Source organism: Okibacterium endophyticum, assembly GCF_054780075.1.
In genome coordinates this window covers 57,672-115,342 of sequence record NZ_BAAGXA010000007.1, presented here as the reverse complement: position 1 = coordinate 115,342, position 57,671 = coordinate 57,672, and the positions used below count along the sequence as shown (strand labels likewise).

Below are 57,671 nucleotides of genomic sequence, written 5' to 3'. Positions count from 1 at the left end.
GAAGCCGAGTGCGAGCAGCACGAGATCTGCGGGGATCTCGCGCTCTGTCCCGCTCTTGGGAACCCGCCGGCCGTCGACGAACTCCGTTTCTGCGACCCGGATTGCGCGCACTTCGCCGTTGTCATTCGGCAGGAACTCGACGGTCGAGACCAGGTAGTGCCGCTCGCCGCCTTCTTCGTGCGCGCTCTGCGTCTCAAAGAGCAGCGGCGCCATCGGCCACGGCTGGTGTTCTGGGCGCGAGGTGCCAGGCTTCCGTCCGATGGCGAGGTTGGTGACGGACGCCGCCTGCTGGCGATGCGCGGTTCCTATGCAGTCGGCGCCGGTGTCTCCTCCGCCGAGCACGACCACATGCTTGTCTTCTGCGGTGATCTGGCCGGGAACGTCGTCTCCGGCCACTGCGTGGTTCGACTGCACGAGGTATTCCATGGCGAAGTGCACACCCGAAAGCTCGCGCCCGGGGATCGGGAGATCGCGTGGAACGGTCGAACCGGTGGCGATGACGACGGCGTCGTAACGCCGCCGCAGCTCATCCCAGCTGATGTCGACACCGATGGTGATGCCCGCCCGAAAACGGGTTCCTTCGTCGGCCATCTGCTTGAGCCGCGTCTCGAGGTGGCTCTTCTCCATCTTGAAATCGGGGATTCCGTATCGGAGCAGGCCGCCGATGCGGTCGTCCCGCTCGAAGACGGCGACCGTATGCCCCGCTCGGGTGAGCTGCTGTGCTGCGGCGAGTCCGGCCGGACCGGATCCGACGACGGCCACGGTTTTGCCGGTGAGTCGCTCGGGCGGGTGCGAGTCGACCCAGCCGTTGGCGAAGGCCTGGTCGATGATCGAGACCTCGACCTGCTTGATCGTCACGGCCGGCTGGTTGATGCCGAGCACACATGAGCTCTCGCACGGTGCAGGGCAGAGGCGCCCGGTGAACTCGGGAAAATTGTTCGTCGCGTGGAGGCGTTCGATGGCCTGCCGGCCCTCACCGCGCCACATCAGATCGTTCCACTCGGGAATCAGGTTCCCGAGCGGGCAGCCCTGATGGCAGAACGGAATGCCACAGTCCATGCAGCGACCGGCCTGACGACGGAGCTGGGTCGGGTCGCCCTTCTCATAGACCTCTTTGAAGTCCATGATGCGCACGGCGACGGGCCGCCGCGGTGGGAGCTCTCGCTCCGTGACCTTCAGGAACCCCTTCGGATCAGCCACCTGTTACCTCCAGAATCCTGCCCCAGACCACGTCGCCGTCCGGGTCGAGCCCTTCAGCGACAGCGTCATCACGAGTGCGCAGCACTGCTGCGTAGTCCCTGGGCTGTACTTTCACGAATGCGGACTGCACCTCGTCCAGGTTGTCGAGCATCTGAGACGCGACAACGGATTCGGTGCGTTCAGCGTGCTCCTTGAGCAGGGCACGCACGACCTCGATATCGGCGCGATCGAGGGGCAGCAGTTCGAGCTCGCCGCTGGCCAGCGCTTCTGTGTTCACGCGATCGGCGGTGAGCCCGTAGACGAAGGCCGTCCCGCCAGACATCCCGGCGCCGAGGTTGCGTCCCGTTTCACCGAGGATCAGCGCTGTGCCGCCTGTCATGTACTCGAGGGCGTGGTCTCCGACGCCCTCGACGACTGCCGTCGCTCCTGAATTGCGGACGAGGAACCGTTCGCCGACGAGTCCGCGGATGAACATGGTGCCGCTTGTCGCGCCGTATCCGATGACGTTTCCGGCGATCACGTTGAGCTCTGAAGCGAATGTCGCATCGCGCGGAGGTCGCACGATGATGTCTCCGCCGGAGAGCCCCTTGCCCACGTAGTCGTTCGCATCCCCCTCGAGCCGCAGCACGATGCCGTGGGGAAGGAAGGCGCCGAACGACTGGCCGGCGGTTCCGGTCAGCGTGACGTCGATGCACTCGGACGGCAGACCGTTCTCGCCGTGCCTCTTGGTGACCTCGTGTCCGAGCATCGTTCCGACGGCGCGATCCGTGTTCCTGATCGGAAGCTGAATGATGACCGGTTCTGCGCGATCGAGCGCCGCGTCGCTCAGGCGGATGAGCTCGTTGTCGAAGTGCCTGTCGAGCTCGTGAAGCTGCTCTCGCGCGTGCTTGCGGGGCTCATCGTCGCCGAAGCGCGGTCCATGCAGGATCGGCGCGAGGTCGAGCCCAGAGGCCTTCCAGTGATCGACGGCCCTGCTGGTGTCGAGCAGTTCGGTGTGGCCGATGAGTTCGTCGAGCGACCGGAACCCGAGCTCGGCGAGATACTCACGCACCTCCTGCGCGATGAACTCGAAGAAGTTCACCACGAACTCCGGCTTTCCGGTGAAACGCTCACGCAGAACCGGGTTCTGCGTGGCCACGCCGACCGGGCAGGTGTCCAGGTGGCAGACCCGCATCATAACGCAGCCGGAGACCACAAGCGGTGCTGTGGCGAAGCCGAACTCCTCAGCTCCGAGAAGCGCGCCGATGATCACGTCACGGCCCGTCTTCAGCTGGCCGTCGACCTGGACGACCACTCGATCGCGCATGCCGTTCAGCATCAGAGTCTGCTGGGTCTCTGCCAGTCCGAGCTCCCATGGAGTGCCCGCGTGCTTGAGGGAGTTCACGGGGCTGGCACCGGTTCCGCCGTCGTGGCCAGACACGAGGATGACGTCGGACAGCGCCTTCGCGACGCCAGCGGCCACGGCACCGATGCCCGACTGGCTGACGAGCTTCGTGTTGATGCGCGCGCTCGGGTTCGCCCGCTTGAGGTCGAAGATGAGCTGCTTGAGGTCCTCGATCGAATAGATGTCGTGGTGAGGAGGCGGCGAGATCAGGCCGACACCCGCCGTCGCGTGTCGCGTGCGCGCCACCCACGGGTACACCTTGGTCGGGGGAAGCTGCCCACCCTCGCCCGGCTTCGCCCCCTGGGCCAGTTTGATCTGGATGTCGTCGGCGTGGGTGAGGTACATGCTCGTCACGCCGAACCGGCCTGAGGCCACCTGCTTGATTGCGCTCCGGCGCTCGGGGTCGAGAAGACGATCCGTGTCCTCACCGCCTTCACCGGTGTTGGACTTGGCTCCGAGCCGATTCATGGCAATGGCGAGAGTGGTGTGCGCCTCTTCAGAGATCGACCCGTAGCTCATGGCCCCCGTGGAGAACCGCTTCACGATCGATCCCACGGACTCGACCTCGTCGAGGGGAACCGGCGGCCGCTCGCCCAGCTTCAGCGAGAACATCCCGCGCAGGGTCATCAGCTGTTCAGACTGGTCGTCGATGAGACGCGTGTAATCGCGGAAGATGTCGTAGCGTCTGCTTCTGGTGGAGTGCTGCAGTCTGAAGACCGTGTCTGGGTTGAACAGGTGGGGTGCGCCGTCTCGCCTCCACTGGTACTCCCCGCCCGTGGCGAGGCGTTCGTGCGCTATCTCGGAGGGATTGAGCGGGAAGGCGGCTTCGTGACGGGCCAGGTTCTCTGCGGCGATCACGTCGATTCCCACACCGCCGAGCTTGGTCTCGGTGCCGGTGAAGTACCTGTCGACGAACTCCTGGCTCAGCCCCACGGCCTCGAAGGCCTGTGCGCCCGCGTAGGACGACACCGTCGAGATGCCCATCTTCGACATGATCTTCAGCACACCCTTGCCGAGGGCGTAGATGACGTTCCTGACGGCCTTCTCGGGGCTGACGCCCTGCACCATTCCTCGACGGACGAGGTCTTCACACGTCTCCATCGCGAGATACGGGTTCACGGCAGAAGCCCCGTAGCCGATGAGCGTGGCGACGTGGTGCACCTCTCGCACGTCGCCCGCTTCGACGATGAGGCCGACCTTCAGCCTGTTCTCGGCGCGGATGAGGTGGTGATGGACGGCCGCGAGCATCAGCAACGACGGCACAGGAGCGAGATCCTTGTTCGAGTCGCGGTCGGAGAGCACGATGAACTGGGCTCCGTTCGCGATGGCCTCGTCTGCCTCTGCGCACATCGCCTCGAGGCGGTTGTGCAGGGCGTCCTTTCCTTCGTCGAAGCGGTAGACCCCCCGGATGGTGGTCGTCGTGCGACTGCCGGGCGTCGGATCGATGTGCTGGATCTTGGCGAGCTCGTCATTGTCGATGACCGGGAAGTCGAGGACCACCTGTCGAGCATGCTCCGGGCCGGAGGTCAGCAGGTTCCGCTCCGGACCGACGGTGAGCTTGAGCGAGGTCACCACCTCTTCTCGGATCGAGTCGAGCGGCGGATTGGTGACCTGGGCGAACTGCTGCACGAAGTAGTCGAACAGCAGCCGAGGTCGCTTCGACAGGACGGCGATGGGGGTGTCGGAGCCCATCGCACCGAGGGGCTCTGCACCGGTCTGCCCCATCGGCATCAGCAGCATCCGCACTTCTTCCTCGGTGTATCCGAATGTGCGCTGACGCCTGGTGACGGACGCCGGGGTGTGGACGATGTGCTCACGCTCCGGAAGGTCTTTCAGATTGATGCGACCGCTCAGCCACTCGCTCCACGGCTTCGACGCGGCGAGCTCGTCTTTGATCTCCTGGTCCTCGATGACACGGCCCGCCTCGGTGTCGACGAGGAACATCTTGCCGGGGCGAAGGCGTCCCTTGCGCCTCACCCGCGCCGGATCGATGTCGAGCACACCGATCTCGCTCCCGAGCACAACCAGTCCGTCTGTCGTCTCGAGCCAGCGGCCGGGGCGCAGACCATTGCGGTCGAGGGTCGCTCCGACGAGAGAGCCGTCTGTGAAGGTGAGCGCGGCCGGTCCGTCCCACGGCTCCATCTGCATGGAGTTGAACTCATAGAAGTCGCGTCGCTGCTGCGAGATGCCCTCCTGCTTCTCCCACGCCTCTGGCACCATCATCATCATGGCGTGCGGCAACGACCTGCCGCTCAGCGTGAGGAGCTCGAGGACCTCGTCGAATGATGCGGAATCGCTCGCTCCGGGCGTGATGATGGGAAGAAGCGGGCGCATGTCTCCGATCAGGTCGGACTCCAGCTGCGACTGACGTGCTCGCATCCAGTTGCGGTTGCCCTCGACGGTGTTGATCTCGCCGTTGTGCGCCATCATCCGAAGCGGCTGAGCGAGAGGCCACGACGGGAAGGTGTTCGTCGAATACCGGGAATGCACGATGGCGAGTTTCGACGCGAAGCGAACGTCGCTGAGATCCGGGTAGAACGGCTCGAGTTGCAGGGTGGTGACCATGCCCTTGTAGACGAGGGTTCTGGCGGACAACGAGATGAAGTATGCGCCCAGCTGCCGCTCTGCGCGTTTGCGCAGGCGGAACGTCATACGATCGAGGTCGATCCCCTTCGCCCCGTTCTCGGCGCTCACGAGGAGCTGCTCGAAGACGGGCATCGCATCGCGCGCGAGCTTTCCGAGGTGGTGCGGCTCTGTCGGAACGAGACGCCAGCCGAGCACACGCAGACGTTCTTCGTGAGCGATCTTCTCGATGCCGGCCTTCAGCTCCGTCCGCTCTGTGCCGTCGGTCGGCAGAAACGCGATTCCCACGGCGTACTCGCCGACGGGTGGCAGGTCGAACTGCACAACGGCGCGCAGGAACTCGTCGGGGATCTGCGTCAGGATGCCTGCCCCGTCGCCGGTGCCCGCGTCTGAGCCGATAGCACCGCGGTGTTCGAGGTTGCGGAGCGCGTCGAGTGCGGAGGTGATGATGTTGTGCCCTGCATTACCGCGCAGAGTGGCGACCATGGCGAGGCCACAGGCGTCTTTCTCGTGGGCGGGGTTGTACATTCCCTGTTTGGCCGGGAACGCACTGAACGGGGGCAGACTTGGGCTGGGCAGCATTAAACCGTCCTCACGAGAGACAAAAGAGAGCTGGGACGTCACTGGCCCGCATGGAGGGGAGCCGCGCGATGGCGACGAGCAGACGGGCGTTACCGAACGCGGCTCGCGTCTGTGTGTGTGCCGTTCTCGCTTGTGGCGACGGCACCAGATGAAGTGGCTGGCTGATCGGGATCGCTCAGGTCGACGTATTCTGAATCACTATTGTCTGCTGATTCTACCCCAGACTCTGCGGGGCTCCACTCGCGGCCGAGCACATAGGGGCTCGGCTCCCGCCCCGTGTGCCGCCTCGATTGCACGGCGATGATGGCGAGACCGACGACGACGGCGACGAGCGCCGCCCAGACGTTGACGCGCAGGCCGAGGAACACCTCGCTCGGGTCGATCCTGATCGACTCCCACACCGTTCGGCCTGCGCCGTACCAGATCAGGTAGACCGCGAACAGCTTTCCCCACTGGAGGGTGAACGTCTTGCCGAGCCAGAGGAGGACGGCCACACCGGCCAGGTTCCAGATGACCTCGTAGAGGAACGTCGGGTGGAACAGGGTCCCCGCGGGCAGCCCGACCGGATATGCCGGGTTCGACGCCTCGATCTCGAGTCCCCACGGGAGGGTTGTGGGAATGCCGTACAGCTCGTGGTTGAACCAGTTGCCGAACCGGCCGAACGCCTGGGCGAGAAGCAGTCCGGGGGCGAGTGCGTCCGCGAAGGTCCAGAATCGGATGCCGGTGACGCGGCATCCGATGTAGGCGCCGATGGCGCCGCCGATGAGGGCGCCGAAGATGGCGATGCCACCCTCCCAGATGTACAGGGTCTTCAGCAGGTCTGCGCCGGGGTAGAAGTAGTCGTTGGGGTGGGTGAGCACGTGGAAGACCCGCGCCCCGACGATGCCGAACGGAACCGCCCAGAGCACGAGATCGAGGATGACTCCCGGCTCTGCGCCGCGCCTGTTGAGCCTGACGTGGGTCAGGACCCCGGCGGCGATGATGCCGGCCAGTATGCACAGCGCGTAGAAATGGATCGTGAACGGCCCGAGTTCGATGAAGCTCACGTCGGGACTCGGGATGCTCTGCCTGATGGTCACCTGGCGTCACGCCTTTCTGAGGGAGCGGAAGTGCAGCGCGTACAACTCTAGTTCGCGTGCGTGGGCTGCGGCGACACGGTTCCTGTGGCGAGTTCGCCTGCAACCGCAGCCACTCGCTCGACGCCGCCCTCACCGAGCGCGGTGACGAGCGCGGATCCCACAATCGCACCGTCGGCGTAGGCGAGCACCTCCCTGACCTGATCGGCCGTCGAGATCCCCAGGCCGACGCAGGCGTGTCTGGCGCCGACCGACCGCAACCGGCTCACCAGCGTGCGAGCGGCGGTGTCGACGTCTGCACGCGCGCCGGTGATTCCCATCGTCGAGACCGCATACACGAATCCCCGGCTCAGCTCGGCCGCGCGGCGCAGCCTCTCGTCGCTCGAGGTGGGCGCTGCGAGGAACACACGATCGAGGCCTGCTCGCTCTGAGGCCGTGAGCCACTCGGATGCCTCGTCGGGGATCAGGTCGGGAGTGATGAGGCCCGCTCCCCCTGCAGCGAGAAGATCGTCGGCGAAACGCTCGACGCCGTACTGCACGACAGGGTTGAAATAGGTCATCATCAGCACGGGGACGTCGACGGCGCTCGTGATGGCGCGGACGGCGTCGAAGCCGTGGCTGAGCCGGAATCCGCGTGCGAGCGCACTCTGCGTGGCAGCCTGGATGACCGGTCCGTCCATCACCGGATCGGAGTACGGCAGGCCCAGCTCGATGATGTCGACACCGCTCCTGGCGATCGCGATGGCTGCCTCGACGCTGTCGTCGAATGTCGGGAAACCGACGGGCAGGTAACCGATCAGTGCCCCGTTGCGCTCGGTGTTCGCGGTGGTGATGGTCGATTCAACGTGACTCACGACTGGCTGGCCCCTTCATCGATGAGGTCGAAATAGCGACCGGCTGTCTCCATGTCTTTGTCTCCACGACCGGAGAGGCTCACCAGGATGGTGGCGGCCGGGCCGAGCTCGGCGCCCAGAGCGAGTGTGCCGGCGAGTGCGTGTGCCGACTCGATGGCGGGGATGATCCCCTCCGTACGGCTCAGCAGGCGCAGCGCTGTCATCGCCTCTGCGTCGGTGACCGGGCGGTACTGGGCACGCCCGATGCCGGCGAGCCAGGCGTGCTCCGGTCCGACGCCCGGGTAGTCGAGCCCGGCCGAGATGGAGTGGGATTCGATCGTCTGGCCGTCTTCGTCCTGCAGGAGCAGGCTCCTGGCGCCGTGCAGAATGCCCATACGGCCTTTGGTGATCGTCGCGGCGTGACGCGGAGTCGAGACACCGTCTCCCGCGGCCTCGAATCCATACAGTGCGACATCGCTGTCGTCGAGGAAGGCGTGGAAGATGCCCATCGCGTTCGAGCCGCCGCCGACACACGCGGTGACGGCATCCGGCAGCGAGCCGGTGAGGTCGAGCACCTGGCTGCGTGCTTCTTCGCCGATCACCTTCTGCAGGTCTCTGACCATCTCGGGGAACGGGTGGGGGCCGGCGACGGTGCCGAAGATGTAGTTCGTCGTCTCGACGTTCGTCACCCAGTCGCGCATGGCGTCGTTGATGGCGTCTTTGAGCGTGCGTGAGCCGGTCTTGACCGCGACGACCTCTGCGCCGAGCAGCCGCATCCTGGCCACGTTGAGCGCCTGGCGCTCGGTGTCGACCTCGCCCATGTAGACGACGCAGTCGAGGCCGAACAGCGCAGCAGCGGTCGCCGTCGCCACACCGTGCTGGCCCGCACCGGTCTCGGCGATCACCCTCGATTTTCCGATGCGCTTCGTCAGCAGGGCCTGGCCGAGCACGTTGTTGATCTTGTGCGACCCGGTGTGGTTGAGGTCTTCGCGTTTGAGGATGATGCGTGCCCCGCCCGCGTGCTCGGCGAAGCGCGGCACCTCAGTGATCAGCGACGGTCGCCCGACATAACTGCGATTCAGCTCGTCGAGCTCGCTGCGGTAGGCGGGGTCGGCCTTTGCCTCCTCCCACGCGACAGTGAGCTCATCGAGCGCTGCGACGAGGGACTCCGGGACGTACCGGCCCCCGAAATCACCGAAATACGGTCCGGTCTGCTCCCGGAGAGGTTTGCCGTCTGGCACGTTATACCGCCAAATATTCGTTCAGGGTGGACACGGGGTCTTGGGTCACGAGTGCTTCGCCGACGAGCACAACATCGGCACCGGCGTCGCGATAGCGGGCGACGTCTTCCGCGCTTGTCACTGCCGACTCCGCCACGCGCACGACTCCCGCCGGAATCTGCGGCGCGAGCCTGGCGAAGAGGTCTCTGTCGAGGTCGAAGGTGGACAGGTCACGCGCGTTGACCCCCACGAGGTTGGCGCCGAGTTCGAGAGCACGCTCGAGCTCGGACTCGCTGTGGGTCTCGACGAGCGCAGTCATGCCGAGTTCGGTCACGAGCCCGTACAGCCCTTCGAGGGAGCGCTGGTCGAGTGCCGCCACGATGAGGAGCACAAGATCGGCGCCGGCCGCACGTGCTTCGAACACCTGGTAGGGCAGCGAGATGAAGTCCTTGCGCAGGACGGGGATCCCGACGGCGGCGCGAACGCTGCGCAGATCGTCGAGTGACCCCTTGAACCGTCGGCCCTCGGTGAGCACGCTGATCGCACTCGCTCCCCCGGTCTCGTACGAGACGGCGAGCTGTGCCGGATCGCGGATCTCGGCGAGGTCCCCCCGAGAGGGGCTGGCGCGTTTCACCTCAGCGATGATCTTCACACGATCGGCGGGCGCAAGCGCGGCGAGGGCGTCGATGGCAGGAACGGCAGCGCGTGCGTTCTGCTCGACGCGCTCGAGCGGCTGCAGCTGCTCGCGCGCGCGCGCGTCTGCAGCGGCGCCGGCCGTCAGCTCGGCCAGCATCGGCTCAGTGCTCCTTCGCCGAGTATCTGGGGCTGTTCGCGCCGTAACCGGCTTTTGCCATGATCCAGCCGATCAGCGCTCCGGCCACCAGCAGGCCGGCCGAGACCCATACGAGCCACTGGAGGTCGAGAAAGAAGGCCACAGTGCCGATGGCGAACGCGATCAGCATCACCACGACGGCCGTCCACGCTGCGGGTGAGTGACCGTGACCGGCTTCAGACTCAGTGCTCATGAAACTCCTTCTGAATAAGACCAGACAAGTCTATCTGGTGGCGAGTGCGGCTCGAGGCGCCGGGCCGGGCCTCGATCAGACGGTCGGGTCGTCTCCGCGGCTGAGGTCGTCCCAGCTGTCGACCGCGTCGTGTTCCGAGACCCGATCGTCGCGCTCGAGCCGTGGAGCGCGATAGCGGCGCGACGATCCTGGCCAGCGTCTGGACGTGGCGCAGACGGCGACCCCAGCGGCGCCGATGCCGAGCCCGGCCGCCAGGGCGAGAACCGGCCATGCCGTCTGCTCGGCGCCGTTGATGAGGGCGGCAACGGAGTCATGGCCGGCGATCCCCGTGACCGCCGTCACCGCCGGCTCGCTCGCGGTGACCGGATCGATGATCGCGAGGAATGCCGAGAGCGCTATGCAGAGCCCGATCAGGGTGGTGAGAACACCCAGAACCACACGGAACAGGCGACCGGCGATGGCCAGCGCCGCCGCGAGTGCGAGCCCCGAGATGCCGAGCGCCATGATCGCGGGCGCCGCGGACTGCCCGTCGACTGCTGTCGGTTCTACGGTGCCTGGCTGCACGGTGACAGCGGCGGTGAACCAGTCCTGCGTCCATGAGATCATCGCGAATCCGCTCAGCGCGAGCAGCACGAGCAGAAGTGAGTATTTGACACGCCCAGAGGGCCGGGTTTCCCGTGCGTCGTTGTGACCGGAATCAGCGTTCGGCGACGGATCCCCGGCGCCCGTGACTCCGCCGGTCACGACACTCTCGTCATGGCGTTGGCAACGGCTACCGCGCGCAGCGGGGCCGCAGCCTTGTTCTGCGATTCCCGGTATTCGCTCTCGGGGTCTGAATCGGCCACCACACCCCCACCGGCTTGGACGTGTGCGATGCCATCCATGATCACCGCCGTGCGGATGGCGATGGCCAGGTCGACGTCACCGGAGAAGGCGAAATAGCCCACCACCCCGCCGTACACCCCCCGCTGCGCCGGCTCGAGCGCGTCGATGATCTCGAGCGCTCTCGGCTTCGGCGCGCCGGAGAGGGTGCCCGCCGGGAACGTCGCGCGGAACACATCGAGCGCTGAGGCGTCTGCACGCAGATCGCCCTCGACCGTCGACACCAGGTGCATGATGTGGCTGTAGCGCTCGATGCGCATGAACTCGGTCACGGACACCGTGCCCGGCTCACAGACTTTGAGGAGGTCGTTCCGAGCGAGGTCGACGAGCATCAGGTGCTCAGCGCTTTCCTTCGGATCGCCCGAGAGCTCGTCTGCCAGCTCGATGTCGTGCTCGGGGGTCGAGCCCCTGGGCTTGGAGCCGGCGATCGGGTGTGTGATCACACGCCCGCCCGTCACCTTCACGAGCGCCTCGGGCGACGATCCGACGATCGAGTACGGCTGCCCGTCTGGCGTCTGCAGAGTCAGCAGATACATGTAAGGGCTCGGGTTCAGCGTGCGCAGTATGCGGTAGACGTCTATCGCGTCTGCGTCGCACGGCTCTTCGAAACGCTGCGACACGACCACCTGAAAGACATCGCCCTCGCGGATGTGCTCCTTCGCCGTGACGACGGCGTCGACGAAGTCCTCTTTGCGCGTTCGCAGCCGCGGATCGGGGGCCCGCTCGAGATCGACGTCGGCGAGCCACGCCTCGCTCGGCCCTCCGAGCAGCCGCTGCATGCGATCGAGGCGCTGCTGGGCTTCGTCCCACATCGTGTCCGCCGTGTCGCGTCCGTCGTTCAGCACGTTCGCGATGAGCTGCGCCGACCCGGTGCGGTGGTCGAGTGCGATGAGCTCTGACACGAAGCACATCGCCTGCCCGGGAACGGCGAACTCAGATCGCGGCCCGTTCGGGAGCCGTTCGATCTGCCTGACCGCTTCCCACCCGATGAAGCCGACGAGGCCGCCGGTCAGCGGCGGATGCTCGGCGAGGGCAGGCGTCTGCCAGCGCTTGTGCATGGCCTCGACGGCGTCGAGCGGTCCGAGTCCGGCGACCGATCCCATGGCCCTGTCCGCGTCGATGCCGTAGTCGAGCCAGTGCGCCCTGTCGCCGGACTGTGTGAGCACGCCGAACGACGAAACGCCGATGAAGGAGAAGCGGGACCAGATGCCGCCCTGTTCGGCGGACTCGAGCAGGAAGCTGCCCGGATTGGACATCGCGACCTTGCGGTAGATGCCCACCGGCGTCTCACCGTCGGCGAAGAGCTCCCTGACGACCGGAATGATCCTGTGACCGCCGATGAGGGCGTCGAACCCCTCGCGGGTCATGCTGCGGCCGCTCATGGCGTCTGCTGCCCGTCCCGTGGCGTGCCGCTTGTGACCGAGAGGTCGGCGACGGGGTCGAAGTCACGAGCGTCGAAGCAGGTGCGGGTTCCGGTGTGGCAGGCCGCACCGACCTGCTCGACCTGCACGAGCAGGGTGTCGCCATCGCAGTCGAGCCTTGCGCCTCTGACGTACTGCACGTGGCCGGAGGTGTCGCCCTTCCGCCAGTACTCACGGCGGGATCGCGACCAGAATGTGACGCGCCCCTCCGTGAGCGTGCGGCGAAGCGCCTCAGCGTCCATGTAGCCGAGCATCAGCACCTCGCCGGTGTCCCACTGCTGGATGATGGCCGGAACCAGCCCATCCGGGCCGAAAGAGACATCCTCGATCTGCGCCCGGCCGTCGGCAGGCCTGACGTCGTGTTCCATCTCGCTCATCGGCGAACCTCGATTCCCTGGTCGGACAGAGACGCCTTCACCTCGGCGATGGTGAGCTGTCCCGTGTGGAAGACGCTCGCGGCGAGCACGGCGTCAGCTCCGGCGGCGACGGCGGGAGCGAAATGTCTCGCCTCGCCCGCACCACCTGACGCGATGACGGGAACCCGGCTGTTCTCGCGCATCAGGGCGATGAGCTCCGTGTCGAACCCCGCCTTGGTGCCGTCGGCGTCGATCGAATTGACGAGAAGCTCACCCGCCCCCCGTTCGACGGCCTCTTGTGCCCAGGCGACGGCATCCAGGTCGGTCTCTGTGCGTCCGCCGTGGGTGGTCACCACGAAGCCGGACTCCGTCGCCTGCGATCGCTTCACGTCGAGTGAGAGCACAAGCACCTGCGCGCCGAATCGGTCGGCGATCTCGCCGACGAGGGCCGGTCGCGCGATGGCTGCGCTGTTGACGCCGATCTTGTCTGCCCCGCTCGCGAGCAGTCTGGCCACGTCGTCTGCGGTGCGGACGCCCCCGCCGACGGTGAGGGGAATGAAGACCTGCTCCGCCGTCTGGCGAACCACGTCGTACGTTGTGCCGCGGTTGTCGACGGTCGCTGTGACATCGAGAAAGGTGAGTTCGTCAGCACCCTGCTCGTAATAGCGGCGTGCAAGCTCGACCGGGTCTCCTGCGTCGCGCAGATTCTGGAAGTTGACCCCCTTGACGACGCGGCCGGCCGCGACATCGAGGCACGGGATGACACGCACAGCGAGGCTCATGGCGTCTCGTCTCACAGCCTGGCGGCGTGGATCGCGCTCACGAGAATGGCGCGGGCACCGAGGTCGTACAGGGCGTCCATAACGCGGTTCGTGTCTTCGCGGCGCACCATAACGCGCACGGCGACCCACTCCGGATCCCGGAGCGGTGACACCGTCGGCGATTCGATTCCGTGCGCGATCGCCGTGGCCCGGTCGAGCAGCCTGGCCGGAAGGTCGTAGTCCATCAGCACGAACTGGCGCGCGACGAGCACACCCTGCAGCCGGCGTCGCAGGGTGGAGAGCCCCGGCTTCTCTTCGGGTGCGCCGATCAGCACGGCCGTCGATTCGAGGATCACCGGGCCGAAGATGTCGAGACCGGCTTTGCGCAGTGTCGCGCCGGTCGAGACGACGTCGGCAACGGCGTCTGCGACTCCGAGCTGCACGGCGGATTCGACGGCGCCGTCGAGCCTGACCATCTGGACGGATATCTGTCTCGCGGCCAGGAAGTCTCCGACGAGACCCGGGTAGCTCGTGGCGACGCGCATCCCGTCGAGATCGGAGAGCTCGCGAAACCGGTCGGCGGGACCCGCGAACCGGAAGGTCGAGTCTCCGAAGAGAAGGGGCTCGATCTCACCGGCCTCTGACCCGGAGTCGAGCAGCAGATCGCGCCCGGTGATGCCCACGTCGAGCGCGCCGGACCCGACATAGGTCGCGATGTCGCGCGGCCTGAGATAGAAGAACTCCACCCCGTTCGCGGTGTCGGCGATGTGCAGCTCCTTGGGGTCCCTTCGGCCGGCGTAGCCCGCCTCGGAGAGCATCTGTGCGGCTGTCTCAGCCAGTGAGCCCTTGTTGGGCACGGCGATTCTCAACATGTGTTCTCGTTCGGTTCGTGTCTGGGGGCTGACATTCAGGTCATGGATGCCGGTGGTCACGGATGCTGGTGGTCACAGGTGCCGGTAGACATCGGCTGTCGTCAGTCCTTTGGCGAGCATCAGAACCTGCAGGTGATACAGGAGTTGCGAGATCTCTTCAGCGGTCTCGTCGTCGCTCTGGTACTCGGCGGCCATCCACACTTCAGCTGCTTCTTCGACGATCTTCTTGCCGATCGCATGCACACCGGAGTCGAGCTCGGCAACGGTTCCGCTGCCCGTCGCGCGCTCCTCCGCCTTCACGGTGAGCTCTCGGAACAGGTCGTCGAATGTCTTCACCCCATCAGGGTACTAGGTGGCGGAGCTGTCTCTCGCCCGCGGCGCGAGCGAGAGCGCCGCCGAATCAGTGGCTGTGACGCGCGGCGGCCTCGCGCAGCGTCGCGATCTGGATGGCGGGGTCATCGGCGCCGAAGACGCTCGATCCGGCTACGAAGGTGTCCGCGCCGGCGGCGGCGGCCGTCTCGATGGTCTTCTCAGAGATCCCGCCGTCGACCTGCAGGCGAACGTCGACGCCGGAACGACTGGCGGCCTCGGCGAGCCGGGTGAGCTTCGGCATCGTCTCTGGCATAAACGACTGCCCGCCGAAGCCGGGTTCGACGGTCATCACGAGAACCAGGTCGAACTCGCCGAGTATGTCGAGGTAGTCGTCTGCGGGTGTGCCCGGTTTGAGTGCGATGCCGGCCCTGGCTCCGATGTCGCGCAGCCGCCTGGCGAGCTGAACTGGACTATCGGTCGCCTCGGCATGGAAGGTGACCGAGAACGCACCCGTCTCGGCGTAGGCAGGAGCCCAGCGGTCCGCGTCCGTGATCATCAGGTGCACGTCGAGGGGAACGGCCGACACCTGCTGGATGCGTTCGACCATGGGGAGTCCGAAGGTGAGATTGGGAACGAAATGGTTGTCCATGACATCCACGTGCACGCAGTCGGCCGTGCCGATGCGCGACAGATCACGTTCGATGTTGACGAAATCGGCAGCGAGAATGCTCGGGTTGATCCAGACGCTCATGCCTTCAGCCTATCGAGCGGCTCTGGGTGCGGCTCTCGGGGTTCGCGCGTCACGACCTGCGCTGCACGAGTGAGATGAACGTCGCGTCGGTGCCGTGCCGATGCGGGGTCAGGACGTGCGCTGCACGAGTGAGATGAACGTCGCGTCGGTGCCGTGCCGATGCGGGGTCAGGACGTGCGCTGCACGAGTGAGATGAACATCGCGTCGGTGCCGTGCCGATGCGGTCAGGACGTGCGCTGCACGGGTGAGATGAACATTGCGTCGGTGCCGTGCCGATGCGGGGGTCAGGACGTGCGCTGCACGGGTGAGATGAACGTCGCGTCGGTGCCGTGCCGATGCGGTCAGGACGTGCGCTGCACGGGTGAGATGAACATTGCGTCGGTGCCGTGCCGATGCGGGGGTCAGGACGTGCGCTGCACGGGTGAGATGAACGTCGCGTCGGTGCCGTGCCGATGCGGGGGTCAGGACGTGCGCTGCACGAGTGAGATGAACATCGCGTCGGTGCCGTGCCGATGCGGCCAGAGCTGCACGGTCGTTCCTTCGCCGTTGTGCTGGAAGGGCTCACCGAGGTCGAGGGGCTCGCGGGTGAGATCACCGAGGACTCGCGCGGCGTCGAGAAGCCGTGCCCGGTCTCCCCAGCCGGCGAGGGCGTCTGCGAGCACAGCCCTCGTCTCGGCGACGTGCGGTGAGCAGGTGACGTACGCCAGGATGCCGTCAGGGGTGAGCGCGTCGAACGCAGCATCGGCGAGCGAGCGCTGCAGGGCCGCGAGCTGAGGCACATCGGCCGGCTGCTTGCGCCATCTGGCCTCAGGGCGCCTGCGCAACGCGCCAAGTCCGGTGCACGGCGCGTCGACGAGGATCCTGTCGAATCGGCCCGAGAGGCGCGGGTCCGGCGCCTGCGGGAGCATGGTTCCGTCGGACTCGGTCACCTCGACCGCCAGGGGCAGCCCGCCGACCGCTCGCCTCACGAGGGCCGCCCTCGCCGGGATCAGCTCGTTGGCGACGAGTTCCGCCCCGGCGCTGGCAGCCTCGGCGGCGAGCAGCGCGGTCTTGCCGCCCGGCCCCGCGCACAGGTCGAGCCACCGCTCCGGCGTTGTGACGGGGCGTGTGCGTGACAGTGCCAGGGCGGCGAGCTGCGACCCTTCGTCCTGCACGCGGATGCGTCCTTCCGCGGGTCGCACGAGTGCGTCGGGGTCTCCCCTGCCCACCGAGAACCCCGTCGGCGCATACCTGTTCGGCTGTGCCGAATCCGGCGCCGCGGCGAGTCCGGGGAGTGCAACGAGATTAACGGCGGCGGGCTCGTTGTCCGCCGCGAGCAGCTTCTCGAGCTCGTTCTCCCTGCCCTCGGCGGCGAGGGCGCGTCTCAGAGCGCGAACGATCCACGCGGGGTGCGAGTACTCCGCGCTCAGGCGGTCGTCCCTGTTCACCGCCGCGTCGAGCACACGCTCACGCCACTCGTCCGGGGTCGCCCGCGTGATCGCCCTGAGCACCCCGTTCGTGAAGCCCGTGGCCGATCGCGAGGCGATCTGCGCGGCGAGTGCTACCGATTCGTTCACCGCGGCGTGCTGTGCGACACGCGTCGAGAGGATCTGGTGGGCGCCGAGACGGAGAACGTCGAGAACAGACGCATCGATCGTGCTGAGATCTCGCGATGACGCGATGGCGATGACGCGGTCGTAGTAGCCCTGCATCCGCAGCGTGCCGTAGGTCAGCTCGGTCGCCAGTCCGGCGTCTGCCGTGTCGAGGCCCGCCCGCCTGATGGCCGCCGGGAGCGCCAGATTGGCATAGGCGTCGTCGTGCGTGACGGCGGCGAGCACGTCGTAGGCGACCCGTCTGGCCGGCTGGACGGCGTTCGTCTGCGAGGGCCGTCCGCCGCCGGCACGCTGTGGGGGTGACGGGTTCATGAGTTCCTGAATGCCTGTGGCGTCTGAGCGGACTGCGGGATCTGTGCTGTCTGTGTCTGTGCTGTCTGGGATGTCTGCTGTCCGCGCCACCAGTCGGCAGCGGGCATCCTGCCCCTGCCCGCCGGCTGGACGGTGATCAGCTCGAGTGCGTGAGTCGATGTCCCCAGAAGAACACGTGACCCTTCTTTCGCGACAACACCGGGCTCGAGGCGGCTCCCGGGCGCGGGCCTGGCCTCGTGGATCTTGAGCCGAGACTCCCCCAGCAGCACGAACGCGCCCGGTTCGGGCGTCACGCCCCTGAACCGGTTGTACACCGACTCCGCATCGTGTGTGAGATCGAGCCGGGCATCGTCGAGCCGTAGTTTGGGTGCGAAAGACGGTTCGCCCGCCTGGGGAATCGCCGTCAGCCTGTCTTCGGCGAGACCGTCGACCACCTCGGCGAGAAGAGCCGCCCCCGATTCGGCGAGCTGCCGGAGCACGTCGCCCGCCGTGGCGTCGGGAGCGACCTGGAGCCGTTCGCTCCCGAGCACGTCGCCGGCGTCGAGCTCTGGCACAAGGCGGAACACGCTTGCGCCGGTCACCGTGTCACCGGCGATGAGCGAATGCTGCACGGGAGCCGCTCCCCTCCAGGCGGGCAGAAGCGAGAAGTGCAGGTTGATCCAGCCGAGGCGGGGGGTGCTGAGCAGCGGCTCACGCACGAGCCCGCCATAGGCGACGATCACTCCGAGATCGGCGTTCAGGGCGTTGATCTCGGCGGTGACGCTCCCATCGAGCCGGTTCGCCTTGATCACCCTGATCCCGAGGGAGGCGGCCGCCGCGGCGACGGGCGACGGGGTGAGAGTTCTCTTTCGCCCCTGAGGGGCGTCTTCACGGGTGACGACGGCGATGACATCGTGTGCCCCTGCCGCGAGGGCGTTCAAAGCGGGAAGGGCGACGTCGGGGGTGCCGGCGAAGATCAGCCTCATACGGTGATGCCTCATGTCTGGATGTCTGGATCGTCGAAACGTAGTCTCAGTGTAGGCGGCGGCCGATAGCCCCCCTTTCCCGCCGGAGCACGTCGCCTCGTTGTCGCGTTCCGGATGACGACCGCCCGCAGTTCGCCGGCGACGAAGGGTCCGGCGGAGTAGTCGAACCGCACGATCGCGCGCACGCCGTCGTCGACGGCGACGGGCCCGAGAATATCGACGCCCTCTCTGCCGCGAACGGCTGCGAGTGCCTCGTCGACGGCGGCGCTCGCGCCGCTGACCGACGCCATGCGCACCATCGGGGGGAACCGCAACGTGCGCCTGTCGACGAGCTCGTCCCTCGCGAACCCGGCGTGATCCCACCGGGCGAAGGCGTCGGCGATCCCGCCGTCGACGCCGACGAGCATCACGGGCGCGCGGGGCGCGGCCAGCGCCGCGGCGTTCGACCACCACCGCAGGCAGTCCTCGGCGATGCGCAGGGATTCGGCCGACAGCATCCGCTCACCGTCGAGCAGCAGCACGGCGGCATAGCCGCCGTCTGCGATGGGCTCTGCGCCCCTGGTCGCGACGACGAGCACCGGCTTGGCCTGCACGTGCGTGACCGTGTGTTCTCCGTCTGCGATCACCACGGGCACACCGGGGAACGCGCGACCGAGCTCTTCTGCCGTACGCGCGGATCCCCGCGTGACGAGGCGGAAAGACGTCGCCTCGCACTCCTGGCACCGCCAGTCACCGGCCAGGGCGCCGCACCAGGTGCAGCTGGGCGTTCGCCCGGCCGCCGTCAGTCCGAGGGGCCCGTTGCAGACCGTGCATCGGGCAGGCGATCCACACCCCTTGCACGCCAGGCCGGGCGCGTATCCGGGCCGGGCCACCTGCACGAGCACAGGCCCGTGCGAGAGGGCCTCTGACGCCTGTCGCCATGCCGCAGAGGGAATACGTGCGGCCGCCTGTGGTGCGTCCTGGTCGCCCTGCCTGGCGGTGACGATGATACGGGGCCTGACCGTGCGCTCCGGGCTCACCTCTCGCAGGTAACCGATCTCGACGAGCCGCTGGGTGTCGCTCGACCTGCCGTGCGAGGCGAGCACGAGGGCAGAGCCGGTGAGCTGCTGGCGCACGAGAGCGGCGTCGCGGACGTGCACATAGGGTGCGAGAGGCTCACGATGGAGCGGATCGGCGTCGTCCCAGACGGCGAGCATCCCGAGCGAGCGGGCCGGCGCATAGACCGCGGAGCGATTGCCCACGATGACGCGTGCGGTGTCGTCGAGGCAGTCGAGGAATCCGCGATATCTGTCTGCGTTGCTCTGTGCGGAGTCCAACCGGGTGATGCGTTCCGCCTCAAGCAGATCGGACAGAGCCGTCGTCATCTGCTCGACATCCCGGAAATCCGGCGCAACGATGATCGCCGACCGACCCCGTGACACGGTGTCTGCCGCCAACTGCGCGAGCGTGACGGCGAACTGGCCGAGCCAGTGACCCGAGCCCGTCGCCACCGGCTGCGGGATGGCGTCGAGGGCGAGACGGGCGCCGGAGGCCACCTGATCCATGAGCTCGGCGGGGTACCCCGAGACCCGCGGTGCGGCCATCGGTGCCGGCTCCTTCCGCTCGCGTGCGAGCCAGGCCCTCTCGACGCGCACCTGCCTCCCGGGGATGGCGAGTCTCAGGATGTCGCTCGCCGAGCCCGCCGCGCGGTCGGCCACGGCGCGGGCGACGCTCCACACCTGGGGGGTGAGCACACCGACCGGCGAGATGACGTCGTCGAGGGGAAGCAGCTCTCCCGAGAACTCAGAGCTGTCGGCCAGCTCGACGATGTATCCGCTCGCGATCCTGCCTGCGCTGCGCAGCGGCACCCTGACCCTCGCTCCCTGAACGGCGTCGCTCGCGAGGGACTCGGGGATGCGGTAGTCGAACAGGTGGTCGAGTTGCGGGAGCGGCGAGTCGATGACGACCTTCGCGACGGCGCCGCCCGTGTTCACATCACTCCGGCAGCGCTCTGCAGTTCGTCGACCCTGTCCAGCCGTTCCCATGTGAAGTCGGGCAGTTCACGGCCGAAATGCCCGTAGGTCGCCGTCGCCGTGTAGATCGGGCGCAAGAGGTCGAGCGACGCGATGATGGCCGCTGGGCGCAGATCGAAGACGTCGGTGATCGCTGCGACGATCTTCTCGTCCGAGACATGATTGGTGCCGAACGTCTCGACATAGAGCCCGACGGGCGCCGCCTTGCCGATGGCATAGGCGACCTGCACCTCGAGGCGGTCGGCGAGACCCGCCGCAACGGCGTTCTTCGCGACCCAGCGCAGGGCGTATGCGGCGGAGCGATCGACCTTGGACGGGTCCTTTCCGCTGAAGGCTCCGCCCCCGTGCCGTGACGCGCCGCCGTAGGTGTCGATGATGATCTTGCGGCCCGTCAACCCCGCATCGCCCTTCGGTCCACCCGTCACGAACCGGCCGGTCGGGTTGATCAGCAGGCTGACGTTGTGCGCGTCGAGGCCTGCATCGTCGAGCACCGGCCGGATCACGGTCTCTTCGACCTCTCCCCTGATCTGCGTGAGCGACACCTCAGGGGTGTGCTGTGTCGACAGCACAACTGTCTCGACGGTGCGGGGCACGTCGCCCTCGTAACCGACGGTCACCTGGGTTTTGCCGTCTGGCCGCAGGTAGGCCAGCTCACCGGATTTGCGCACCTGCGCGAGCTTCTCGGCGAGGCGGTGCGCGAGCCAGCTGGGCAGCGGCATCAGCTGCGGGGTCTCGTTGGTGGCGAAGCCGAACATGATGCCCTGATCTCCGGCGCCCTGGTGATCGAGACGATCCGCACTCGCCTGCTCGCGCGATTCGTACGCGTCGTCGACACCCCGCGCGATGTCTGGCGACTGCTGCCCGATCGAGACGGAGACACCACACGATGCGCCGTCGAACCCGGCATCGGAGTGGTCATACCCGATCGAGGTCACGACGTCGCGGACGATCGCGGGAATCTCGACATAGGCCCGTGTGGTGACCTCACCAGCCACGTGAACCAGGCCCGTCGTCACCAGCGTCTCGACGGCCACGCGGCTCGTCGGGTCTTCGGCGAGAAGCGCATCGAGGATGCTGTCGGAGATCTGATCGCAGATCTTGTCTGGATGCCCTTCCGTGACGGACTCGGACGTGAACAGGCGCAGGTGCGTCATACGGTCTCCAGATCGAGGGAGGGCGGCTGTGAGCTTCAGAGCGAGGCCAGGGAGTCAAGTATGCGGTGAGCCACCGACACTTTGTCGCCTGAAGCCTTCATCACTATATCTCCGCCTCGAGAGAGCATGATCACCGTGTTACGTTCGGCCCCGAAGCCCTCGCCCCCGCCGACCCTGTTGAGAACGAGGGCGTCACAGCCCTTGCGCTCGAGTTTGCGTCTCGCGATCTCGAGCATCTCGTCGTCGTCCGCGACGGTCTCGGCGGCGAAGCCGACGACTCTCTGCCGGGCAGAGCTGTGTGCCGCGAGCTCGGCGAGGATGTCCGGGTTCCTGATCAGGTCGAGCGTCATCCCGTCTCCGGTGGACTCCTTGGCGATCTTCGATTCCTGCACCTGCCTGGGGCGGTAGTCCGCGACGGCGGCGCACATGATCACCACATCGGCCCCCTCGAGCGCCGCAAGCGCCTCTGTGCGCATCTGGGCGGTCGTCGAGACGCGGCGGACATCCACACCCTCTGGCAGGTCGACCTCGAGATGCGCTGCGACGAGTGTGACGTCTGCGCCCCGCGCTGCAGCCGCGGCGCAGAGGGCAACTCCCTGTCGCCCCGTCGACAGGTTGCCGATGAAACGCACGGGGTCGAGGGGTTCACGTGTGCCGCCCGCCGTCACGACGACGCGTCTGCCGGCGAGGTCGCGCACGGGGGCTGGCTCCACGAGTTCGAGGGCTCGCAGGGCGATGACGCGGGGTTCCTCCATACGCCCTTCACCCACGTCGTCGCCGGTCAGCCGTCCGCTGGCGGGACCGATGATCGCGGCACCCCGTGATCGAAGGGTGGCGATGTTCTGCTGTGTTGCGGGGTTCGTCCACATCTCGGTGTGCATCGCCGGGGCGATGGCCAGCGGTGCGCGACTCGCCAGGACGGTGTTCCCGAGCAGGTCGTCGGCGATCCCGGCCGCCAGCTTCGCTATCGAGTTGGCTGTCGCCGGAACGATCACGATGAGGTCTGCCGCTTGCCCGATGGCGACGTGCCTCACAGACGCGACGCCGTCATAGAGGTCGGTGTGCACGGGGTTGCGCGAGATCGCCTCGAGCGTCGGTCGGCCGACGAACCGCAGGGCCGACTCTGTCGCGACCACCTGCACACGGTGCCCGGACACGACAAAAGAACGGATGACACCAACCGCTTTGTATGCGGCGATGCCACCCGTTATGCCCACAACAATGTTCAGTGAACCGGTCATCGTGGGCGACGTCTTCCGTCAGTCCGCGATGGGCCGGGAGACGAGCTTGTCTTCGTTGATCTCATGGAGGGCGACCGAGAGAGGCTTGTCGTCGACGCTCGAGTCGACGAGCGGGCCGACGTTGTCGAACAGGCTGCCCTCGTGCAGGTCAGCGTAGTAGTCGTTGATCTGGCGTGCACGCTTGGAGGCGAAGATCACGAGAGCGTACTTCGATTCGACCTTCGACAGCAGGTCGTCGATGGGAGGATCGATGATCCCCTTGAGTTTGTCAGCCATGGCCAATATCACACTCCTCGTGTGGTTTTTCGTACGGGAAAGAGTTCAGGAGGCCCGTCAGTCGCGCCTGCGCGGGCGCCCGGGACCGCGTGCCTTCATCAAGTCTACGACCTCTTCCGCCGCTTCGTGTGCCTCGGCGTTGACGACGCGGTAGTCGAACTCGTCTTTTGCGGCGAGCTCGACCCTCGCGGTGTTCAGCCGGCGTTCGCGTTCCTCGGTGTCTTCGGTGCCCCGTCCGAGAAGCCTGCGCACCAGTTCGTCCCAGCTCGGGGGCATCAGAAAGACGAGTATCGCGTCTGGCATGGCGGCGCGAACCTGCCTCGCACCCTGGATGTCGATCTCGAGAAGCACGCTCTCGCCCCGGGCGAGTGCCTCGTTGACCGGCTTGCGCGGTGTTCCGTACCTGTGAGCGTTGTGCACCGTCGCGTGTTCGAGCAGTTCTCCTGCTTCGACCATCCGGTCGAACTCGGCGTCGTCGACGAAGTAGTAGTTGACACCGTCGACCTCGCCGGGGCGAGGCCGACGGGTGGTCGCAGAGACCGAGAGCCTGACGTCGGGGTAGTGCTCGCGAATGTACGACGCGACGGTTCCCTTGCCCACAGCCGTCGGCCCGGCGAGCACAACGAGCCTCGAGCGTCTGCGGTACCTCGTCATCGACTCGCGTCGGCGAAGGAACTCGTCCAGCCTCGTCCTCTGGTTCGGGCCGAGCCCGCCGAGTCGCTTGACCGGGGAGATGTCGAGGTCGTGCAGGATGCGGTCGAGTTTCGTCCGGCCGATCGCGGGAACGCTCAGCAGAAAATCGGTGACGCGCATGCGGCCCTCGACGCCCGCGGGATCGGCCGAGGCGCGTTCGAGCACGGAGAGCGCGCTCAACTCCCCCGACGCGATCTGATTCTTGACGACCGCGCGTGCACGGCGGGCCGCCACGGCGGCCTGCGACGCGGCGATTCGGTCTACCTCTGGGGGCAATGGGGCGTCACGCAAAACTGATTTTCACCTTCTCGGCTCGGCGCGAGAGGGCTGCGGCGAGGCCGGTGGGCCCCGCTGACAGCACACTTCGCGATTCTGAAACGATGACACCCCGTGCGAGGGCGCCATAGATCTGTTGTGCGTTCTCGGCATCGGCGCCCTGGTGCCCGAAACCCGGTGCCAGAACGGGAAGGATCGGCCCGTCTGACCCCGTGGCGACGGCGCGGTCGAGCCCGAACTCCTCGAGCGTCAGCGTCGCACCGATGACGACCCCGGCCGATCCGAAGGCGGATCCGCTCCACAGCTCGCGATTCACAGCATCCACATCATCGACAATAGACCGCGACACGGTCTGCCCCGCATGAGGGCCGGTCCGGATGATCGCCTGCTGGCTCCAGACGCCCTCTGGATTGGAGGTGGCCGCGAGCACGAAGAGGCCCTTTCCGTTCGCCGCCGCGAGTGTCGTCGCCGCGGCGATGGATCCGACACCTTGGAAGGCGCTCACGGTCATGGCGTCGGACTCGAGCGGTGCTCCCGTGCTCAACCAGGCCCGTGCATACGCGTCCACGGTGCTTCCGACGTCTCCGCGCTTGGCATCGGCTATAACGAGAAGGCCTGCGGCCCTTGCCGCACCGATCACCGCCTCGAGAGCCTCGAATCCCGCCGGTCCGAAACGCTCGAAGAACGCAACCTGCGGCTTGACGATGCCGACGCGGTCGGCTGCCGCGTCGACGACGCGGAGCCCGAACTCACGCGCGCCGTCCGCATCGTCCGCGATCCCCCACTCCTCGAGCAGCCAGGTGTGTGGGTCGATCCCGACGCAGAGCCGGCCGTGCCGCGCGAACGCCAGCTCCAGACGGTCTCCGAAGGGTGCGCTCATACACGCTCCGCACGATCGGCTGCATACTCCTGCAGGGAACGCACGTCGTAGCCCTCCGTGATCGCCGAGAACGAGGCGACGGCGGCGGTCAGCTGCGCGATGGTGGTGAAGAGGGGTTTGTCCTCTGCGACCGCCGCAGCCCTGATCTCGTAGCCGTCCGCTCGTGAGCTGCCGCCACTCGGGGTGTTGATGACGATGTCCACTTCGTTCCGGGTGATGAGCTCGACGATCGACGGCTCACCGGTCTCCGCCTCGCTTCCCTCGCTGAACTTGCGCACCGTCCTCGCGGTGATCCCGTTGCGATTCAGCACCTCGGCCGTGCCGACGGTGGCGAGGATGTCGAAACCCAGCTCCTGCAGCCGGAGCACCGGCAGGACTATCGACCGCTTGTCACGGTCCGAGACCGAGACGAAGACCGTGCCGCTCGTCGGCATACCGCCGTACGCGGCCGACTGGCTCTTGGCGAAGGCGCGCGGGAAGTCCCGGTCGATGCCCATCACCTCTCCGGTCGAGCGCATCTCTGGCCCGAGCACCGAATCGACGATCGCTCCCTCTTTCGTTCGGAACCGCTTGAACGGCAGCACCGCCTCTTTCACCGAAACGGGCGAGTCCATCGGAACCCGCGAGCCGTCTGACCGTGGAAGCATGCCCGAATCCTTGAGCTCGGCGATCGACGAACCGGCCATGACCAGCGACGCCGCCTTGGCGAGAGGGATGCCGAGCGCCTTCGAGACGAACGGAACGGTTCGCGATGCGCGCGGGTTCGCCTCGAGAACATAGAGGACGCCCGCTCCGATGGCGAACTGCACGTTCAGCAGGCCGCGCACGCCGATTCCGTTCGCGATGGCGTGCGTCGCATCCCTGACCCTGTCGACGTATGCCTTGCCGAGGCTGATCGGCGGAAGGGTGCAGCTCGAGTCGCCCGAGTGGATGCCGGCTTCTTCGATGTGCTCCATCACGCCGCCGATGTAGAGCTCGGTGCCGTCGTAGATCGCATCGACGTCGATCTCGATCGCGTCGTCGAGAAAACGGTCGACGAGAAGCGGATGCTGCGGGCCGATGATGCCCTGGCCGGCCATTCGCGCGAAGTAGTCCTCGAGCGATGCGCCGTCGTAGACGATCTCCATGCCTCGGCCGCCGAGAACGAAGCTGGGGCGCACGAGCACCGGATAGCCGATCTCATCGGCGACGCGAAGGGCGCCGTCGAAGTCGGTGGCCGTTCCGTTGCGCGGCGCGAGCAGGCCGGCGTCGTCGAGGATCCGCGAGAACGCACCGCGCTCCTCGGCCAGGTCGATGGCCTCCGGGGTGGTGCCGAGAATCGTGATGCCGGCATCCTTCAGCCCCTGCGCGAGGCCGAGCGCCGTCTGGCCGCCGAGCTGCACCACAACACCGACGAGTTCTCCGCTCTGGCTCTCGGCGTGGATGACCTCGAGCACGTCTTCGAGCGTGAGCGGCTCGAAGTACAGCCGGTCGCTCGTGTCGTAGTCCGTCGAGACGGTCTCGGGGTTGCAGTTGATCATGATCGTCTCGTACCCGGCGTCGTGCAGGGCGAACGACGCGTGCACACACGAGTAGTCGAACTCCACGCCCTGCCCGATCCGGTTCGGACCGGAGCCGAGAATGACGATCTTGCGTGCGTCGCTCGGCTCCACCTCGGTTTCGAGGTCGTAGCTCGAGTAGTGGTAGGGCGTGAGCGCGGGGAACTCCCCCGCGCAGGTGTCGACGGTTTTGTACACCGGTCGCACCCCGAGGATGTGCCTGACCTCGCGGACCTCCGCTTCACCGAACCCGCGCAGCTGCCCGATCTGGGCGTCGGAGAAGCCGTGGTCCTTCGCGGCGGTCAGCACCTCGGTGTCGAGAACCGCTGCAGACGCCACATAGTCCGCGACGTCGTTGATCAGCGCGATCTGATCGAGGAACCAGGGGTCGATCCCCGTGGCCTCGAAGAGCTGCTCGACGCTCGCACCTTTGCGCAGCGCCTGCTGCACGGTGATGATGCGTCCGTCCGTCGGTGTTCTCGTCAGCTCGACGAGTTCGTCGACCGAGCGGGTCTCTTCTCCCCAGTGAAAGCTGGAGCCGCGCTTCTCGAGCGAGCGCAGGGCCTTCTGGAGCGCTGTCGCGTAGTTCCGCCCGATCGCCATCGCCTCGCCGACCGATTTCATGGTCGTTGTGAGCGTTGTGTCCGCGGCCGGGAACTTCTCGAAGGCGAATCGCGGAACCTTGACGACGACGTAGTCGAGAGTGGGCTCGAAGCTCGCCGGCGTGACCTTGGTGATGTCGTTCGGAATCTCGTCGAGGCGATAGCCGATGGCGAGCTTGGCTGCGATCTTCGCGATCGGAAAACCCGTCGCCTTCGATGCGAGGGCGCTCGACCGCGAGACACGGGGGTTCATCTCGATCACGATGACCCTCCCGTTCGCCGGGTCGACCGCGAACTGGATGTTGCAGCCGCCGGTGTCGACGCCGACGGCGCGGATGATGTCGATGCCGACGTCGCGCAGCCGCTGGTATTCGCGATCGGTGAGCGTGAGTGCGGGGGCGACGGTGATCGAGTCGCCGGTGTGAACGCCGACGGGGTCGACGTTCTCGATGGAGCAGACGACGACGGTGTTGTCGGCGGTGTCTCGCATCAGCTCGAGCTCGTACTCCTTCCAGCCGAGGATCGACTCTTCGAGCAGGACCTCGCTCGTCGGGCTCTGGTGCAGGCCGTCGCCGACGATGCGCCTGAGTTCCTCTTCTGTGTGGGCGAAGCCAGAGCCGAGGCCTCCCATGGTGAACGAGGGGCGGACGACGACCGGATAACCGAGGTCGTTCGCGAACCCGACGGCCTCGTCGACCGTGTGAGCGATGTGCGAACGGGCCACGTCTGCGCCGGCGTCGAGCACAAGCTGCTTGAACACCTGGCGGTCTTCGCCTTTCTGGATCGCCTCGAAGTTGGCGCCGATGAGCTCGACGTCGTATTTCTCGAGCACACCGTTGTCGTGGAGCTGGATCGCGGCGTTGAGCGCGGTCTGGCCGCCGAGGGTCGGGAGGATGGCATCCGGGCGCTCCTTGGCGATGATGGTCTCGATGACCTGCCAGGTGATGGGCTCGACGTAGGTGGCGTCTGCGAAATCGGGGTCCGTCATGATGGTCGCCGGATTGGAGTTCACGAGGATCACGCGCACGCCCTCGGCGCGGAGCACGCGGCAGGCCTGTGTGCCCGAGTAGTCGAATTCGACGGCCTGGCCGATCACGATCGGTCCGGATCCGATGACGAGCACGCTGTTGATGTCGTCGCGTTTTGGCATTAGTTCTGGTCCCCTGTGTCTGCGTGCGTCGTTCGCGCGATGACGAGATCGCGGAACCGGTCGAAGAGATAGTTGGCGTCGTGGGGTCCGGCGGCGGACTCCGGGTGATACTGCACGCTGAAGGCCGGGATGTCGATGCACGCGAGGCCCTCGACGACGTTGTCGTTGAGGCTGTAATGGCTCACTTCGACACGGCCGAAGCCCTGCGGCGAGTCATGAACGCCCTCAACGGGGAGATCGACGGCGAACCCGTGGTTCTGCGAGGTGATCTCCACTCGTCCGGTTGCCTTGTCGAGCACCGGCTGGTTGATTCCCCGGTGCCCGAACGGCAGCTTGTAGGTGTCGAAGCCGAGGGCGCGCCCGAGCAGCTGATTTCCGAAGCAGATTCCGAAGTACGGCATTCCGGCTCGAAGGGCGTCGCGCAGGAGCGCCACATGCTGGTCGGATGCGCCGGGGTCTCCCGGCCCGTTCGAGAAGAAGAGCGCGTCCGGCCGGAGGGAGAGCACGTGCTCGGCCGTGACGTTCTGGGGAAGCACATAGACGTCGAATCCTCTCTCGGAGAGGTAGTTGATGGTCGAGGTCTTCACACCGAGATCGAGCACGGCGACCGATCCGATGCGCTCGCCCTGTGCTTTCACCTCATAGGGGTCGATCGTCGACACGTCGCCCGAGAGGTTGAGCCCCTTCATCGACGCGCCCTGCCTGACGAGGTCGACCTGTTCGCCCTGCGACAGGTCGAAGTCGTCGCCCGAGAAGATGCCCGCGCGCATCGCGCCGGACGACCGGATGTGCCTGGTGACGGCCCGCGTGTCGATGCCGCTGATGCCCACGACCCCGTCGCGGATGAGCTCGTCGTCGAGTGTGCCGTCTGCGCGAAAGCTCGAGACGACCCGTGACGGGTCGCGCACCACGAAACCGGCCACCCACACGCGGCGCGATTCCATGTCTTCGCGGTTCACACCCGTGTTGCCGATGTGAGGGGATGTCATCATCACGATCTGTCCCGCATATGACGGGTCCGTGAGGGTCTCCTGATACCCCGTCATGCCTGTCGAGAAGACGGCTTCGCCGAGGGTGCGCCCCGTGGCGCCGTATGCTCTGCCCGTGTACCTGGTGCCGTCTTCGAGAACGAGCACCGCAGGTTTCTTCGTGCCGAACGGTGTGTGTGTCATGCCTTACTCTCACTCTCGCCCGAAATCGATTCGGACGGTTTCTGCCTGATCGACGCGAGCGCGTCGAGTACGTGTCTGTGGTCGGTCTGGTCTCCGATGCGGAGGTAGCTGTCGAGGAGGTCGTCACCCGCCTGCCAGCGCACCATCACGAGCCCGTCCTTCTCGACGACCCGGTCGATGGTCCAGGTGGCCTCGCCCGAGCCGACGAGTGCTGATGCGCCGATGAAGACCGGTTCTTCGCCCCTGGCCGCGATGACGACGCCCTCTTCGGCGACGGTGACGTCTGCTCTGGCCCGGTAGGCCAGGCCGGCGAGAGCCAGTCGCTCCAGCGGTCTCTCTGCACGCGTCGTGGCGACATAGAGCGCAGCCGCCGCCGCGATCGGATGGATGCCCGCGGCGGGGATCTGTGCGGACGGCGCGATGCTCGCGTCCTTCGCGGTGCGTGATCTCCAGGCCAGCCACATCGCGCCGAGAGCAACAACGATGATGCCGACCACGATGAGTCCAGGCACAAGCCGGTCAGCCATGTGCCACCGCCCGTCCGACGTCCTCGGACGGCTGGACCACGCCGTCGAGCACCGTCGCGTATCCGCCGTGGAGCGTCGCGACGACCCTGCCGGGAATGGTGGTGCCGAGGTAGGGCGAATTGACGCTTTTGCCGGCGAGGTCGCCGGTTCCGAACGACCGGGTGGCCGCCGGGTCGTACAGCGTCAGCTCCGCCGGTTCGCCGGGGACGATCGGCCTGCCGTGGCCCTCGAGCCGTCCGATGCGTGCAGGGGCGCTCGAGAGCACCCTGGCGACGTCGGTCCAGTCGAGCATCCCGGTGTCGACGACAGCCGCCTGCACAACGCTCGCGGCCGACTCCAGGCCCACCATCCCGTTCGCAGCGGCATCCCACTCGCAGTCTTTGCTCTCGACAGGATGGGGGGCGTGGTCGGTCGCGACGATGTCTATGGTGCCGTCTGCGAGCGCCTCGCGCAGAGCCATAACGTCTTCGGACCGGCGCAGCGGCGGGTTCACCTTGTATCTGGCGTCATAACCTGCGACGAGGTCCTCGGTGAGCAGCAGGTGATGCGGTGTGACCTCTGCGGTCACGTTGATGCCGCGTGCTTTCGCCCAGCGGATCACGTCGACGGAGCCGGCCGTCGACACGTGGCACACGTGCAGCCGTGAGCCCACGTGCTCCGCCAGCAGCACATCCCTCGCGATGATCGATTCTTCTGCGACCGCTGGCCAGCCGACGAGGCCGAGCTCCCCCGAGAGGGACCCCTCGTTCATCTGCGCACCCTCGGTGAGACGAGGGTCCTGTGCGTGCTGTGCGATGACTCCGTCGAACGCCTTGACGTACTCGAGCGCACGTCGCATGAGCAGCGGATCCCAGACGCAGAACCCGTCGTCGGAGAAGACGCGCACACGTGCGCGAGACGACGCCATCGCCCCGAGCTCGGCCAGGCGGAGTCCTTCGAGCCCGATGGTCACCGCTCCGATCGGTTGCACGGTTGCGTACCCGGATCGCGCTCCGAGCGACTGCTCCTGCTCTACGACCCCGGCGGTGTCCGCTACCGGAGACGTGTTGGCCATGGCGAACACGGCTGTGAACCCACCCGCCGCCGCGGCTCTGGTTCCGGTGAGCACGGTCTCGCTCTGCTCGTATCCCGGCTCGCGAAGATGGGTGTGCAGATCAACGAATCCGGGAAGCGCGAGAAGACCGTCCGCGTCTATCACGGTTGCCTCGGTGCTGCTGAGCCCGCTGCCGCACTCGGCTATGCGTCCGTCCTTCACGAGGATGTCTGTCCGTGCGCCGTCCGCGAGCGTCGCGCCGGTGATGAGCCAGGTCGTGTCCGTCATTGTGTGTCCTCCCGATCGCCAGACAGCAGCAGATAGAGCGCGGCCATGCGCACCGAGATTCCGTTCGCCACCTGCTCACGTACGGTGGATTGCGGGGAATCGGCAGCCGCGGCCGAGATCTCGAGACCCCGGTTCATCGGCCCGGGGTGCATCACAATCGTATCGGCGTTGAGCCGCCCCAGTCGCGCGTCGTCGAGCCCCCACCGTCTGGCGTACTCCCTGGCGTTCGGAAAGAACGCCGCGTTCATGCGTTCGGCCTGGATGCGCAGCATCATCACGACGTCGGGGACGCTGTCGATCGCGTCGTCGAGGTCGAAGCGGCACACCACCGGCCAGCTGCTCGTGTCGACGGGAAGCAGCGTCGGCGGGGCGACGAGCGTGACCTGGGCGCCGAGGGTCGTCAGCAGCCACACGTTCGATCGCGCGACGCGCGAGTGGAGCACGTCGCCGACGATCGACACGCTGAGCCCGTCGAGGTCGTGACCGCGTGAGGCGGTGCCGTGCACGCGCTTGCGGATCGTGTAGGCATCGAGCAGCGCCTGCGTCGGATGCTCGTGTGTGCCGTCGCCGGCGTTGAGGATGCCCGCAGAGATCCACCCGCTCGTCGCGAGGGTCTGCGGGGCGCCGGAGGCGGGGTGCCTGATCACAACGGCATCCGCGCCCATCGCCTGCAGCGTCTGCGCCGTGTCTTTCAGGCTCTCGCCCTTCGACACGCTCGAGCCCTTCGCCGAGAAGTTGATCACGTCGGCGGACAGCCGCTTCGCGGCGGCCTCGAACGAGATGCGCGTCCGTGTCGAGTCCTCGAAGAACAGGTTGACAACCGTTTTGCCGCGCAGCGTCGGGAGCTTCTTGACCTCGCGCAACTGGGTGGCAGCCATGTCTTCGGCGACGTCGAGCATGGCGATGGCAGCGGCGCGGTCGAGATCGCGTGTTGAGAGCAGGTGCCGCATCAGGCGTCCGCCTCGATGCTCACGTGGTCGAGACCGTCGAGCTCGTCGAGGCGCACGTAGACCCGTTCCGACCGCGCACTCGGAAGGTTCTTGCCCACGAAATCCGGTCGGATCGGGAGCTCTCTGTGTCCACGGTCGATGAGCACGGCGAGACGGACGACGCGCGGCCGGCCGATGTCGCCGAGCGCGTCGAGCGCCGCCCTGATGGTGCGTCCCGAATACAGCACGTCGTCGACCAGCACCACCGTTTTGCCGTTGATCCCGCCGGCGGGGATGAGGGTCGGCGACGGTGCCCGCGTGGGGTTCCGCGCGAGGTCGTCCCTGTACATCGTGACGTCGAGCGAGCCGGACTCGACCTCTGTGCCCGAGATGTCGGTGATGAGCGATGCCATGCGCTTCGCGAGGGTCACGCCCCGGGTGGGAATGCCGAGGATGACGAGGTCGTCTGCACCGCGGTTGGACTCGAGGACCTCGTGTGAGATCCGGGTCAACGCCCGCGTGATGTCAGCCTTGTGCAGCACGATGCGTGTGCCCATGCCGACTCCCTTCCCCGCCTCTCCGGACGGCTTTAAAGGTTGTCTGTCTCTTCAGCATACCAACCGGAACGTCATCGGCGGGTGCTGTTGTCCTGCGCGCGGCTCAGAGAACGGCGTTGGCTTTCGCGATCTTCGCGAGCAGTCCGTTCACGAAACCGGCCGAGTCGTCCGTCGAGAGCTGTTTCGCCTGCTCGACGGCCTCATCGATCGCCACCCCCGCCGGGACCTCGTCGTTGAACAGGATCTCCCAGACTCCGATGCGCAGAATGGCGCGGTCGACAGTCGGCATCCGCGCGAGCGTCCACCCCTGGGCGTACGTCTCGATCTGCTCGTCGATCTCTTCGCGGTGGTCGACCACGCCGTCGACGATGTCCCTCGCATAGAGCCACGACGCCTCGCGCTGCGGCTCGCTCGCGGCGCGCTTGGCCTCTGCGGCAAGCGCATCGGGCACGGGCGTTTCGCGCAGATCGGCGACGTAGAGGATGTCGAGTGCCCGTTTGCGGGCTTTTGTGCGTGCGCTCACTATTCGTTGACGCGGCCCAGGTAGTCGCCCGTGCGTGTGTCGACCTTGACCCTGGTTCCCGTCTCGAGAAAAAGAGGAACCTGGATCTCATAACCGGTCTCGACCGTCGCGGGCTTCGTGCCGCCGGTCGAGCGGTCGCCCTGCAGACCGGGCTCGGTGTAGGTGATCTCGAGCACAACGGAGGCCGGAAGCTCGACATAGAGCGGGTTGCCGTTGTTGAGGGCGATGGTGACGGCCTGGTTCTCGAGCATGAAGTTTGCGGCGTCTCCGACGACGGTCGCGGGGACGGTGAGCTGGTCGTAGTCGGTGGCGTCCATGAACACGAAGCCGTCGCCGTCGTTGTAGAGATAGGTGAAGTCGCGACGATCCACATTCTCGATGTCGATCTTCGTGCCGGCGTTGTACGTGCGGTCGACCGACTTTCCGGTGACGACGTTCTTGAGCTTTGTGCGGACGAACGCGCCGCCCTTGCCCGGCTTGACGTGCTGGAACTCGATTACGCTCCAGAGCTGGCCGTCGATGTTGAGCACGACGCCGTTTCTGATGTCAGCGGTTGATGCCATGAAAGAGTGGGTCCGTTCAGGTGGGTGGGCGTGACCGGGTGCGGCCAGCGTGACGAGTTTAGCGGACGCCGCGCCGAGGCCCCTCTCTGTGCCCTTTCCGGACGCATGGGGCCGGCGGATCGGGCACGTACGTCCGGAAAGGTCACAGAGAGCTGGATGACGGGGCACAGAGCTGGGGCAAGGGGCTGGGGCCGAGCTGGCGCTTGGCGGGCGCGCGCTGGCGGTTGGCGGCCGGGTGAGGGTCAGGACGAGCGTGTGAGCTGCGAGAGCGCGAGTCTGTATGAGTCGAACCCGAACCCCGCGATCACCCCGGTGGCGACGGCCGAGATGACGCTCGTGTGCCTGAACGTCTCCCTGGTGTGGGGATTCGAGATGTGCACCTCGATCAACCGCAGCCCCGCCTTCGTGACGAGGGCACAGGCATCCCTGAGCGCGTAGCTGTAGTGCGTGAACGCGGCCGGGTTGAGAATGACGTCTGCTCCCGTGTCGACGGCTTCGTGCACCCAGCCGATCAGCTCGGCCTCGTCGTTGGTCTGCCGCACGTCTACGGCGACGTCGCCGGATGCCAACGTGAGCTCCGTTCGCAGGTCGTCGAGCGAGGCGCTGCCGTAGACGTCTGGCTCCCTGGATCCGAGTCTGCCGAGGTTCGGCCCGTTGAGGACGAGAATCGTGGTCATGGTCACCTAGCGTATCCGCACGCGGAAGGCGGGCCCAGCAAGTCGTTCCCTGCCCACTGTCCATGAGACAGGGGGCCGCAGCCTCAACACCGCATGGCTAGGACCCGATCTCCTGATAGGCGGCGAAGAGCAGCGCCGGTTCGGGAGCGGTGAGCACTGTCGGCTTGGCGATGTCGTCGAGCACGATGAACCTGAGCATGCCGGCCCTGGCCTTCTTGTCGCGCTGCATCGTCGCGAGCAGCGTGTTCCAACGCCCGACCGGATACGTCGTCGGCAGGCTGAGCAGCTCGAGCACGCTCCTGTGCCTGTCGACCGCGGCATCCGAGAGCCGACCGGCGAGGCGCGACAGCTCGGCGGCATACATCATCCCGACGGCCACGGCGGCACCGTGACGCCACTGATAGCGTTCTGCGTGCTCGACCGCGTGACCGAGGGTGTGCCCGTAGTTGAGGATCTCGCGCATACCTGCCTCGGTGAAGTCCTCACTCACCACACGGGCCTTGAGGCCGATCGCGAGTTCGACGGCTCGCCTGAACGATGCATGCGTCGGGTCGGTCGCGCTGTCGGGATCGGATTCGACGATGTCGAGGATCTCTGGCTCGGCGATGAAACCCGCCTTCACGATCTCTGCGTACCCGGCGAGGATCTCGTTGCGCGGCAGCGAGTCCAGAAGGTCGAGGTCCGCGATCACGGCCGTCGGCGCATAGAACGCCCCGACGAGGTTCTTGCCCTCGTTCGTGTTGATCCCCGTCTTTCCTCCGACAGCCGCATCGACGACGCCGAGCACGGTTGTGGGGACCTGAACGAGGCTGACCCCCCTGAGCCAGGTCGCGGCGACGAAACCGGCGAGGTCGGTCACCGCTCCTCCGCCGAAACCGACGACGGCATCCGTTCTCGTGAAGTCGGCCTGGCCCATGATCTGCCAGCAGAACGCCGCGACCTCGACCCGTTTGGCTGCTTCGGCATCGGGCACCTCTGCAAGCAGCACCTGCTGGTAGTGCTCGGCGAGCAGTTCCCGAAGCTGCTCTGCACGTGCGGCGAGCGTGGGAGGGTGCACGATCAGCACCTTCGTCGTCCCGGTGCCGATGGCGTCGGCGATGAGCGGGAGCACACCGTTTCCGACGGTGATGTCGTAACTCGATGCCCCGGTCACGGGGACGATGGTCGGTTCAGCAGTGTTCACGCGGTCTCTCCGTCGGAATCGATGTCTGAGCGTGCCCACTCCGCGACCATGCGGGCGATGTCGCTGATGCGCCCCGTCGAGGTGTCGAACGTGACGTCGGCGAGTTCCTCGTAGATCTCACGTCGCTCCTCGTAGATGCGTTTCCAGGCCTCGGCACCGCCGTTCGGCCCAGAGAGCAGCGGGCGTTTCGACGTTTTGATCCGCGCCGCGACCACCTCGGCCCTCACCGTGAGAAGCACGACCCTCTCGTGTCGGAGGTCCGCTTGGGTGTCAGGGTGAAGGATGGCGCCCCCGCCGAGGGAGATGACCCCGTTCTCGCGCAGCGCAGCGCTGACGGCAGCTCGCTCGAGGCTGCGGAAGTGCTCTTCGCCGAAGCTCTCGAAGATGCCGGTGATCTCACCGTGTTCTTCGACGACGCGTTTGTCCGTGTCGACGAACGCCAGCCCGAGCGCCCGCGCCACGCGGCGGCCGACCTTCGTCTTTCCCGACCCCATCGGCCCGATCAGCACCACACGCGACACCTGTCGCCCCTCTGATCCCACGATCAGTCCGGGAGCTCGCCGGTCGTCGGCGAGGTTCGCAGCTCGCCGGGGATCGCGTCGAGGTATGCGTGCAGGTTGCGCCTGGTCTCGTCGACGGAGTCGCCGCCGAACTTCTCGAGCACCGAGTTGGCGAGCACGAGAGCGACCATCGCCTCGGCGACCACACCGGCGGCAGGCACCGCGCAGACGTCAGAACGCTGGTGATGCGCCCCCGCTGCCTCGCCCGTCGCCACATCGACGGTTCGCAGCGAACGTGGCACCGTGGCGATGGGCTTCATGCCTGCGCGCACGCGCAGCACAGTTCCCGTGCTCATGCCGCCCTCTGTTCCGCCCGCACGATCGCTGGCGCGTGAGATCTCGCCGCCGTCGGCATACAGCTCGTCGTGGGCCCGGGAACCCCGTCGTGTGGTCGTGGCGAAACCGTCGCCCACCTCGACGCCCTTGATGGCCTGGATGCCCATAAGCGCCTGCGCGAGCTGGCCGTCGAGCCGGCGATCCCAGTGCACGTGGGAACCGAGGCCTGGCGGCAGCCCGTATGCCAGGACCTCGACCACCCCGCCGAGGGTGTCACCGTCGCGTTTCGCGGCATCCACCTCTGCGACCATCAGCGCGGAGGTCTCGGCGTCGAAGCAGCGCAGAGGGTCTGAGTCGAGTGCTGACACGTCGTGCGGTTTCGGCAGGGCGGCGTCTTCTGGCACACGCACGGGCCCGATGGACAGGGTATGGCTGACGAGCTCGATGCCGAGCTCGGCGAGGAACCCGCGCGCGACCGCGCCGAGCGCGACCCTGGCGGCGGTTTCGCGTGCGCTGGCGCGCTCGAGCACGGGGCGCGCTTCGTCGAAGCCGTATTTCTGCATGCCGACGAGGTCGGCGTGGCCCGGGCGAGGGCGTGTGAGCGGAGCGCTGCGCCCCCGCGAGCGCTCCGTGGTCTCAACGGGCTCGGCGCTCATCACCTCGACCCACTTCGGCCATTCCGTGTTGCCGATGCGAATGGCGACGGGGCTTCCGAGGCTGAGCCCGTGGCGCACACCGCCGGAGATGGCGAGGTCGTCCTGTTCGAACTTCATGCGGGAGCCTCGCCCGTAGCCGAGTTTGCGGCGCGCGAGATCGGCGCGGATGGAGTCGAGTGAGACGGGTACCCCGGCCGGGAGTCCCTCGAGTATCGCGATGAGTTCCGGGCCGTGAGATTCCCCGGCGGTGAGCCAACGAAGCATGGTACCCATCCTTCCACAGCCCGCGCGCGCTGCTCGCCGGATCAGCCGCCGACCGGCTGTCCCCGGCGATCGAGCCCCACGACGCTGAGCATTCTGGTGACGATCTCTTCTTCGCCGTCGAGCTCGGCGAAGGGATCGTCTGCGACGAAGATGCGCAGCTGTACGACGGCCTGGTGCACGAGCATGGCCAGCCCGTTTGCGACCACACCGCCCGCAGAGGTCCAGGCCGCTGCGAGGGGGCTCGGCCAGGGGTCATACGCGACGTCGAGCAGCGCAGCGCTCGCCATCACGGTCGCGGGCCATTTCACAGGGGTCTGCACACCGCCGGGCAACGTGCTGATGACGAGTTCGGGTCGCGCGAGCTCTTCCGTCGCGGCAGAGAGCGGGTGCACGCCGACGGTGAGGCCGACGGCGCGGCCGATGTCGACGAGCGCGACGGCCTTCTGGGGATTCCGGGCGAGCACGTCGACGTGCAGCGCCCCGAGCTCCGCTGCTCCGACCATCGCGCTCGTCGCCGTCGCACCCGATCCGACGATGACGACGTGTGGCGCCTCGCCGACGTCAACGGCCCTCAGCGCATTCGTCAGCCCGGCGACATCCGTGTTGTAGCCGGTGATCGTCCGGCCGGCGTCGCGCCAGTTGAAGCGCAGGGTGTTCACGGCGCCGGTCTGCTCCGCGATCTCGTCGACGGCGTCGGCGAGGCGCAGCGCCTCGCGCTTGAGAGGCATGGTCAAAGACAGTCCCCTCCAGCTCCGGTCGAGCCCTCCGACCACACGGGCGAGCGCGTCTTCGCCCACGTCGAGGCGTTCATAGCTCCAGTCGAGCCCGAGCATGTCGAGTGCCGTCCGGTGGAGAAGCGGGGAACGCGAATGCTCGATCGGCGAGCCGAGCACAGCGAGCTTCGCGCTCATCAGCAGCCCTGGCCGGGGTTGGCGGAGCACCACTCCCTGAGCTGGGCGACAGCGCTCTCATGTTGCTCGTTCGTCTCTGAGAACACGGTCTCGCCCGTTTGCAGGTTGACCGTGACGAAGAAGATCCACGGGCCGTCGGCGGGATGCATGGCCGCGTCGATGGCGGTGTCCCCCGGGCTCGAGATGGGCCCGGCCGGCAAACCGGTGTGAACGTATGTGTTCCACGCGTTGTCGTCAGAGAGAGCCTCTTCGGTCGACCACACGGTCTCGCTCGTGCCGACCGTCAGGAATCCGCTCTTCGCCTGGATGCCGTACTGCGCTGTGGAGTCCATCTGCAGGGCCATGTCCTGTGCCAGACGGTTCTGGATCACTCGTGAGACACGGTAGAAATCGTCAGCCAATCGGGCCTCGCGTTCGATGACCGAGGCGATCGTCAGAATGCGCTGGCGGTCCTCGACGGGCACACCGGCGCTATCGAGGGACTCGACCGTGCGGTTCACAAGGGTCTGGATGGCGTCTGTTGCCGTGACGCCCGGGTCGAACGTGTATTGGGCGGGGAAGAGCCAGCCCTCGATCGACGGCGCATCCGCCGGGATGCCGTACTGTGCCGGATCCTTGACGGCGGCCTGGAACTCCTCGACCGGGAGCTCTGTCGCCGTCGACAGTTCTTCGAGGATCTGGCTCGTGGTGATGCCTTCCCTGATGAGGGCTGTTCGTTCGATCTTGTTCGCGGGATCGAGAAGGGCGTCGAGGGCGGCCTGCGCGCTCATACGCTCGGCCAGCCGGTAGACACCGGGGTGGAACACCGGTTCCTCCGGCTGAGCGACGAGCAGGTCATAGAAGGCGTCGTAGGTCTTCGTGACCCCCTCCTGCTGCAACCGGGTCGCGATGTCGGCGCCCGTGTCTCCGCTGTCGATCGAGACGAGCACCTCGCCTGTGCCGATCCCCTCATAGTCGTTCGGCTCCTGCCACCCGAGAACCTCCCGGATCTGGGGCTCGAAGGTGTTCCAGACGTACAGGCCCCCCGCGGCGATCGCCCCCAGCGTGACGAGCACAACGACGAACGCGATCAGGCCTCTTTTGCTTCGCTTCTCTCTCGGCGGATAGCCTGACGCGTCGTCACGCCGGCGGCTGGACCGGGACGATCCGGTGCCGACGGCCTCGTCTGGCGCATCGTCGTCGAGCAGCTGCTGCAGGCTCGGGGCGCTCGCGGCTTCGCGTGCGGCACGCCTCGACTGAGGTTGCCCGCCGCCACTGTGCCCGGCGCGCGTGTGCCCGCTGTTCCGATCGTTCACAGAGGGCGACGTGCGGCGCCCGCCATGATCATCGTCGGCACGAAAGACCGCGTCGAACGGGTCGTCTGGTGAATCCTGGTCTGCCACCGTTTCAGGGCCCTTCGGTTTGGTCGACGAGGTTCCCCGGAGGGGTTCCACTGCCGCGCTCGACATCGAGTGCGTGCTGCAGGATCACGACCGCAGCAACCTGATCTATGATCCTACGGGTCGATTTCTGGGATTTGCCGGAACCGCGCAGTTGCGCGTGGGCCGTCACCGTCGAGAGCCGTTCGTCGACGAGCCGTACGGGAACGCCGCCCGCTGCAGCGAGCGAGCGCGCCCAGTCGACGGCATCCGTCGTCGAGGCCGTGTGGCCGCCAGAGAGCGACAGGGGAAGACCGACGACGAACTCGATGGCGTCACGCTCCCGCGCCAGCTCCAGGATCCGAAGCAGGTCGGCGCGGCCGTCGGCACTGCGCGGGATGGTCTCGACGGGGGTCGCGATCATGCCGTGCAGGTCGCACTGCGCCACGCCGATCCTGGCCTTCCCGACGTCGATCCCGATCCGCACTCCCGAACGCACGATCCGGCCGCTATCGCAGAGCGTCCACGACAGCGGCCAATGCGCGATCGATGGCCGTTGTGTCGGTTCCGCCGCCCTGCGCGATGTCGTCTTTTCCGCCGCCTCCGCCGCCGAGGACTTCGGATGCGGCGCGGACGAGCTGCCCGGCTTTCGCGCCCGCCTGCCGTGCGGCATCGTTCGTCGCGACGATGATCACCGGGCGGTGCTTGATCACGGCGGCGAGGGCGACGACTGACGCCTCGGCGCCGAGCCGTTCGCGCACACCGGTCACCAGCGCGCGCAGATCGTCTGCCGATGCGAGGGAGCCGAGCGATTGGGCGACGACCTGCACGTCGCCGACACGCGCAGCTGTGGTGACGAGGCTCGGCACGCGTTCCGCGCGCTCACGCGCTTCGAACGCCTGGATCTTCTTCTCGGCCTGTTTGAGGTTCGCGACGAGCTCTGAGATGCGGTCGGTCAACTGCTCGCGGGGAACCTTGAGCGAGGACTGGAGCTGCGAGACGATGGCGCGCTCGGCGGCGAGGTCGCGGAACGCCTCGAGCCCGACGAGCGATTCGACACGTCGGTTCGCCGACCCGACCGACGACTCGCTGATGAGATTGATCATGCCGATCTCTGCACTCGACGAGACGTGTGTGCCCGCGCACAGTTCACGCGACCACGGGCCGCCGATGTCGACAACCCGAACGACGTCGCCGTACTTCTCGCCGAAGAGCGCCATGGCGCCGAGCGATTTGGCGTCGTCGAGGGGCATCTCGCGGGTGACGACCTCGAGGTTGTTGCGGATGGCGTTGTTCGAGATCTCTTCGATCTCGGATCTGGTCTCGGAGGACAGCCCCTGGTTCCAGGTGAAGTCGAGGCGCAGGTAACCCGCCTTGTTGTATGAGCCGGACTGGTGAGCATTCGGTCCGAGCACGTCGCGGAGCGCCGCATGGATGATGTGGGTGCCGGAGTGCGCCTGCCTGGCCCCTCTTCTGTAGTCCGCGTCGACGACGGTCCTCGCCGCGTCTCCGACCGCCACCTCGCCCGATCGCACCTGCACTTTGTGGCTGATCAGCCCTTTGATCGGCTTCTGCACGTCGAGGACCTCGAGTTCGAACCCGGAGCCGACGATGAGGCCCTGGTCTGCCTCTTGGCCGCCGGACTCGGCATAGAGAGTGGTCTCGGCGAGAATGACCTCGGCGATGTCACCGGCCGCGGCCGAGGTCGTGGAATGCCCGTCGACGATCAATCCGAGGATTCGCGACTCGGCCTCGAGCTGGGTGTATCCGTGGAAGACGGTCTCGCCGAACGCGCGGAACGCGCTGTACACACTGAGGTCGGCAAGTGCGGTCTTTTTGCTCTTCGCGTCGTCTTTCGCCCGCCGACGCTGATCAGCCATCAGCGAGTCGAACGCCTTCCTGTCGACGGACAGCCCGGCCTCGTCGGCGATCTCGAGCGTGAGATCGATCGGGAACCCGTAGGTGTCGTGAAGCAGGAACGCCGTGTCTCCCGGCAGGGCCGGCGCACCAGAGGCCTTCGACTTCTCGACGGCGACGTCGAGGATCGCTGTGCCGCCGGCCAGCGTGCGCAGGAATGCTTCTTCTTCGCCGTATGCGGCCTGCGAGATTCTGGAGAAGTCGTGTTCGACCTCTGGGTACGAGGCCTTCATCGCATCTCGAGAGGCGGTGAACAGCTCGGGGAAGGTCGCTTCTTCGACGCCGAGAAGCCGCATGGCGCGCACGCTGCGTCGCAGAAGCCGCCGCAGGATGTAGCCGCGTCCCTCGTTCGACGGGGTGACGCCGTCGCTCATCAGCATCAACGACGAGCGCACGTGGTCCGCGATGACCCGCATACGGACGTCGTCGTTGTGGTCGGCGCCGTAACGGCGACCGGACAAGTCGGCGGCACGGTCGAGGACAGGCCTGACCTGGTCGATCTCGTACATGTTCTCGACGCCCTGCTTGAGGAACGCGACCCGCTCGAGTCCCATCCCGGTGTCGATGTTCTTGCGCGGAAGCTCGCCGACGATGCGGAACTCTGTTTTGCTCGTCACATCGGCGATCAGGTACTGCATGAACACGAGGTTCCAGATCTCGACGTACCTGTCGTCATCCGTCGCCGGGCCGCCGTCACGGCCGTATGCGGGGCCCCGGTCGAAGAAGATCTCTGAGCACGGTCCGGCCGGCCCGGGCTGCCCCGTCGACCAGTAGTTCGTGTCTTTGCCGAGGCGCTGGATGCGGTCGTCGGGAAGACCAGCGATCTGCTTCCAGTGCCTGATCGCCTCGTCGTCGTCGCGGTAGACGGTGACCCAGAGGTCTGCGGGGTCGAAACCGTAGCCGCCGTCGTTCTCGGCCGAGGTGAGGAGCTCCCAGGCATACCTGATCGCGTCCTCTTTGAAGTAGTCGCCGAACGAGAAGTTGCCGTTCATCTGAAAGAAGGTTCCGTGACGCGGAGTCCGTCCCACTTCTTCGATGTCGTTCGTGCGGATGCATTTCTGCACACTCGTCGCGCGCGGGTATGGCGCGGGCACCAGACCGGTCAGGTACGGGATGAACGGGACCATGCCGGCGATCGTGAACATCACCGTCGGGTCGTCGCTCACGAGCGAGGCAGAGGGAACGACGGTGTGGCCGCGCGCTGCGAAGTAATCGAGCCAGCGCTGACGGATGTCAGAAGTCTTCATGTGTCCGTTCGGATCGTGCTAGGAGTTCTTGAGGTGATCGATGGTGTCTTCGGCGCTGTCGACGATCTGGTCGATGTTCTCGCGCAGTTCGGCCTCTCGCGCACGATAGGCGTCGGCGACGGACTCGTTGAACTCGCGCAGCCGGCCATCGAGGTCGGCGAAGAAGCGCTGCCCCTTCGCCGTTTTGTTCACCTCGTGTGCGACGACGAAACCGGCGGCTATTCCGGCCACAAGCCACAGAACATTCTTCATGGAGCACTCCCCTGGCGACTGACAAACCAACCAAAAGCACAGTCTACGGGTGGCGGGGCTTCGCTCGCTCGTCAGCGGCATCTCGGCAGACCGCGCACGAGCGGGCCACGGCGATGCCGTGACCCGCTCGTGTGCGATCTCTGGTGCTGTCGATCAGCGAGCCGCGTAGTACTCGACGACGAACTGGACTTCACAGGTCACGGGGACCTCTGAACGCTGGGGGCGACGCACAAGACGCGCCTGCAGTTTGTCGATCTCGACCTCGAGGTATGGCGGAATCTTCGGGAGGACGTCGGCGTGGCCGCCGGCGGCGGCGACCTGGAACGGCTCGATGCCCTCGCTCTTGGGTTTGACGTGGATCATCTGGCCCGGCTTCACACGGAACGACGGGCGATCGACGAGCTGGCCGTCGACGAGGATGTGACGGTGCACGACCATCTGGCGGGCCTGGGCGGTTGTGCGGGCGAACCCGGAACGGACCACGAGGGCGTCCAGGCGCATCTCGAGAAGCTCGACGAGGTTCTCACCGGTCAGCCCCTGTGTGCGGCGCGCCTCTTCGAACGCGATCTTCAGCTGCTTCTCGCGGATTCCGTACTGGGCGCGCAGGCGCTGCTTCTCGCGAAGGCGCACGGCGTAGTCGCTGTCGGTCTTGCGCTTGGTGCGTCCGTGCTCGCCGGGAGCGTATGGGCGCTTCTCAAGGTACTTGGCGGCCTTCGGGGTCAGGGCGATGCCCAGTGACCTCGACAGGCGGGTCTTGCTGCGGGTGCGTGACTTGGTAGACACGGGTTCCTTTCAATGGTTTCTCTGACAGTGCTTTGCAAGCGCGCGCGAGCGCACGGCAAAAGTAAGAGGGATCAGCCAGGGCGGTTCGGCTACAGAACACATCCCGTCAATCTGAGGTCGTCACGCAGCCGCACGCTCAAACCAGATCCAGGCCAGCGACAATCCTAACACGCGCGGGCTCAGTCGAGGGGTTTCCCGCGCACGATGCGCAGCAGCTTGGCCAGTCGCGAACTCACCTCGCGCTCATTCCCCCGCTGCGTCGGCTCGTAGTAGCGCACGGTGCGAAGCTCGTCTGGCAGATATTGCTGCTCGACGACGCCGACCTCTGTGTCATGCGGATACCGGTATCCCTTGCCGTGGCCCAGCCGCTTGGCACCCGCATAATGGGCGTCGCGCATCGGCTTGGGCACACGGCCGAAGGCTCCGGCCCTGACATCGGCGATGGCGCGGTCGATCGCGACGTACGAGGCATTGGACTTCGCGGTGGTGGCGAGATAGACAACGGCCTCTGCGAGCGGAATCCGGCCCTCTGGCATCCCGATGAGCTGAACGGCGTCTGCGGCCGCCACGGCGATCGGCAGCGCCTGGGGATCCGCCATTCCGATGTCTTCAGCCGCCGAGATGATGATCCGGCGGGCGATGTAGCGCGGATCTTCGCCCGCCTCGATCATCCTCGCCAGATAGTGGAGCGCGGCGTCGACGTCTGAGCCCCTGATGGATTTGATGAACGCGCTGATGACGTCGTAGTGCTCATCGCCGTTCTTGTCGTATCTCAGCAGGGCACGATCGACGGCGGACGCGACGATGTCTGCGGTGATCTCGGGCTTGGATGCGTCGTCGGGCGGCCGCTCTGACCCGGTGGAGGCTGTTCCCTCCGCCTGGGCGCCGTCTGCCTGGGCGCGCTCTGCTTGGGCGCGCTCTGCATGGGCGCTGACGGATGCCGCCTCGAGCGCCGTGAGTGCGCGGCGTGCGTCCCCCGATGCCAGGCGGATGATCGCGTCGCGGGCGTCGTCTGACACGGTGAAGCGGTCGCCGAGGCCGCGTTCGTCGACGATGGCCCTGTCGACCACCTCGCGCAGGTCTGCGTCGCTCAGCTGCTCGAGGGTCAGGAGCAGAGAGCGGGAGAGCAGGGGCGCTATGACCGAGAACGACGGATTCTCGGTGGTCGCCGCGACGAGGATCACCCGGCCGTTCTCGACACCGGGCAGCAGCGCGTCTTGCTGTGCCTTGGAGAAACGATGGATCTCGTCGAGGAACAGGACGGTCGCGAGACCATAGAGGTCTCTCGAGGTCATCGCTTCTTCCATCACCTGACGCACGTCGCGTACACCCGCGGTCACCGCCGAGAGCTCGACGAACCGTCGACCGGAGCTGTGCGCGATCGACTGCGCGATGGTGGTCTTGCCGGTGCCGGGAGGACCCCAGAGGATCACCGAGACGGAACCCTTGTCGGAAGAGGTTCCCGTCGCCAGGCTGACGAGGGGGGATCCCGGTTTCAGAAGGTGACGCTGGCCGGCGACCTCGTCCAGCGACCGCGGCCGCATCCTGACCGCGAGGGGCGCACTGCCCGGATGCAGGCCGGAACCGCTCATCGTCATGCCTCAAGGCTAGACGGTGCCGCCGACATCGACTGCCGCACGGTTTGGTCGGCGAGGTCCGGTCACCGTAAAGTTCTGAGTGGCCGAGTGGCTGCGCCGGCACCCCGACGGGGCGGCGGTCCGTCGGCACGGTGATGAGAAGGGAACGCACGTGGCACCCAGCAAAGCAGAGGAGCGCCAGGCCAGAGAGGCCAGGGAGCGCCTGAAGGGGTACCAGGCTCGCAAGCAACTGCACGAGCACGGGCTCCAGCGCCGTGTCCGTGACAATTGGATTGCAGGAATCGCGATAGTCGTTGTGGCCACCGCTGCCGCGTTCGCCCAGGTGTTCTACTTCTCGGGAGGACCGGGAACCCCGGAGGCCACGTCGACACCGGCGCCGACGGCATCAGAGACGCCTGCCGCCGGACAGAACAGCGGCGATGTGCCGTCGGCCGACATCGCCGAGAACCGCGCCTGGAGCGGGACGCTCACCATCAACGACGTGCCGCTTGAGATCGAACTGGACGGCGCCGCTGCCCCGCAGGGAGTCTCGTCGTTCATCTCGCTCAGCCAGTCCGGTTTCTACAACGGGGTGACGTGTCACCGGCTCACCAACGGCGGATTCTTTGTGCTGCAGTGCGGTGACCCGGAGGGAACCGGGTCTGGCGGCCCCGGCTACAGCTACGGACCGATCGAGAACGCGCCAGAGGACGACGTCTATCCGGCCGGCACGCTCGCGATGGCCAGGGTCGGCAGCGACGCGTACAGCATGGGCAGCCAGTTCTTCATCGTCTACGAAGACACAACGATCCCCTCTGACGAGGTCGGTGGGTACACGGTGCTCGGGCACGTCACGGCGGGTCTCGACGAGTTGAAGGCGCAGGTCACAGACAAGGGCATCGCTGACGGCGCCACGGACGGCGCCCCGGCCATCCCGGTTGCTATCACGTCTGTAACAGTCGAGTAGAACATCGTCGGCGTGCAATGGCGTCATACTAGGCTTGAGCGCAGTTTGAGGTCGCACAGCTGTGCGACGACCGCAGCAAGGTGAGGCACGTGGCAACTTCTGATCAGCAACCCTGGGGCAAAGTCGACGACCAGGGCACCGTATTCGTTCGCGAGGGTGACGAGTGGCGCGAGGTGGGCCAGTACCCAGACGGCACGCCCGAAGAGGCTCTCGCCTATTTCGAGCGCAAGTACACCGATCTCGCCGGACAGGTCACGCTGCTCGAACAGCGGGTCAAGCGCGGCGCACCGGCAGCAGATGTCGCCAAGGCCGTCACCCGCCTGCGCGGTGTGGTCGCCGGCGCGAACGCGGTGGGTGATCTCGGTGCGCTGACAGAGCGTCTCGGCGCACTCGACACCACGGTGGGCGAGCTCACGGAGCAGCAGTCAGAAGAGACGAAGGCTGCTCTCGCCGACGCCGTGGCGGTTCGGACCGCCATCGTCGAAGAAGCAGAATCGCTCGCTGCGCAGGACCCGGCGAAAACACAGTGGAAGGTCACGACCGAGCGCATCAACGACCTCTTCGCCAGGTGGCAGGCACACCAGCAGGATGGCCCGAAGCTACCGAAGTCAGAGGCGAATGACCTGTGGAAGCGATTCCGAACGGCTCGAACGACCATCGAACAGCACCGCCGCGCATTCTTCGCCGAGCTCGACTCCGCGCACCGTGATGTGAAGACGCGCAAGCAGGCGCTGATCGAACGGGCAGAAGCGCTTGTGCCGAAGGGCGCGGACGGGGTGCCGGAATACAGGGACCTGCTCGACGAGTGGAAACGCTCGGGACGAGCGGGAAAACGGCAGGATGACGCGCTCTGGGCACGATTCAAAGCGGCCGGAGACGCGATCTATGCCGCGAAATCCGAGATCGACGCGCGTGACAATGCAGAGTTCCAAGCCAACCTCGCCCAGAAGCAGGAGCTGCTCGCCGAAGCGCAACCGCTCCTGCAGGAGAAGAACCGTGACAAGGTGAGGCAGGTGCTTCTGTCGATCCAGAAGCGGTGGGACGAGATCGGCAAGGTTCCTCGCGACCAGGTGCGAACGATCGAAGAGGGACTGAAGCGCGTCGAGCAGCACCTGCGCACCCTCGATGACGAGCATTGGAAGACGAACAACCCTGAGACGAAAGCACGGACCGAGGGTCTCGCGAGTCAGCTGAACGACGCGATCGCGAAACTCGAGGCTGCACTCGACGAGGCGAAGGCGTCTGGTGACCAGGCGAGGATCGACGAGGCGACAGAAGCACTCGAGGCTCGCAAGCTCTGGCTCAACGCCCTGAACTGAGCGCGCAGCATCGATCGGGTCGGCGCCGGTTATCCCCAGCGCTGCCTGTTCGTCTTCGTTCTCCACCGATTCACGGCGGTCATGGCGTCGGTTCTTTGAGACGGCGAAGCTTGGTGAATGGCCACAGCGATTCCCCGAGTCCTCACCGGAAGCCTGCTTCCGGACGCCGAGCTGCACGCTGCACGCCTCGACGGTGACATCGTGCAGTTCCATGACGCCTGGATCTGCGTCGACGAACCCGATTCCGCCGAGTTGCGTGCGTTGGCGGTCCATGCCGACTCAGTGCGCCGCGGGAACGGTTCCGGAGCCCTGATCGCCTGCGATCTGACGGCCGCCTGGATCCATTGTGTGCTCCCCCGCGCGCCTCGCCGCCTGTCGTTCTGCACGCGCCGCCAGCAGCGTGCGCGAGCATCGATCGATGCGAGGGCGAACCATCCTGAGCGCAGCCTCGCTGACGACGATGTCATCAGGTACGGGGCCATGCGCGTGACGAGCGGGTACCGCACCGCACTCGATCTCTGCAGAATGAGGAACGAGATCCCCGACATCGCGCGCCCGATCGCCGAGTTGCTGCACGCGACAGGCCGCACTCCTGATGCCCTGTCAGAGGCCGTCTCTCGGCCGGGCGTCGCCACGGACGAGATGGCGCGGCGACTGTCTGCCGTCCGCGGGTGCTACGCGGCTCTTGTCTCAGCCGTTGCTCACCCGGTACACGTCGTAGACGGCGTCGATCCGCCTCACAGCGTTCAGCACACGGTCCAGATGGGTCGTGTCGCCCATCTCGAAGACGAATCGACTGATCGCGAGGCGGTTGGACTTCGACGTTGACACCGTCGCAGAGAGAATGTTCACGTGATGCTCGGTGAGCACCCGTGTCACATCGCTCAGCAGGCCTGAGCGATCGAGGGCCTCGACCTGGATCTGAACGAGGAAAACGCTCTTCGCGCTCGGCGCCCACTCGACGTCGATCATCCGCTCGGGTTCTTCGAGCAGCGACGCGACGTTGTGGCAGTCCGATCGGTGAACAGACACACCAGACCCACGTGTGACGAAACCGACGATCTCATCACCGGGAACGGGTGTGCAGCACTTCGCCTGCTTCACGAGGATGTCGGGCGCGCCGCGCACAAGCACACCTGAGTCGCTCGCGGGGGTCGACCGTTGCCCGCGCATGGGAAAGTCGATGGGCGCGGTCTCGGGGTCGCTGTCGCCCTGCAGGAGCGCAGCCACCTTCTCGAGCACGGACTGCGTCGACACGTGGCCTTCACCCACGGCGGCGTAGAGCGCCGAGACGTCTTCGTAGCGCATCTGCGACGCGATCTCGGCGAAGGAGTCCTGTGTCATCAGCTTCTGCAGTGGCATGTTCTGTTTGCGCATCGCGCGGGCGATGGCATCTTTGCCCTGCTCGACGGCTTCTTCGCGACGCTCCTTGGTGAACCACTGGCGGATCTTGTTCCGCGCACGTGTGCTCTTCACAAAGCCCAGCCAGTCCTGGCTGGGTCCGGAGTCCGGGTTCTTCGACGTGAACACCTCGACCACATCGCCGCTCGACAGCTCGGACTCGAGCGGGACAAGGCGCCCGTTCACCTTGGCGCCCATTGTGCGGTGCCCGACCTCTGTGTGCACCGCATAGGCGAAGTCGACGGGGGTCGCGCCGGCCGGCAGTCCGATCACACGCCCCTTCGGCGTGAACACATAAAGCTCTTTGGCGCCGATCTCGAATCGCAGCGAATCCAGGAACTCCCCCGGGTCCGCGGTCTCTGCCTGCCAGTCCGAGATGTGTGCCAGCCAGGCCATGTCGACTTCTTGGGACTTCGCGGTTGCGGCCTTGCCGTTCACCCGCTCCTTGTACTTCCAGTGCGCCGCGACGCCGTACTCCGCGTGCTGGTGCATCTCGTGGGTGCGAATCTGAATCTCGACGGACTTGCCGCCCGGTCCGATCACCGTGGTGTGCAGTGACTGGTACAGGTTGAACTTCGGGGTGGCGATGTAGTCCTTGAAACGACCGGGGATCGGAGTCCACCGCGCGTGGATGGCGCCGAGCACCGCATAGCAGTCGCGCACACTGTTGACGAGAACCCTGATTCCGATGAGATCGTAGATCTCGTCGAACGATCGTCCGCGAACGATCATCTTCTGATAGATCGAGTAGTACTGCTTCGGGCGCCCGACGACTTTGCCGCGGATCTTCTGCGCCCTGAGGTCGTCGTTGACGGCGTCGATGACCTTCTGCACGAACTCTTCGCGCTGTGGGGTGCGTTGCTTGACGAGGCTTTCGATCTCGGCATAGAGCTTGGGGTACAGCACGGCGAACGACAGGTCCTCGAGTTCCCACTTGATCGCCTGGATGCCGAGACGGTGCGCGAGCGGTGCGTAGATCTCGAGGGTCTCCGTGGCTTTCTTCGCGGCCTTCTCCGGCGGAACGAAACCCCAGGTCCTCGCGTTGTGCAGGCGGTCGGCGAGTTTGATGATGAGCACACGGATGTCCTTCGACATCGCGACGATCATCTTGCGCACGGTCTCGGCCTGCGCGCTCTCGCCGTACTTCACCTTGTCGAGCTTTGTCACGCCGTCGACGAGCATCGCGACTTCGTCGCCGAACTCGCCGCGGAGTTCGTCGAGCGGGTATCCGGTGTCTTCCACGGTGTCGTGGAGCAGCGCGGCGGCAAGGGTCTTCGCGCCGATGCCGAGGTCGGCGAGAATCTGCGCGACGGCGACCGGGTGCGTGATATACGGCTCCCCGCTCTGCCGCACCTGCCCTCTGTGCGCGAGCTCCGCGACGGCATACGCGCGCTCGATGAGCGAGAGATCTGCTTTCGGGTGATGCATGCGCACCGTGCGCACAAGCCGGTCGACGGCTCCGACGGGTTGCGCCTTCGAGAAGATGCGCGGCACGAGACGGCGCAGCGAGGCGTTCGACTGCTGCAGTTCCGTCATGCGATCACCTTCTCTTCACGACCTGTGGGTGACCAGGCAGTCTACGCTCACGCGGTGACTGTTTCCTGCTCGCCGGCCTTCTCGCCCGCACGTTCACGCGAGGCGAGCACACGCGCGTCTCGTTTCTTGATCTCGGGCTCTCCCTGGCGGAAGAGCGCGTACAGCGGGGCGGCGACGAAGATCGTGGAGTAGGTTGCGACGAGGATTCCGACGAACAGCGAGAGCGAGATGTCGCGCAGCGTGTCCGCACCGAGGATGAAGTCACCGATGACGAGGATCGCGGCAACCGGCAGTGCGGCGACGACGGACGTGTTGATGGAGCGCACGAGCGTCTGGTTCACCGCGAGGTTGACGGACTCCGCGAACGTTCTCGTCGAGTTGTCTCCGTCCTCGCTCGTGTTCTCTCGGATCTTGTCGAAGACGACGACGGTGTCATAGAGCGAATAACCGAGAATCGTCAGGAACCCGATCACGGCCGCCGGGCTGATCGCGAACCCGCTCAGGGCATAGACACCGAGTGTGATCACGAGGACGTCGAGCAGCGCGATCATGGCGGCGGCAGACATCTTCCAGGTGCGGAAGTAGATGGCCATCACGATGAACGCGAGCGCCACGAACACCACGAGGCTGAGCAGAGCCTGTCGTGTGACATCAGCACCCCAGGACGGCCCGATGTTCGAGACCGAGATGTCTTCTTCAGCCACGCCGTACGACTCGGCGAGGGCGGCGACGACCGCGCGGGAGTCGTCGTCGCTCATCGACTCGGTGCGGATGCGGATGCCGGAGTCGCCGACGACGCTCACCTGCGCTGCGTCGTCTGAAACCACGTCGGCGACGGCGTCTGTTGCGAGGTCCTGATCCGTCGTCTCGGCGCCCGCGATGGAGAACTGCGATCCGCCGGTGAATTCGATGCTGAAGTTGAATCCGCCCTTGACGAGCGGCACAAGGACAGACGCGAGAACCAGCGCGATCGCGACGGAGAACCAGACACGGCGGTTGCCGACGAAGTTGACCGAGCGTTTGCCGGTGTAGAGGTCATTGCCCCAGGTGGTCAGGCTTGCCATCAGCGATCCTTCTCCTCTGCCTTCGTCGAGTCGCCGACAAGGGCGAGATCTGCCTGCTTGCGCTCGGCGATGGTTTTGCGCTTGTTCGCCTCGCGACTGGACGAGGCGATCTTGGCCTGCGTGACGGTCGTGGGTGCTCGGAACTGCGCCCGCCCGCGATACACGGCGCCGAGCGCCGTCGGGTCAAGGCCCGAGAGCGGGTGCCCGCTCGAGAAGAATCTCGTCTGCCCGAGCAACTGCAGAATCGGGTGGGTGAAGAGGAAGACGACGAGGACGTCGATGATCGTTGTGAGTCCGAGTGTGAACGCGAATCCACGCACGTTGCCGACGGCGAGCACATAGAGCACAACTGCTGCGAGAACGTTGACGCCCTTGGATGCATAGATGGTGCGTCTCGCGCGCTTCCAGCCGGTCTCGATGGCCGATTCCAGTCCTCGCCCGTCGCGAAGCTCATCCCTGATGCGTTCGAAGTACACGATGAACGAGTCCGCTGTGAATCCGATCGCCACGATCAGGCCGGCGACACCGGCGAGCGAGAGGCGGTATCCGTAGTGCCACGACAGCAGCGCGATCGTCAGATAGGTCAGCAGCGCTGCGACGACCAGAGAGGCGATGGTGACGAATCCGAGCAGGCGGTACTGGAAGAGTGTGTAGATCATCACCAGCACAAAGCCGATCAAGCCGGCGATCAGACCGATCTGAAGCTGCGACGATCCGAGTGTCGCCGAGATCTGCTCGTCGCTCTGCGTCTCGAAGCTGATCGGGAGCGCGCCGTACTTGAGCTGGTCGGCAAGCGCCTTCGCGCTCTCTTCCGTGAACGACCCGGTGATCCTCGCATTGCCGTCTGTGATCACGGCGTTGCTCTGCGGAGCCGTGATCACGGCTCCGTCGAGCACAACGGCGAACTGGTCAAGTGGTGACTCCATGCCGGTCAGCCGCTGCGTGACAACTCTGAAGTCTTCCGTTCCCCTGTCGTTGAACTCGAGGTTCACTCCCCACTCGCCGGTGGTCGCCCCGCTCTGCGTCGTCGTGAGCCCGGCGTTGGCGTCAGAGATGTCCTCACCGAGAACCTCGACCGGGCCGAGCACGTATTTCACGGAGCCGTCTGTCTCGCAGGTGACGAGCGGTTCGTCCTCCGGCGCCGGTTCGACCCGGTCGGCAGTGCTCGCGCAGTCGAACGCCTGATACTCGGCCTGAAGCGCTGGGGTGAGCTGCGCGAGGTCGCTCGCATCGGTCGGCTCGGCCGTCGGTGTGCTCTCGAGGCTCGGGTCGGGTGTGGGGTACGGCGTCGACTCGCCGTCCTCACCGACGAACGAGTTCGCGGGCGCTCCCGCGATGAGCACGGGCCTGAACTCGAGCTTCGCAGAGGCCTCGATGCGGTCGCGTGTCTCTTCGTCTGCGACCCCCGGGATCGCGACAACGACGTTGCTGCCCTCTGTCGTCACTTCGGCCTCGCTGATGCCGGAGGCGTCGACGCGCTGGCGGATGATCGACACCGCCTGGCTCAGCTGCTCCTGCGAGACCGACGCGCCCTCAGAGACCTGGGGGGCGAGGATGATCTGGGTTCCGCCCTCGAGGTCGAGGGCGAGTTTGGGCGCGTACGAGCCGCCTCCCCAGATGACAGCTCCGATGAGAACACCGAGCATCGCCACCACGACGACCCCCAGCCAGGAGAGGGAGCGCCAGGCGCGACGACCTGGCGTTGACTTCGACTGTGCCAACTGCGTACTCAGCTTTCTCTGCTGCCCCGATGACGGGGGTGCACCGAAGTGCCGGGCGTGTTACTCGTCGTTCTTCTTGTCGCGTGAGTCGACAGCGGTGTCGTCGTCGGCCCCAGGCTGCGACGATCCCGATGCAGACGCCTCGGTGTCTGCATCGGTCGAGCGCTCCCCGAACTCCGGCTCACCGACGTACTCGGCGTTGTCTTCGTTGAGCTCAGCATCAGGGGCCTCGGCCTCGGTCTCTTCGATGACGCGGGTGATCGTCTGGCGGTGCAGGGTCAGCACCTGCCCGGGGCTCGTCTCGAGCTGCACTTTGTTGTCACCCTCGTCGATGGCGAGAATGGTGCCATAGAGACCGAAGTTGGTCATCACCTCGGCGCCGGGCACAACCTTGGACTGCAGGTTCTCCGTTTCGCGCTTGCGCTTCTGTCCATTTCTGAACATAAAGAAGATGAGAACGGCCAGAATGACCAGCATGCCAATTGAAACTGCGTCCATAAGAGGAGAAAAACCTTCCGCGGGGGTGGTACCGCAAGTCTAGGGGGTTGGCCGACGGGCCAGCTTGCATTATAGAACATCGGGCAGGAGCGATTGCTGGGAACGCTCGATGCCGAAATGACGGAAGGCCTGCGGCGTCGCCACCCTGCCTCGCGGAGTGCGGGTGATGAGGCCCGTTCTCACGAGAAAGGGCTCGACGACGCTCTCGATCGTCTCCCCTTCTTCGCCGACCGACACCGCCAGTGTGTTGAGCCCGACGGGCCCGCCGTCGAAGCGCAGAAGCAGGGTCTGCATGACCGCACGGTCGAGCCTGTCGAGCCCGAGCTCGTCGACGTCGTACAACTCCAGAGCGGCGCGAACTGCAGCTTTGTCCGCTGCGCCGCCGTGCACGAGCGCATAGTCGCGCACACGCCGCAGCAGACGGTTCGCGATTCTCGGTGTGCCTCTGCACCGGCCGGCGATCTCGGCGAGTGCATCGCGGTCGACGGTGAAGTCGAGCAGCCTCGCGGCGCGCACCAGCACGATCTCGAGCTCGGACTCGTCATAGAACTCGAGGTGGGCGGTGAATCCGAACCGGTCCCTCAGCGGGTTCGGCAGCAGGCCCGACCGTGTGGTGGCGCCCACGAGAGTGAACGGTGCGAGATCGAGGGGAACAGAGGTCGCACCCGCTCCCTTTCCGACCATGATGTCGATGCGGAAGTCCTCCATGGCGAGATAGAGCATCTCTTCGGCCGAGCGCGCCATCCTGTGGATCTCGTCGATGAACAGCACCTCACCGGGCACCAGGCTCGACAGGACGGCGGCCAGATCGCCCGCGTGCTGGATCGCCGGGCCGCTCGACATACGCAGCGGTTTGCCGCTCTCGTGGGCGACGATCATCGCGAGAGTGGTCTTGCCGAGACCGGGAGGGCCAGAGAGAAGGATATGGTCGGCGGTGCGCTGCTGCATCGACGCCGCGGTGAGCAGGAGTTGCAGCTGACTACGCACCTTCGCCTGGCCGACGAACTCGGCCAGGCTCGTGGGCCTGAGCGCGCCTTCGAAGGCGATCTCGGCCTCGGACTCCACGTCCGTGCTGGTCAGGTCGTTCGTCATGCGCGTCCCGCTGACGACGTGGCGGGGCCGAGCTGCGCGAGAGCCAGCCTCAGCAGTGTCTGGACGGGCGCGATGTGCGCATCCGGGGTCTGGGCGACGACGTCCACAACGGCCTGGGCGGCGACCTTCTCCGACCAGCCGAGCCCGACCAGGGCGACGACCACTTCGTCGCCAACGGCCGCGGATGCCCTCGGTGCGGTCTCGGCCTCGACGTGAGCGGCGAGCTTCCCCGCCAGCGACACGATGATCAGCTTTGCGGTCTTGGGCCCGATCCCGCTCACCCGGCGAAAGGCTGCATCGTCTTCGGCGGCGACAGCGGCGGCGATCTGTCCGGGCCCGAGAGCGGAGAGCACACCGAGGGCCGATTTCGGACCCACACCCGTGACACTCGTGAGCAGATCGAAGACCTGAAGCTGTTCGGCGGTTTCGAACCCGAAGAGCGAGAGCGCGTCTTCACGCACGATCAGCGCGGTGTGGACGAACGCCTGCTCGCCCGTCCGCAGCGCGAGCGCGTGCTCGGGCGTCACCTGAAGCTGGTAGCCGATGCCGCCGACCTCGATGACGACGGAGCCGCCCACCGCCGAAAGTACAGTTCCGCGCAGACTTGAGATCACCCATCCACAATACGTGTGACGCCCGACAGATGACGGCCGCCACGCTCAGCCGCGCCGTTTCGCGGCCTTCTCCGCCGCCTGCCAAGCCCGTTGCGCGGGCGTCTCAGACGGCGTCCCGGTGGCCTGAGCGCCGTCGGCAGTGCTTCCTCTCCAGGCGTGGCAGATCGCGAGGGCGAGTGCGTCGGCCGCGTCGGCCGGCGTCGGCGGCGCATCGAGGGACAGGATGCGCGTGACCATCGTGGCGACCTGCCGCTTGTCTGCGGACCCGTAGCCGGTGATCGACGCCTTGACCTCGCTCGGCGTGTGCAATCCCACTCGAAGCGACCGGGAGGCTGCCGCGTGCAGCGCGATCCCGCTGACCTGCGCCGTTCCCATCACCGTGCGCAAGTTGTGCTGGGCGAACACGCGCTCCACCGCGACGGCGCCGGGGGCGAACTCATCGATCGCGTCGGAGATGCCCATCGCGATGGTCAGGAGGCGTTCCTCGATGGGCAGGTCGGATGCGCTTCGCACGACGCCGAAGTGCACGAGGCTCACCCGTCGACCGGGGAGAGTGTCGATCACGCCGATTCCGCATCGGGTCAGCCCTGGGTCGATCCCGAGAACGCGCACGAGGCGGCCTCAGTCGTCTTCTGCCTCGAGCTCGGCCTGGACCTCGGCTGAGAGATCGAGGTTCGTGTAGATGTTCTGCACGTCGTCCGAGTCTTCGAGCGCGTCGATCAGCCTGAACACCTTGCGCGCGGTTTCTGCGTCGACCTCGACCTTGAGATTCGGAACGAAGGCGACATCTGCCGAGTCGTAGTCGATGCCGGCGGACTGCAGAGCCTCACGCGTGGCGAGCATGTCCGAGGCCTCTGTGACGATCTCGAAGGTGTCGCCCTCCGGCGTCACCTCTTCGGCGCCGGCGTCGAGAACGGCGGCGAGGATGTCGTCTTCGGTCGTGTTCTCCGCCGGAACGACGATGACACCCTTCCTGGCGAAGTTGTATGCGACGCTCCCCGGGTCTCCCATGGTGCCGCCGTTGCGGCTCATCAGCGTTCTCACGTCTGCAGCCGCACGGTTCTTGTTGTCGGTCAGACACTCGATGAGCAGGGCGACGCCCGAAGGGCCATAGCCCTCATACATGATCGTGCTGTAGTCGATCGTCTCGCCGGTGAGACCCGCGCCCCGCTTGATCGCCCGATCGATGTTGTCGTTCGGCACAGAGGTCTTCTTCGCCTTCTGCACGGCGTCTTGGAGCGTGGGGTTACCGGCGAGATCAGCACCGCCGATCTTCGCGGCGACCTCGATGTTCTTGATGAGCTTGGCGAACGCCTTGGCGCGACGTGAGTCGATGACCGCCTTCTTGTGCTTCGTCGTCGCCCATTTGGAGTGACCTGACATGTGCTCCCTTACCGTTGCAAAAGTTCGCGTCCATTCTACGGCAGGGCCAGAGAGGGTCCGCTGCGGCTTGCAGGCGCGAGAAGAGGAAACCGGCGCGAGAAGAGGACGATTTCGTCCCTCAAGGCCTCAGCTCGAGCTGTTTTCCTCTTCTCGTGCTGCTGAGCTATTGGCCGCTCCGGTCGCTGCGTCACAATCGCACTCTCGGCAGAACCCTCGGAACAAACATCGCCCTGAGAGCGCGCCCGGGGGCCGAGGCTCAGCGCGCTTTGCGCACCTTCTTGAGAAAGTACTCGTGGAACCTGGTGTCGCCGGTGACCTCGGGGTGGAACGAGGTGCCGAGCAGGTTGCCCTGCTCGACGGCCACCACCCGGCCGTCGTCGAGCTCTGCGAGCGGCACCGCACGCTCCCCCACCGTCTCGACGATGGGGGCCCGGATGAATACCGCATGCACGGGGGTTTCTGCCACCTGGCGCACGTCGAGGTCGGTCTCGAACGAGTCCAACTGCGAGCCGAATGCGTTCCTGCGCACGGTGACGTCGAGTCCTCCGAAGGTGTGCTGCCCGGTGATGCCGTCGACGATGCGGTCGGCGAGCATGATCAGGCCGGCGCAGGTCCCATAGACAGGCATCCCGTCTGAGATCGCCTGACGAATCGGCTCATCGACGTCGAAGATGCGCGAGAGCTTGTCGATCACAGTCGACTCACCGCCGGGGATCACGAGGCCGTCCACGGCATCCAGATCGCTCGCACGCCTGACAAGCCGCACCTCTGCGCCGAGCCCGGTGAGCACCCTGGCGTGTTCCCTGACGTCGCCCTGAAGGGCGAGGATGCCGACCTGCGGCGTCGTGTTACCAGCCACGCTCTGCGAGGCGGT

At 66.3% G+C, this 57,671-nt stretch carries 53 protein-coding genes (2 of these 53 cut by a window edge); 2 read left to right on the top strand and 51 right to left on the bottom strand.

Features of this window, described 5'->3' with window-relative positions; all coding sequences use genetic code 11:
- From ACYVF5_RS10355 to ACYVF5_RS10155, 41 genes are all read right to left on the bottom strand, one after another.
- Nucleotides 1–1,200 carry the 5' portion of a glutamate synthase subunit beta gene (locus ACYVF5_RS10355; protein ID WP_460946018.1) on the bottom strand. 258 nt of this gene lie to the left of the window's left edge, so the window shows 1,200 of its 1,458 coding nt (coding positions 1–1,200); it begins with the start codon at nt 1,198–1,200; its stop codon lies beyond the left edge, outside the window.
- A complete protein-coding gene (gltB, locus tag ACYVF5_RS10350; RefSeq protein WP_460946016.1) occupies nt 1,193–5,749 on the bottom strand; it encodes a glutamate synthase large subunit in 4,557 nt (1,518 codons plus the stop codon). Before gltB ends, ACYVF5_RS10355 begins: the two co-directional genes overlap by 8 nt.
- Before the next feature lie 89 nt (nt 5,750–5,838).
- The gene (gene lgt / locus ACYVF5_RS10345) at nt 5,839–6,828 is read right to left on the bottom strand and encodes a prolipoprotein diacylglyceryl transferase (protein WP_460946014.1); all 990 of its coding nucleotides are present in this window, start codon (nt 6,826–6,828) and stop codon (nt 5,839–5,841) included.
- Nucleotides 6,829–6,875: 47 nt separating this feature from the next.
- Complete coding sequence (gene trpA / locus ACYVF5_RS10340) at nt 6,876–7,679, bottom strand: tryptophan synthase subunit alpha (RefSeq protein WP_460946012.1); 804 nt, start codon at nt 7,677–7,679, stop codon at nt 6,876–6,878.
- Nucleotides 7,676–8,899 (bottom strand): tryptophan synthase subunit beta, encoded by a 1,224-nt coding sequence (trpB, locus tag ACYVF5_RS10335; RefSeq protein ID WP_460946010.1) that lies wholly within the window; start codon nt 8,897–8,899, stop codon nt 7,676–7,678. Before trpB ends, trpA begins: the two co-directional genes overlap by 4 nt.
- A gap of 1 nt (nt 8,900) precedes the next feature.
- The gene (gene trpC / locus ACYVF5_RS10330; RefSeq protein ID WP_460946008.1) at nt 8,901–9,671 is read right to left on the bottom strand and encodes an indole-3-glycerol phosphate synthase TrpC; all 771 of its coding nucleotides are present in this window, start codon (nt 9,669–9,671) and stop codon (nt 8,901–8,903) included.
- A 4-nt stretch (nt 9,672–9,675) separates the two neighbouring features.
- Nucleotides 9,676–9,903 carry an HGxxPAAW family protein gene (locus ACYVF5_RS10325; protein ID WP_460946006.1) on the bottom strand — a complete coding sequence of 76 codons (228 nt, stop codon included), beginning with the start codon at nt 9,901–9,903 and terminating at the stop codon, nt 9,676–9,678.
- Nucleotides 9,904–9,978: 75 nt separating this feature from the next.
- Nucleotides 9,979–10,647, bottom strand: a complete 669-nt coding sequence (locus tag ACYVF5_RS10320) for a Trp biosynthesis-associated membrane protein (protein ID WP_460946004.1) — start codon at nt 10,645–10,647, stop codon at nt 9,979–9,981.
- A complete protein-coding gene (locus ACYVF5_RS10315) occupies nt 10,644–12,167 on the bottom strand; it encodes an anthranilate synthase component I (protein WP_460946002.1) in 1,524 nt (507 codons plus the stop codon). Before ACYVF5_RS10315 ends, ACYVF5_RS10320 begins: the two co-directional genes overlap by 4 nt.
- Nucleotides 12,164–12,574, bottom strand: coding sequence for a phosphoribosyl-AMP cyclohydrolase (gene hisI, locus ACYVF5_RS10310; RefSeq protein ID WP_460946616.1), 411 nt, complete (start codon nt 12,572–12,574; stop codon nt 12,164–12,166). Before hisI ends, ACYVF5_RS10315 begins: the two co-directional genes overlap by 4 nt.
- Before the next feature lie 5 nt (nt 12,575–12,579).
- Entirely contained in the window at nt 12,580–13,344 is a 765-nt protein-coding gene (gene hisF / locus ACYVF5_RS10305; RefSeq protein WP_460946000.1) for an imidazole glycerol phosphate synthase subunit HisF, read from the bottom strand.
- A gap of 11 nt (nt 13,345–13,355) precedes the next feature.
- Nucleotides 13,356–14,195, bottom strand: a complete 840-nt coding sequence (gene hisG, locus ACYVF5_RS10300) for an ATP phosphoribosyltransferase (protein WP_460945998.1) — start codon at nt 14,193–14,195, stop codon at nt 13,356–13,358.
- A 72-nt stretch (nt 14,196–14,267) separates the two neighbouring features.
- Nucleotides 14,268–14,531: a phosphoribosyl-ATP diphosphatase gene (locus ACYVF5_RS10295; RefSeq protein ID WP_460945996.1), complete on the bottom strand. Its 264-nt coding sequence runs from the start codon at nt 14,529–14,531 to the stop codon at nt 14,268–14,270.
- 64 nt (nt 14,532–14,595) lie between these two features.
- Nucleotides 14,596–15,258: a ribulose-phosphate 3-epimerase gene (rpe, locus tag ACYVF5_RS10290; protein ID WP_460945994.1), complete on the bottom strand. Its 663-nt coding sequence runs from the start codon at nt 15,256–15,258 to the stop codon at nt 14,596–14,598.
- Nucleotides 15,259–15,719: 461 nt separating this feature from the next.
- Entirely contained in the window at nt 15,720–17,162 is a 1,443-nt protein-coding gene (locus ACYVF5_RS10285) for an RsmB/NOP family class I SAM-dependent RNA methyltransferase (RefSeq protein ID WP_460945992.1), read from the bottom strand.
- A complete protein-coding gene (fmt, locus tag ACYVF5_RS10280; RefSeq protein WP_460946614.1) occupies nt 17,159–18,127 on the bottom strand; it encodes a methionyl-tRNA formyltransferase in 969 nt (322 codons plus the stop codon). Before fmt ends, ACYVF5_RS10285 begins: the two co-directional genes overlap by 4 nt.
- A gap of 11 nt (nt 18,128–18,138) precedes the next feature.
- Complete coding sequence (locus ACYVF5_RS10275) at nt 18,139–20,100, bottom strand: primosomal protein N' family DNA-binding protein (RefSeq protein WP_460945990.1); 1,962 nt, start codon at nt 20,098–20,100, stop codon at nt 18,139–18,141.
- Nucleotides 20,097–21,293 carry a methionine adenosyltransferase gene (gene metK / locus ACYVF5_RS10270; protein WP_460945988.1) on the bottom strand — a complete coding sequence of 399 codons (1,197 nt, stop codon included), beginning with the start codon at nt 21,291–21,293 and terminating at the stop codon, nt 20,097–20,099. Before metK ends, ACYVF5_RS10275 begins: the two co-directional genes overlap by 4 nt.
- 35 nt (nt 21,294–21,328) lie before the next feature.
- Nucleotides 21,329–22,534 (bottom strand): bifunctional phosphopantothenoylcysteine decarboxylase/phosphopantothenate--cysteine ligase CoaBC, encoded by a 1,206-nt coding sequence (gene coaBC / locus ACYVF5_RS10265; protein WP_460945986.1) that lies wholly within the window; start codon nt 22,532–22,534, stop codon nt 21,329–21,331.
- An 18-nt stretch (nt 22,535–22,552) separates the two neighbouring features.
- The gene (rpoZ, locus tag ACYVF5_RS10260; RefSeq protein WP_460945984.1) at nt 22,553–22,810 is read right to left on the bottom strand and encodes a DNA-directed RNA polymerase subunit omega; all 258 of its coding nucleotides are present in this window, start codon (nt 22,808–22,810) and stop codon (nt 22,553–22,555) included.
- Between the two features lie 57 nt (nt 22,811–22,867).
- Nucleotides 22,868–23,794, bottom strand: coding sequence for a guanylate kinase (gene gmk, locus ACYVF5_RS10255; protein WP_460945982.1), 927 nt, complete (start codon nt 23,792–23,794; stop codon nt 22,868–22,870).
- Nucleotides 23,787–24,659 (bottom strand): orotidine-5'-phosphate decarboxylase, encoded by an 873-nt coding sequence (gene pyrF / locus ACYVF5_RS10250; RefSeq protein WP_460945980.1) that lies wholly within the window; start codon nt 24,657–24,659, stop codon nt 23,787–23,789. The genes gmk and pyrF overlap by 8 nt, the downstream gene beginning before the upstream one ends.
- Nucleotides 24,656–27,949 (bottom strand): carbamoyl-phosphate synthase large subunit, encoded by a 3,294-nt coding sequence (gene carB / locus ACYVF5_RS10245; RefSeq protein ID WP_460945978.1) that lies wholly within the window; start codon nt 27,947–27,949, stop codon nt 24,656–24,658. Before carB ends, pyrF begins: the two co-directional genes overlap by 4 nt.
- Nucleotides 27,949–29,121: a glutamine-hydrolyzing carbamoyl-phosphate synthase small subunit gene (gene carA, locus ACYVF5_RS10240; RefSeq protein WP_460945976.1), complete on the bottom strand. Its 1,173-nt coding sequence runs from the start codon at nt 29,119–29,121 to the stop codon at nt 27,949–27,951. The genes carB and carA overlap by 1 nt, the downstream gene beginning before the upstream one ends.
- Nucleotides 29,118–29,648 carry a PH-like domain-containing protein gene (locus ACYVF5_RS10235; RefSeq protein ID WP_460945974.1) on the bottom strand — a complete coding sequence of 177 codons (531 nt, stop codon included), beginning with the start codon at nt 29,646–29,648 and terminating at the stop codon, nt 29,118–29,120. The genes carA and ACYVF5_RS10235 overlap by 4 nt, the downstream gene beginning before the upstream one ends.
- Nucleotides 29,641–30,969 (bottom strand): dihydroorotase, encoded by a 1,329-nt coding sequence (locus ACYVF5_RS10230; RefSeq protein ID WP_460945972.1) that lies wholly within the window; start codon nt 30,967–30,969, stop codon nt 29,641–29,643. Before ACYVF5_RS10230 ends, ACYVF5_RS10235 begins: the two co-directional genes overlap by 8 nt.
- Nucleotides 30,966–31,919, bottom strand: a complete 954-nt coding sequence (locus tag ACYVF5_RS10225) for an aspartate carbamoyltransferase catalytic subunit (protein WP_460945970.1) — start codon at nt 31,917–31,919, stop codon at nt 30,966–30,968. The genes ACYVF5_RS10230 and ACYVF5_RS10225 overlap by 4 nt, the downstream gene beginning before the upstream one ends.
- Nucleotides 31,919–32,455: a bifunctional pyr operon transcriptional regulator/uracil phosphoribosyltransferase PyrR gene (gene pyrR, locus ACYVF5_RS10220; protein WP_460945968.1), complete on the bottom strand. Its 537-nt coding sequence runs from the start codon at nt 32,453–32,455 to the stop codon at nt 31,919–31,921. The genes ACYVF5_RS10225 and pyrR overlap by 1 nt, the downstream gene beginning before the upstream one ends.
- Before the next feature lie 103 nt (nt 32,456–32,558).
- Complete coding sequence (gene nusB / locus ACYVF5_RS10215; protein ID WP_460945966.1) at nt 32,559–32,978, bottom strand: transcription antitermination factor NusB; 420 nt, start codon at nt 32,976–32,978, stop codon at nt 32,559–32,561.
- Complete coding sequence (gene efp / locus ACYVF5_RS10210; RefSeq protein ID WP_460945964.1) at nt 32,978–33,541, bottom strand: elongation factor P; 564 nt, start codon at nt 33,539–33,541, stop codon at nt 32,978–32,980. Before efp ends, nusB begins: the two co-directional genes overlap by 1 nt.
- Before the next feature lie 242 nt (nt 33,542–33,783).
- Nucleotides 33,784–34,218 (bottom strand): type II 3-dehydroquinate dehydratase, encoded by a 435-nt coding sequence (locus tag ACYVF5_RS10205; RefSeq protein ID WP_460945962.1) that lies wholly within the window; start codon nt 34,216–34,218, stop codon nt 33,784–33,786.
- A gap of 97 nt (nt 34,219–34,315) precedes the next feature.
- Nucleotides 34,316–35,401 (bottom strand): 3-dehydroquinate synthase, encoded by a 1,086-nt coding sequence (aroB, locus tag ACYVF5_RS10200; RefSeq protein WP_460945960.1) that lies wholly within the window; start codon nt 35,399–35,401, stop codon nt 34,316–34,318.
- On the bottom strand, nt 35,398–35,943 hold the full coding sequence (locus ACYVF5_RS10195) for a shikimate kinase (protein ID WP_460945959.1): 546 nt from the start codon (nt 35,941–35,943) through the stop codon (nt 35,398–35,400). The genes aroB and ACYVF5_RS10195 overlap by 4 nt, the downstream gene beginning before the upstream one ends.
- A 2-nt stretch (nt 35,944–35,945) precedes the next feature.
- Nucleotides 35,946–37,157 carry a chorismate synthase gene (gene aroC / locus ACYVF5_RS10190; RefSeq protein ID WP_460945957.1) on the bottom strand — a complete coding sequence of 404 codons (1,212 nt, stop codon included), beginning with the start codon at nt 37,155–37,157 and terminating at the stop codon, nt 35,946–35,948.
- 41 nt (nt 37,158–37,198) lie between these two features.
- Complete coding sequence (locus ACYVF5_RS10185; protein WP_460945955.1) at nt 37,199–38,068, bottom strand: shikimate dehydrogenase; 870 nt, start codon at nt 38,066–38,068, stop codon at nt 37,199–37,201.
- On the bottom strand, nt 38,068–39,450 hold the full coding sequence (gene mltG, locus ACYVF5_RS10180; RefSeq protein WP_460945953.1) for an endolytic transglycosylase MltG: 1,383 nt from the start codon (nt 39,448–39,450) through the stop codon (nt 38,068–38,070). The genes ACYVF5_RS10185 and mltG overlap by 1 nt, the downstream gene beginning before the upstream one ends.
- Nucleotides 39,451–39,454: 4 nt before the next feature.
- On the bottom strand, nt 39,455–39,925 hold the full coding sequence (gene ruvX / locus ACYVF5_RS10175; protein WP_460945951.1) for a Holliday junction resolvase RuvX: 471 nt from the start codon (nt 39,923–39,925) through the stop codon (nt 39,455–39,457).
- 10 nt (nt 39,926–39,935) lie between these two features.
- Nucleotides 39,936–42,590: an alanine--tRNA ligase gene (alaS, locus tag ACYVF5_RS10170; protein ID WP_460945949.1), complete on the bottom strand. Its 2,655-nt coding sequence runs from the start codon at nt 42,588–42,590 to the stop codon at nt 39,936–39,938.
- Between the two features lie 18 nt (nt 42,591–42,608).
- Nucleotides 42,609–42,842, bottom strand: coding sequence for a hypothetical protein (locus ACYVF5_RS10165; protein ID WP_460945947.1), 234 nt, complete (start codon nt 42,840–42,842; stop codon nt 42,609–42,611).
- Nucleotides 42,843–42,995: 153 nt separating this feature from the next.
- Entirely contained in the window at nt 42,996–43,625 is a 630-nt protein-coding gene (rpsD, locus tag ACYVF5_RS10160; protein WP_460945945.1) for a 30S ribosomal protein S4, read from the bottom strand.
- Nucleotides 43,626–43,804: 179 nt separating this feature from the next.
- Entirely contained in the window at nt 43,805–45,223 is a 1,419-nt protein-coding gene (locus ACYVF5_RS10155) for a replication-associated recombination protein A (RefSeq protein ID WP_460945943.1), read from the bottom strand.
- A gap of 151 nt (nt 45,224–45,374) precedes the next feature.
- Between ACYVF5_RS10155 and ACYVF5_RS10150 the strand changes: the two genes are divergently transcribed.
- Together ACYVF5_RS10150 and ACYVF5_RS10145 are read left to right on the top strand one after the other, a co-directional pair.
- Nucleotides 45,375–46,169 (top strand): peptidylprolyl isomerase, encoded by a 795-nt coding sequence (locus ACYVF5_RS10150; RefSeq protein WP_460945941.1) that lies wholly within the window; start codon nt 45,375–45,377, stop codon nt 46,167–46,169.
- 89 nt (nt 46,170–46,258) lie between these two features.
- Complete coding sequence (locus tag ACYVF5_RS10145; RefSeq protein ID WP_460945939.1) at nt 46,259–47,488, top strand: DUF349 domain-containing protein; 1,230 nt, start codon at nt 46,259–46,261, stop codon at nt 47,486–47,488.
- A 690-nt stretch (nt 47,489–48,178) separates the two neighbouring features.
- On the opposite strand, the gene ACYVF5_RS10140 is transcribed toward ACYVF5_RS10145, so the two are convergent.
- The 10 genes from ACYVF5_RS10140 to pdxS all read right to left on the bottom strand — a co-directional run.
- Complete coding sequence (locus tag ACYVF5_RS10140; protein ID WP_460945937.1) at nt 48,179–50,425, bottom strand: RelA/SpoT family protein; 2,247 nt, start codon at nt 50,423–50,425, stop codon at nt 48,179–48,181.
- A 47-nt stretch (nt 50,426–50,472) separates the two neighbouring features.
- Nucleotides 50,473–51,489, bottom strand: coding sequence for a protein translocase subunit SecF (secF, locus tag ACYVF5_RS10135; protein WP_460945935.1), 1,017 nt, complete (start codon nt 51,487–51,489; stop codon nt 50,473–50,475).
- Complete coding sequence (gene secD, locus ACYVF5_RS10130) at nt 51,489–53,135, bottom strand: protein translocase subunit SecD (RefSeq protein WP_460946612.1); 1,647 nt, start codon at nt 53,133–53,135, stop codon at nt 51,489–51,491. The genes secF and secD overlap by 1 nt, the downstream gene beginning before the upstream one ends.
- A gap of 135 nt (nt 53,136–53,270) precedes the next feature.
- Entirely contained in the window at nt 53,271–53,708 is a 438-nt protein-coding gene (yajC, locus tag ACYVF5_RS10125; RefSeq protein ID WP_460945933.1) for a preprotein translocase subunit YajC, read from the bottom strand.
- Between the two features lie 69 nt (nt 53,709–53,777).
- On the bottom strand, nt 53,778–54,800 hold the full coding sequence (gene ruvB / locus ACYVF5_RS10120; RefSeq protein WP_460945931.1) for a Holliday junction branch migration DNA helicase RuvB: 1,023 nt from the start codon (nt 54,798–54,800) through the stop codon (nt 53,778–53,780).
- Nucleotides 54,797–55,414 carry a Holliday junction branch migration protein RuvA gene (ruvA, locus tag ACYVF5_RS10115; RefSeq protein WP_460945929.1) on the bottom strand — a complete coding sequence of 206 codons (618 nt, stop codon included), beginning with the start codon at nt 55,412–55,414 and terminating at the stop codon, nt 54,797–54,799. The genes ruvB and ruvA overlap by 4 nt, the downstream gene beginning before the upstream one ends.
- Nucleotides 55,415–55,459: 45 nt before the next feature.
- Nucleotides 55,460–56,026, bottom strand: a complete 567-nt coding sequence (gene ruvC, locus ACYVF5_RS10110; protein ID WP_460945927.1) for a crossover junction endodeoxyribonuclease RuvC — start codon at nt 56,024–56,026, stop codon at nt 55,460–55,462.
- Nucleotides 56,027–56,035: 9 nt separating this feature from the next.
- Nucleotides 56,036–56,797 carry a YebC/PmpR family DNA-binding transcriptional regulator gene (locus ACYVF5_RS10105; protein WP_460945925.1) on the bottom strand — a complete coding sequence of 254 codons (762 nt, stop codon included), beginning with the start codon at nt 56,795–56,797 and terminating at the stop codon, nt 56,036–56,038.
- A gap of 256 nt (nt 56,798–57,053) precedes the next feature.
- Complete coding sequence (pdxT, locus tag ACYVF5_RS10100) at nt 57,054–57,656, bottom strand: pyridoxal 5'-phosphate synthase glutaminase subunit PdxT (protein ID WP_460945923.1); 603 nt, start codon at nt 57,654–57,656, stop codon at nt 57,054–57,056.
- On the bottom strand, nt 57,646–57,671 hold the 3' end of the coding sequence (pdxS, locus tag ACYVF5_RS10095) for a pyridoxal 5'-phosphate synthase lyase subunit PdxS (RefSeq protein ID WP_460945921.1). It continues 877 nt past the right edge of the window; the window shows 26 of its 903 coding nt (coding positions 878–903); its start codon lies off the right edge, out of view; the stop codon is at nt 57,646–57,648. The genes pdxT and pdxS overlap by 11 nt, the downstream gene beginning before the upstream one ends.

Coding starts and splice junctions, on each gene's coding strand:
- metK (WP_460945988.1), bottom strand. CDS start 21,293: ATGACGCACCTGCGCCTGTTCACGTCCGAGTCCGTCACGGAAGGGCAT.
- fmt (WP_460946614.1), bottom strand. CDS start 18,127: ATGAGGCTGATCTTCGCCGGCACCCCCGACGTCGCCCTTCCCGCTTTG.
- pyrR (WP_460945968.1), bottom strand. CDS start 32,455: ATGGGCACACGCATCGTGCTGCACAAGGCTGACATCACGCGGGCGTTG.
- yajC (WP_460945933.1), bottom strand. CDS start 53,708: ATGGACGCAGTTTCAATTGGCATGCTGGTCATTCTGGCCGTTCTCATC.
- ACYVF5_RS10205 (WP_460945962.1), bottom strand. CDS start 34,218: ATGACCACGATTCTCGTCCTCAACGGGCCGAACCTCGGCAGACTCGGA.
- rpe (WP_460945994.1), bottom strand. CDS start 15,258: ATGAGCGTCTGGATCAACCCGAGCATTCTCGCTGCCGATTTCGTCAAC.
- ACYVF5_RS10225 (WP_460945970.1), bottom strand. CDS start 31,919: ATGCGGCACCTGCTCTCAACACGCGATCTCGACCGCGCCGCTGCCATC.
- ACYVF5_RS10235 (WP_460945974.1), bottom strand. CDS start 29,648: ATGGCTGACCGGCTTGTGCCTGGACTCATCGTGGTCGGCATCATCGTT.
- alaS (WP_460945949.1), bottom strand. CDS start 42,590: ATGAAGACTTCTGACATCCGTCAGCGCTGGCTCGATTACTTCGCAGCG.
- ACYVF5_RS10315 (WP_460946002.1), bottom strand. CDS start 12,167: ATGAGCGGCCGCAGCATGACCCGCGAGGGGTTCGACGCCCTCATCGGC.
- carB (WP_460945978.1), bottom strand. CDS start 27,949: ATGCCAAAACGCGACGACATCAACAGCGTGCTCGTCATCGGATCCGGA.
- ACYVF5_RS10285 (WP_460945992.1), bottom strand. CDS start 17,162: ATGAACCCGTCACCCCCACAGCGTGCCGGCGGCGGACGGCCCTCGCAG.
- pyrF (WP_460945980.1), bottom strand. CDS start 24,659: ATGAGCGCACCCTTCGGAGACCGTCTGGAGCTGGCGTTCGCGCGGCAC.
- secF (WP_460945935.1), bottom strand. CDS start 51,489: ATGGCAAGCCTGACCACCTGGGGCAATGACCTCTACACCGGCAAACGC.
- aroC (WP_460945957.1), bottom strand. CDS start 37,157: ATGCTTCGTTGGCTCACCGCCGGGGAATCTCACGGCCCGGAACTCATC.
- hisF (WP_460946000.1), bottom strand. CDS start 13,344: ATGAGCCTCGCTGTGCGTGTCATCCCGTGCCTCGATGTCGCGGCCGGC.
- ACYVF5_RS10105 (WP_460945925.1), bottom strand. CDS start 56,797: ATGTCAGGTCACTCCAAATGGGCGACGACGAAGCACAAGAAGGCGGTC.
- rpoZ (WP_460945984.1), bottom strand. CDS start 22,810: ATGGCTGACAAACTCAAGGGGATCATCGATCCTCCCATCGACGACCTG.
- ACYVF5_RS10325 (WP_460946006.1), bottom strand. CDS start 9,903: ATGAGCACTGAGTCTGAAGCCGGTCACGGTCACTCACCCGCAGCGTGG.
- secD (WP_460946612.1), bottom strand. CDS start 53,135: ATGCTCGGTGTTCTCATCGGAGCTGTCATCTGGGGAGGCGGCTCGTAC.
- ACYVF5_RS10165 (WP_460945947.1), bottom strand. CDS start 42,842: ATGAAGAATGTTCTGTGGCTTGTGGCCGGAATAGCCGCCGGTTTCGTC.
- coaBC (WP_460945986.1), bottom strand. CDS start 22,534: ATGACCGGTTCACTGAACATTGTTGTGGGCATAACGGGTGGCATCGCC.
- ACYVF5_RS10230 (WP_460945972.1), bottom strand. CDS start 30,969: ATGACGGACACGACCTGGCTCATCACCGGCGCGACGCTCGCGGACGGC.
- ACYVF5_RS10140 (WP_460945937.1), bottom strand. CDS start 50,425: ATGACGGAACTGCAGCAGTCGAACGCCTCGCTGCGCCGTCTCGTGCCG.
- hisI (WP_460946616.1), bottom strand. CDS start 12,574: ATGGAACACGACGTCAGGCCTGCCGACGGCCGGGCGCAGATCGAGGAT.
- gltB (WP_460946016.1), bottom strand. CDS start 5,749: ATGCTGCCCAGCCCAAGTCTGCCCCCGTTCAGTGCGTTCCCGGCCAAA.
- hisG (WP_460945998.1), bottom strand. CDS start 14,195: ATGTTGAGAATCGCCGTGCCCAACAAGGGCTCACTGGCTGAGACAGCC.
- efp (WP_460945964.1), bottom strand. CDS start 33,541: ATGGCATCAACCGCTGACATCAGAAACGGCGTCGTGCTCAACATCGAC.
- ruvB (WP_460945931.1), bottom strand. CDS start 54,800: ATGACGAACGACCTGACCAGCACGGACGTGGAGTCCGAGGCCGAGATC.
- ACYVF5_RS10155 (WP_460945943.1), bottom strand. CDS start 45,223: ATGACGATGAGCGGTTCCGGCCTGCATCCGGGCAGTGCGCCCCTCGCG.
- carA (WP_460945976.1), bottom strand. CDS start 29,121: ATGACACACACACCGTTCGGCACGAAGAAACCTGCGGTGCTCGTTCTC.
- trpC (WP_460946008.1), bottom strand. CDS start 9,671: ATGCTGGCCGAGCTGACGGCCGGCGCCGCTGCAGACGCGCGCGCGCGC.
- ACYVF5_RS10185 (WP_460945955.1), bottom strand. CDS start 38,068: ATGAGCGCGAAGCTCGCTGTGCTCGGCTCGCCGATCGAGCATTCGCGT.